The following is a 57671-nucleotide window of genomic DNA, read 5'->3' on the forward strand; positions in this document are numbered from 1 at the left end:
TTTTCAGACAATTATTGGTAGTGAAGCCAGAGCGCAATTTTTGGAAAAAACAGGCCAACTGCCCGATGCTCTGGTTGCTTGTGTAGGTGGTGGTTCCAATGCAATTGGTTTGTTTTATCCCTTTTTAAATGACCAGTCTGTGGCAATTTATGGTGTCGAAGCGGGAGGAAAGGGCTTGGAAACTGGAGAGCACTCTGCTTCACTTATTGCAGGAAAACCAGGTGTGTTGCATGGTAATCGTACCTACTTACTTTGCGATGAATATGGTCAGGTTAAAGACACTCACTCAGTGTCAGCAGGTTTGGATTATCCAGGTGTAGGTCCCGAGCACTCCTACTTAAAGGATACTGGTCGAGTGACGTATGAAGCAATTAATGATGATGAGGCTCTTAGTGCTTTTCGCATGCTAACGCGAATCGAAGGAATTATCCCTGCTCTTGAGTCAAGCCACGCTGTGGCCTATGCTATGAAGTTAGCTAAAAGCATGTCTAAAAGCCAGAGTATCATCGTTAACTTGTCAGGTCGTGGAGATAAAGACATACATACAGTTGCTACTATTGACGGGATCACAGTTTAATTATTTAGTTTGACACTTAATCAGGTACATTATGAATCGAATTGATCGGAAACTGACGCAGCTTAAAGCCAGTGGTAAAAAAATGCTAAGTCCTTACATCACGGCAGGAGATCCTCATCCTGATCTGACCGTAGCGTTAATGCATGAGTTGGTAAAAGCGGGGGCTGATATTTTGGAACTGGGCATACCTTTCTCCGATCCTATGGCCGAGGGGCCTGTGATCCAGCATGCTATGGAACGAGCACTTGCTTATTCTATTCATTGTCAGGATGTACTCAGGATGGTCCGGGAGTTTCGCCAGAAGGATAAAGATACACCAGTGGTCATTATGGGCTATTTAAATCCTATTGAGCAGTATGGCTATGACCTTTTTGCTGAACATGCCTCTGCAGCAGGGGTAGACGGGACTATATTGGTCGATTTACCCCCTGAGGAATGTGAGGGAGTTGCCAGCGTTTGGGAAAAACACGGCTTATATAGCATTTTTCTTTGCTCTCCAACGACATCAGATGAACGTATGGCTTTAATTAATCAATTCGCAAAAGGTTATCTGTATTATGTTTCCTTAAAAGGAGTTACGGGCTCGGATACGCTTAATATTTTCGCTTTGCAGTCTGAGTATCAAACTCGAAAAGCACAAACGAAATTACCTTTAATGGTAGGATTTGGTATCAAAACACCAGCGATGGCTGCAGAAGTTGCTCATTTTACCGATGGGGTTATTGTCGGTGCGGCATTGATCACGGATATTTTAAACGCTTACGAAACTAAAAAAAATGCACTGCAAGCAGGGGCCGCTTTGATAGGCTCCATGCGGTATGCAATCGACAACAATGGAAAATGCAATGAATGAAAATATTGAAAAACGAGCTCATTTTATAAGACAACTGATTACTGAGGATTTATCCAGTGGGAAACATCAGTCTGTAGTCACTCGATTTCCGCCTGAGCCAAATGGATATTTGCATGTGGGGCATGCAAAATCTATTTGTTTGAACTTTGGTTTGGCCGAAGAGTTTGGCGGTCTCTGCTTTTTAAGGTTTGATGATACAAACCCAATAAAGGAAGAGGATGAGTACGTAAAAGCTATTATTGATGATGTTCGATGGCTAGGCTTTGAATGGTGTGGAATCACACACTCATCTGATTATTATCAGCAGCTTTATGATTTTGCTGTTTTATTAATAAAAAAAGATATGGCTTATGTTGATAGTCTTAGTATGGAAGAGATCCGAGCCTACCGAGGAACATTGCAGGAACCTGGACGAGAAAGTCCTTTTAGAAATAGGCCTACACAAGAAAGTCTGGATCTGTTCGCTAGAATGAAAGAAGGTGATTTTGCAGATGGGACTCATGTTTTACGGGCAAAAATTGATATGAAGTCCGGAAATGTGAATATGCGTGATCCCGTTTTATACCGGATACGTCATGCTCATCATCAACGCACTGGTGATGCCTGGTGTATTTATCCCATGTATGATTATGCCCATCCTATATCTGATGCTTTAGAAAAAATCACTCATTCGTTGTGCACTTTGGAGTTTCAGGACCACAGGCCATTGTATGACTGGTTGGTCGATAATTTACCTTTACCAGCAAAGCCTGTCCAGACTGAGTTTGCCAGATTAAATTTATCGCATACAGTGACAAGTAAACGTAAGTTGCGCGAGCTGGTTGAAAACAATGTAGTCACAGGATGGGATGATCCCCGCTTACCTACCTTACGCGGTATGCGTAAACGAGGATATCCTCCTGCAGCCATTCGTCAATTTTGTGAAATGATTGGAATATCACGTAGCGATTCAGTTATTGATATGTCTTTATTTGAGGAATGCGTACGTGCCGAATTAAATACAACTGCCAAACGTGCGTTATGTGTTATGGACCCGATAAAAATTGTGATAGAAAATTATCCTGAGGGTAAGGTCGAGAAGATTAAAGCCAATTTTTTTCCTCAAAATCCAGATTCAGCAAGCAGGGAGATACCTTTTTCTCGCGAGTTATTCATAGAGCGATCAGATTTTATGGAGGATCCTCCTAAAAAGTATTTTCGATTATCACCGGGCGCAGAAGTACGCTTGCGTCACGCCTACGTGATTAAGTGCCATGATGTAATAACAGATGCTCAGGGAGCAATTACTGAGTTACGTTGTACTTATGATGAAAAGACTTTGGGTAAAAATCCTGAAGATCGTAAAGTCAAAGGAGTGATCCACTGGGTTTCCTGTGCTGAGGCATATCCCGTCAGTGTGTATCAATATGACCGGTTATTTAACGATCCGAATCCAGCTCGTGAAGAAGATTTTCTCCAATTTTTAAATCATGATTCATTACAAACCCTGCAAGCATTTTGTGAACCTTCCATGGCAGATCAACCCGAGGGTGAGATTTTTCAATTTGAGCGTTTGGGTTATTATTGTGTTAATAAAATAGTCAATGGCGAAGTGACAGCTTTTCATCGGGTAGTTGATTTAAAAGATACTTGGGGCAAGGTGAACTAAGGAGCAGAGATGTTACATTTGTATAATTCTTTAACCAGAACAAAAGAGCCATTTATTTCCCTGAAACCAGGGAAAATCGGAATGTATGTCTGTGGAATTACGGTTTATGATCTTTGTCATTTGGGACATGCACGTTCGATGGTGGCTTTTGATGTCATTGTACGTTTCCTGCGTTCACAAGGATTTGATGTAACCTATGTGAGAAATATTACCGATATCGATGATAAAATTATAGTTCGAGCTAATGAAAGAGGTATATCCATTGATGAGTTAACTGCCCAATATATTTCGGCAATGCATGATGACACCCGGGCTTTGAAAATTCTACCTCCTGATTATGAGCCTCGAGCAACAGGACATATTGAAACTATTATCAATTTAATTCAGCGTTTACTGGAGAAGGGTAACGCCTATGTCAGTGATAATGGGGATGTTTGCTACCAGGTTGATTCTTTTGCTGACTATGGCAAATTGTCTCATAAAGATCTGGAGGGTTTAGTTTCAGGTGCGCGTATTGAGATTGTAAAAGAAAAACGATCCCCTCTTGATTTTGTTTTATGGAAAAAGGCAAAGTTAAATGAACCCAGTTGGCCATCACCCTGGGGTGATGGACGTCCCGGTTGGCACGTTGAATGTTCGGCAATGGCGATGCATGAACTTGGTGAACAGTTTGACATACACGGTGGCGGACTGGACTTGCAATTCCCACATCATGAAAATGAAATTGCTCAGAGTGAAGCTGCTACAGGTAAGCAGTTCGCCAACTACTGGCTGCATGTTGGCATGCTGCAAGTCAATAATGAAAAAATGGCTAAATCAACCGGTAACTTCTTCACGATTGCTGATGTGCTAAAAGATCATCATCCTGAAATCATTCGTTATTTCCTGCTCAGCAGTCACTACCGTAGTCCATTGAATTACTCTGAAGAGAATTTATTGAATGCTAAAAAAGGCTTAACCAGACTTTATCAGGCGATTAGAGAAACTCCTGCTACAACTGATGGCGAAGTAGATAAACATTGGTTAGAACAATTTAACCATGCTATGAATGATGATTTTAATACTCCAGTAGCTTTATCTGTTTTATTTCAATTAAGTCATGAAGTGAATAAAAATAATTCGCTCAATTTGGCTATGACATTGAAGCACTTGGCTGGAATTATGGGTTTTTTACAAGAAGATCCGGCATCTTTTTTACAGTCTGGTTTTGCTGACGATGATAAAGCTTTCATAGAGCAGTTGATCGCTGAGCGAATTCAGGCACGAGCTGATCGTAACTGGGAAAGAGCTGATCAGATACGAACAGATTTATTGAGCCAGGGGATCGAGTTGGAGGACGGGGAAAAGGGTACTTCTTGGCGTAAAATTTCTCAGTAATTCGAAAATCAACGAGTTTACATAGTATTTTTAGAGACTGCTTGCATAATTGAAATGGATTTCTTATTTAAGAGATTTAGTTTTGAGAGGTAACACGAAGAATTTCAGCCAGAGCAGTATCGCCAACAAGCACGCGTTTAAAGCCATCATCACGGATACTCGGGGTGTTGGGTCTTAGGTAACCCTCTAAGGTTTGCATGTTTTCATTGCGATGAATCATTCCTCTTAGAGGCTCATCTATTGTAATTAATTCATAAATTCCCGTTCTTCCCCTGTATCCCAGATGATTGCATAATTCGCATCCATGAGGTTCAAATACTTGTGATACATCTGCGTCTGCTGCAAGACCCATCAATTCTTTTTCATCCGATCTTAATTGATGAGGTGTTTTACAATGAGGACATAGCTTTCTTACCAAGCGTTGGGCAATTAGTCCGACGATACTTGACGACATTAGAAATGATTCAACACCCATATCACGCATACGGGTTAGAGCCCCAAGAGCACTATTGGTATGAAGGGTAGAGAGAACTAAATGTCCTGTCAAACTGGCTTGAACCGCAATTTCAGCTGTTTCCAGGTCGCGGATTTCTCCAATCATAACTACATCAGGATCTTGTCTGAGAATGGCTCTTAATCCTTTGGCAAAAGTCATCTGTACTTTTGTATTTACCTGGGTTTGTCCTACGCCTTCTAAATCATATTCTATAGGGTCTTCAATCGTTAAAATGTTGCGCGTTACCTGATTTAATTCGGTAAGCATTGCATATAAAGACGTGGTTTTACCAGATCCAGTTGGGCCTGTTACAAGAATAATCCCGTGAGGTTCTGCTATCATTTTTCGCATAGCTATTAGCGTTGATTTGGGCATGCCTAGAAGATTTAAATCGAGTTGGGCGGCTTGTTTATCTAATATCCTCAATACCACTCGCTCACCATGATTTGAGGGCAGCGTAGAGACTCGGACATCAATGTTATGCCCACCAATACGAAGCGATATTCGACCGTCTTGTGGAATACGTTTTTCCGCTATATCTAATTTGGCCATCACTTTGACTCTGGAAATAACAAGAGGCGCAATGGCACGCTGAATTTCGAGTACTTCCTGGAGAACTCCATCAATTCGGTTGCGAACCAATACCCTGTCTTCATAGGTTTCTATATGTATATCAGAGGCTTTTTGTTTGATTGCCTGAGTAAAAAGGGCATTTAATAATCGGATAATGGGAGCATCATCCTGATTCTCTAATAAATCTTCACTTACGGGGAGTTGGCTGGCTAATAACGAAAGGTCCATATCATCTTCCATTCCCTCAGCAGCATCAAGGATTGATGATTTCGACTGATATATATGTGCCAGATGTTGCTGGAACACTGTTTCATCGACTTGTTTCAGATCAAGATCGGTTTGCAACAAACGTTTTACCTCTGCAAACGCCTGCAAAGATGTACTAGGTAAATGATAGATTAAAGCATTATTATTTTTAATTTCACCCACCACAACACCATTGGTTTTAGCAAAACTATAAGGCAGGCGATGTGATTTTTCTTCGGTATCCATAATCTATTTAGTCATTTCAGATAAGTGCGTCACTGGACGATTAAATGGTCTGGGCAAAGGCACCTGGGTCCATGGAGGCAGCACTGTTTGGGTATTGTTTTGTTCGTACTCCTCTTGGGATCGGATCCAGTCCAGTTGGTATTGACGAACATCGTGATATTTATCACCCGTTACAAGTAAACTATCTCTTTTATCACGCAGAATTATCGGTTTAATAAATACCATGAGTACTCGCTTATCTCTGTTGCGAATATTGTGCTGAAATAGTCTTCCTATTCCAGGTATATCGCCAAGTATTGGCAGGCGATTGTTATCATTACCAAGACTATCCTGAGTCAATCCTCCCAAGACAACGATATCCCCGCTTTCGACATGTACTGAGGTGACTATGCTGCTAATTCTAAAAGTGGGATTAGTATCACTGTCTGTAGTACTGGATGGGTCTAAAGTATCATTTCCCTGGTCTATTTGCAGTTGAATCCCTTGTCCGTGAGTAATCTGTGGTCTCACGTAGAGATGTAGGGCGACATTGACCCGGTTAAACGTAGTAAAAGGACTCGCTGTTGTTGTGGCGCCAGCATTGTTTGGGTAACTTGATGTGGCAACGGAGACTTGTTTACCAACCAATATTTTGGCTTGTCGGTTATCAAGAACAACGACAGATGGGGTAGATAAAATATTTGCCTTTTGCAATCGAGCCAAGGCATAAATCTGAGCTTGAAAATCTGCAATTTTAGTTTTGCTGTTCATGATAGCAAAACCGGGTCTGAAGTTTCTAGGATCACCTGTTTGTTGATCTGAACCCCATTCTATCCCCAGGTTATTGATATCGACTTGGTTTACTTCAGCCACCAAGGCCTCAATTAATAGTTGTGCTGGTTTAATATCCAACTGAGAAATAACTGTTTTTAAAATGCGAATAATGGATGCAGGGGCATTAATAATAATCGAATTAGTATTGGGTTCAGCGATAATTTGAACTGTTGGTTTCGTCGTGCCCTCATTTTGTGTATTAGCTGAGGTCGTGTTTGCTGTAGCCGCAGGATTTGCAGCGAGTAGTGGGGTGATGTTACCTGAAGGGGAGCTTTGTCCATCTGAGGAGGAGGTGCCCATAGCAAAACTTGATGCTGGATTAGTGCTATCCAATGCAGGCCGGGTAATTGTCCCTATGGTTGTTCCTACATTACCACTAAAATTTGCCTGGGCAATTCCGGCCAGGATAGGCACTAAGTCTTCCGCTCTAAGATAATGTAGATAAACAACTTGAGTATTGCTGTTTATTCCCGCGGAGCTCTCTCTGTCTAGTTTTAAAATTAGCATTCGCAATCTGATTCTATCGGTTTTACTGCCACTTACTAAAATAGCGTTAGAACGGTCATCCGCTGCAATGGTAATTTGCGATCTACTGCCCAGACTGGGTTGTGTCTTAACCAGATCTTTTAGCGTATTGGCAATATCCATGGCTAAAGCATGTTTTAAAGGCACCATATCAATGCCATTTGATGTGGAGCTGTCAACTTGCTTAATGATCTTGGCAAGACTTCGGATGTTATTGGCACGTCCAGACAGGATAAGCATATTAGATGGAGCATAGGCAGAAACGCTACTCCATTGTGGCATTAGAGGTCTAAGAACCGGTACAAGTTGTTCCGAGGGGACATAATGAACTGGCACCACAGCAACCATCATGTCATCACCCCGGGGAGGGTTTCTCAGCATGTTAACCATGTCAGGAGATTGGGTTTTAGCGTCAATATTAGGGATGATTTTGATGATGTCGCCGTTAGGAATAGCTGCATATCCCGAAACCTGAAGAACAGAGAGAAAAACCTGATAAAGTGCATGATTAGACATCGGTGTAGAAGAGACTATAGATACTTTTCCTTGAACACGTGGATCGATAATAAAATTTTTACCAGTAACGCGGGAAACCTCAGTTATTACTGCACGAATATCAGCATTACGCAAATTCCACAATTTACTTTCGGGTGGAAGGGCAGAAGGCTGTTCTGATTTTTTTGGAATCTGATTTACATGCAGAGATGACTTTTGATTATTATTTAAGCTCTCTTTTTGATGGTTTATTTTTTGGGAGAGTTTTTCTTTGAGCGCTATTGCAGTTTGGTAATCATTTATAGGACCAATTTGAACGAGGTAAAGGCTCTTATCTGCCAGATTTTTAATTTTAATATCCTGGTTTATAAGTCCTGTGAGTTCTTTTTGACGTAAATTCGCATCTTTTTCTAAATTAAATGCTCCAGCCTGCAGATAAAAAATAGTATTGCCATTTTTTGTTACGGTGGAAATATTAATATCATTAGCATAAGTGAAAGAAGACAAAAAAAGGGCTAAAAATAAAATTGCTATAGAGCGCATTTAAAAACCGTAAAGTCATGGGTAATAACATAATAACTAAAAATGTCAGCTTACCATAGCTTTTTTGACAACTTAAATGAGGAATTTTTTAAATTGGATATGGTGGCTATGGGTGGACTCGAACCACCGACCTCAGCATTATGAGTGCCGCGCTCTAACCAGCTGAGCTACATAGCCATGAGAGGCGTGATTTTGTCGTTTTCATGAGTTTATGTCAAGTCTGTTATAAGTTTTTTTTTCACTTTTTATGCCCATATTTTTTATATCTGTTTGAAATATGCTTATATTGTTCTGTTTACAGCAAATGCGAAGAAGTGACTGTTACTGAAATATGAAAAATAAAACCCTCTATTAAACACATAACATAACGTGAGTTATGGATAAGGAACTCAGATTTTACCATGCTCCGTTCGGCCTGAGGAGGGCTTTAGCCCGTCTCGAGGGCTAGGCACTGGGAAAACCCTTCGAGACGTCTCTAAAGCGACTCCTCAGGGCGAACGGATCGAGGTAGTGACTGGGTTTAATAAGCTTCTTGTCCATAACTGACGTTAATATAAGGCTTTGTTTTGAGGATATTTCTCACGAGCAACCAAGCCCGTGAGAAATATGAAGGAACATTAGATAATTAACAGGAATAAAGCGCCCGGTCCTCTTAACACCTGAACAAGCAATTCTTGTTTTTTCTCTTGGGCAATAGTGTGCAACCCTTTAACATCTTTCACTGGAACTTTATTGGCAGAGATTATAATGTCCCCAGGTCTTATTCCTGCTCGCCATCCTGCACTGCTCTCAGATGCACCTACGACCTGTACTCCAATAACATTACCATGAGGAGGTGATTCCTGTTCAAAAGATCTCAGGGCTAATCCATAGAGGAATGGATTACTTGACTGTAATTTTTGTTCATGTGATTTGATGTCTGTAACAACAGCACTTAAAGTTAAAGGCTTGCCATCACGCTGAACCATAATCTTGGCTGTAGTTCCTACTCTTAACAGACTAATTGTTGTTTTAACCTGAGTTGCCTGAGTTATTTTTGTGTTATCAATCTGGACAATAATATCCCCAGATTTTAAGCCGGAAAGTTCAGCAGGTGAGTTTTGATTTACCTGAGACACAAGCGCTCCCTGGAATTCCTCAGGATATCCCATGGATTGGGCGAGTTCAGGAGTTAAATGCTGAACAAAAATCCCCATTAAACCTCTATGGATTGAGCCGAATTTTATTATTTGTTGGGTAACGTCTTTAACCATATTAATGGGAATTGCAAAACCTATTCCCACGTTACCGCCATAGGGAGAAAGAATTGCTGTATTAATACCAATCAGTTCTCCTTTAGCATTGACTAAAGCACCACCAGAATTTCCCGGGTTAATTGCCGCGTCAGTTTGAATGAAGTTCTCCACCCCTTCAATATTTAAATCACTACGTTTTAAAGCACTTACGATGCCAAAAGTCGCTGACTGGCTGTTACCAAAACTGTTTAAACCAAAAGGATTGCCAATAGCGACTACAAAGTCACCGACTTCAAGTTTGTCTGAGTCACCTATAACCAGTGATTTTAAATTTTTAGCATCAATTTTTAGAATGGCAAGATCTGTTTCACTATCACTGCCAATCAGGTGGGCTTTTAAGCGTCTGCCATCCTGTAGTGTCACAGTAATTAAATTAGCATTACGGATTACATGATCATTCGTAACAATAACCCCGTTCTTAGGATCTATTACAACCCCTGAACCGATACTTTCAAATTTACGGCCTTTTTCTGGGGATGCACTTTTGGGGCGCTTATTTTGTCTTTCATCGTCATCATTAGCAGCTCCAGGTGATGAAATGTCGCTGGGGAGAATACCCTGTACTGCAACATTAACAATGGCTGGCATTATATTTTTTAGAACTGGAGCCAAGCTGGGCATTACAGGCTCTTCAGCGGAGTAAGCATAAGGTACCGTCAAGAGCAGCAGGGCGCTCATGAATAATTTTATACGAGTAATCATATTATTAATCCTGATGTTGATCATTAAACCATATTAAAGTTCCTATTCTACCTGTTTGTGACTCTCTTCGATAGGAATAGAACTCATTTTTTAACTCAAAAGTACATAAACCGGACTGAGACACCGCCTTAATGCCTTTTGAATTAAGTACAATCTCAGCAATTTGAGGTAAGTTAGCAAACCATTTTGCATTGTTAGGTACAAAAGCAGTTTCACTTAATGGGTATTTAGTGGTAAATGCCAAGTACACTTCCTCTCCCACTTCATAACATTTTTGGCAGATGGCAGGCCCTATCCATGCCAAAAGATCCGTTGCAGGGCTATTCATCTTTTCTATAGTATTTTCAACAATACCGTTAAATAATCCCTTCCATCCTGCATGAATCGCAGCAATTTCCGTTCCTTGAATATTGCATAACGTTATTGGAAGACAATCAGCTGTAAGGATGATTAGCGGGTGTGAATTAGAATGGCTAATTGCAGCATCGGCATTTCTGTTTGAATCACTTTCGGCAATAACACAAGTGGTGCTATGAGTTTGTTCCAGCCATACTGGTTCGCAAGGTAATTGTAAAGCCTCTGTTAACTGTTGTCTGTTTTGCATGACGTGGATTTCATTATCACCAACATGCAGTCCGAGATTATTTAAATCATAGGGAGGCTGACTAAACCCTGAGTAACGGCTAGTGCTCAGCGCGGTTACATTTTCAGGCGCAGGCCAATTTGCCAGTTTAGTCTTCATAATGATGATCCATCGTGTCAAGAAGTAACTTGAAATCATTGGGCATGGGAGCTGCAAAGGTTAGTTCTTCATCTGTTTGAGGATGATAAAATGCAATGGAGCACGCATGCAGCGCTTGTCGTTTAAATTGTTGCAATACTGTTCTTAGTTGATCACTGGCATTAGCTGGAAATCGCATACGGCCACTGTAGAGTTGATCTCCAACTACTGGATGATTGATGTATGCTAAATGTACTCTGATTTGATGGGTACGACCTGTCATCAGACTCACATCCAGCAATGTAAAGTCTTTATATTGTTTATTCACGGTATAATGGGTAATCGCTTGTCGTCCTTGTCCAGTCACGGTCATCTTCAACCTGTTTCTGGGATGTCTACCAAAACCAGTGTCTATTGTGCCACCAGCAATCACATGTCCTTGAACTAAAGTAATATAATGGCGTTGAATTTCTCGAGCCTGCATTTGCCTGATTAATGAGGTGTGGGCGGTCAGGGATTTAGCCACGATTAATAAACCGGTAGTATCTTTGTCTAACCGATGGATAATTCCTGCTCGGGGTAAATGTTTAAGATCTGGTGCATGATGGAGTAGGGCATTTACCAGCGTATGCTCTTTATTCCCTGCTCCAGGATGTACCACCAAACCTGCTGACTTATTCAGAACGAGTACTTCATCATCTTCAAAAATCACATCCAGGGGAATATCTTCTGGTTCACATGAGTTGAAATTAACGTCAATGGCAACAAAGTCGACATTGATCTCAATAAGATCCCCGCCCAAGGCTTTATCCTTTGGTTTACAGGGCTTATTATTCAATGTGATAGCACCGGTTTTAATCCAATTGCTGATCTGTGAACGCGAATACTCGGATAGCAGCTGAGCAAGTACGGTGTCAACCCGCTGACTATGATATTCCCGGGGTACTGTTATTTGTTTTTGCAGTTGGGCTATCATTAGGCTGTTTGCGTCTCCTCAGTTTCAATAAGACGACCTCTTAATGAATTTGGCAGTGCATCACTGATTTGAACTATCACAAATTGTCCAATTAAATGGGGTGAACCATCAAAGTTAACAACCCGATTACATTCAGTTCGTCCAGCAAGTTGTTGGCTATCCTTTTTGGAAAGTCCAGTAACTAAAATTCGTTGAGTGCTGCCTATCATCGATTGGCTATAGCGAGATGCCTGCAGTAGTAATCTGTTTTGTAAAATTTGCAGTCTTTGTTTTTTCACATCTAAGGGGGTCTCGTCGGCCAGACTGGCAGCTGGGGTGCCTGGTCTTGGACTATAGATAAAGCTAAATGAAGTATCAAAGCCAATTTCATGAACTAAATCCATAGTATCCTGGAAATCCTTATCAGTTTCACCTGGAAATCCTATAATGATATCAGTTGACAAGCGAATGTCTGGGCGAATTTTTCTTAATTTTCGGATTTTAGATTTAAATTCCAACGCAGTATAACCCCGTTTCATTAACCCTAAAATTCGATCTGAACCACTTTGTACTGGTAAATGTAAATGATTTGCTAACTCAGGGACCTCTGCGTAGGCATTGATCAAGTTATCCGAGAAAGCCAGTGGATGAGATGTGGTAAAGCGAATTCTTCCTATTCCATCTATTGCCGCAATATAATGAATTAGCAAGGCCAAATCAGCTGTGTCACCATGTTCCATTGGTCCACGGTAATCATTGACGTTTTGGCCGAGTAAATTAATTTCTCTTACCCCTTGTGTCGCAAGTTGATAACATTCGGCCAAAACATCATCAAAAGGCCTGCTTATTTCTTCTCCGCGGGTGTACGGGACAACGCAGAAGCTACAATATTTGCTGCAACCTTCCATGATAGATACAAAAGCAGTTGGTCCTTCTGCTCGAGGTGCGGGCAGATGATCGAATTTTTCGATTTCCGGGAAACTGATATCCACAACAGACTTGTTCTTCTCAAGCCGCTCATTAAGTAAAGCAGGTAGCCTATGCAGGGTTTGGGGGCCAAATACGATATCTACAAAAGGAGCCCTCTTGATAATATCCGCACCTTCCTGACTTGCTACACAACCCCCAACGCCAATCACTACATGGGGATTCTTCTTTTTGTACTCTCGCCATTGTCCCAGCTGTGAAAATACTTTTTCCTGGGCTTTTTCACGAATAGAACAGGTATTGAGTAATATTACATCGGCTTCTTCTACCTGATCTGTTTTAATCAAACCATGAGATTCAAGTAATACTTCTGCCATTTTGGATGAATCATATTCATTCATCTGGCAGCCATTTGTTTTAATATATAATTTTTTAGCCATAATCTTCTACTTTCTTAAACTCGGTATTATTTCATTAATAAACACTTTGGCAATAGGTTTCTTTGATTCTTGGTAAAATAAATAATGCAATGAGCATCCCAAGAGGGAGAATTGACAAAGCAGTATGATATGCTGCCAGTGGATAGAGTCGGACTGTTCCAGTCATTTCACCTTGCCACATTTTATCAAGAATAAAACCAATAAGCGGTTGGGCCAAAGCGATTCCTACCATATTCATCATATTCATAAAACTGAGACCAGTAGCAACATATTTTTTATTACATAACTCTTTGGCTACGGTAAATGCGGGCAAAAACCCGGCAGAGAAAATACCAAAGGCCAAAAGGAGAAACTGCATGGGGAAAGCAGATGTAATCGGGGCAAAAATAAACAGAGTAGAGCAAATCAAAGCACCGACACAGCCAATATACATTGGTGGTTTACGTAAACCGATACGGTTGGAAAATATTCCCCATAAAGGACTGGCAATTGCCCAGCCTACAAATACCAATGAGACATAGTTCGCTGCTGTAGATTTAGCAATGAGCATTTTATTCATCAGAAAGGGAACACCCCAAAGGCCACAAAATACAGGTGTTGCCATGTACATTAGACCACCATATAAAGCTACCAGCCATAATTGCCTGTTTTTTATCAGGGCAAGGAAACTAGGCACCAAGCGTTCTTCTTCGAGAGGATGTTGGTGAGTTAGCGGGGTATGGTTTTTGGGAGCATCTCGGACTATTAAAACAATTAATCCCGATAAAACAAGACCAACAGATCCCATGATGATCATGCTGTGGCGCCAACCAAAATTTTCGATTAATAGTGCTAAGGGAGCCTCGCCACCAATTGCGCCCATCATGCCGATTGTGACCATTAAACCGGTTAACAAGGCAAATTTTTGTGCGGGAAACCAATTCGCTGCTAATTTCATGGCGCCTACAGCTGCAAAAGCTGACCCAAAACCAATCATGAGGCGTGCGACACAGGCCATAAAAAAATTATCAGTCATACCAAATGCAATGGTACTGACTGCGCAAACAACTGTAGCCAGGGTTAACAGCCTATGAGGTCCGAAATAATCCATTAACACACCACCAGGCAATTGCATGGCGGCATAAGAATAAAAGTAAATACCTGATAAAATACCTAAAGTTTGGCTGGTAACGGAAAAATCGCGCATTAATTCATTACTCATCACGCTGGGTGATACCTGCAAGAGACATTCATAAAAATAAAATAAGCAGCCTAACCCCCATACCAGCCAAGGTATTAATGATTTGATGTTTGATTTTTGCCTTAATTCAGACTGCGTATTATAATGAGCCATTATTATATAATTCTCCTGATTTACCCGATTTGATTGATTTTGCGAGATTTTTTCGAACAAAAACCAGAGATACAAGAGGGGGTCTTCATATCTTGCTGCTTAGTCAATAATGTATTTATTTTAATCACAAAGTCGCTTTATACGTTAGCATACAAATATATAAATATCACTAATTAAAATGTTATCAGCTTGTCCAGTATTGGTCATTGAGGGGGATTTGCTTGATTACCGCTCATCAGGGGCGTCCAATATAACGCGAGTACCTCGCATACCTCCTCCTGGAACATCAATAAACTCCTCATTTAACCAACGTGCATCTTCAATAAACATCCTAACACATCCATGGCTTGCTCTGTACCCAGGTACTTCGTAACTTCCGTGTAGGGCATACCCTCTGAAAAAATGCATGCAGTAAGGCATTAGAGCACCGCCGCTTTCACCATTCCTCCTTCTAGGGTAAACGGTAGAAACACATTCAATATCCTGTTTTCTAATAACTCGGAACGATCCAGTAGGAGTGCTGCAGCCGCCAGCAACTCTACATTTGCTTACCCCGGAAGAGATAGGTCCCCACCAAAGTAACTCGCCATCTTGATCATAAGCTCCCCAGGCTAATTTCTTTTGACTGACATAAATCGTTTTTTCCCCATCTGATTCTATATATCGCGGGAATGGTGAGACGTCGTAAATAGTTAGCCGATCAATATTTTTGGGTACAGCAATAGTCATTCCAGGACGAAGGCTGATATTCATTCGATTAATGCGTCTGACAATATCTCTTTCTTCAACATTGGGAAAAAGACCTTCCCATGATTCACCACTTTTAATGTTCATACAAAAATAATCCGGTACATTGCATAAGGTTTCACCAAATCGGGAATGAGCCAAAGCTAATGGAGTATTTAATATGAGGAAGGTTAAGACTATGATTGATTGAATAACTTTTTTCATAATCACCTCGATTTTGGTTCTTTAACTTCTTTAACGGCATAATTAAAAATAACTTTACTGTTTAAAGTCATTCATCCATTCTGATTTAAGGTTTTTTTTTGAAAATTGGCGAAAAACTGTCGTCTTTGTGAGCTGATGTATCCGCACGAAACAGGCATACATATACTTATGTGAAACTAATGAATACTTATTGTCTACAGGCCAGAGTAATTCGCGAGGCAGGTAAAATAAAGACAAATGATTGTTGTCTGTTAAATTATAGTTCGTCAGCTATCCTTTTTCTTTGGCTTGTGAATTGGAATTAATGGATTGCCAGGCTTGATGTACCTCCGCAAGTAGTATATTGGATTGCACTAATAAATCTTCATCATTATTTAAATTTGCCTTTAGTAGTATATGTTGAATGTAGTCATAGAGCTGCAATAGATTTATAGCAATGTCACCACCTTGTTCGTGGTTTAAGCTTGTCTTTAATCCTTCAATGATATTAAGGGCTTTTCCAATATGCTCGCCTTTTTCTCTAATCTGATTACGTTGAATATTACCTTGGGCTGTGGCTATATGAGAACGCGCCCCTTGTAGTAATAGTTCTATAAGCTCATGAGGAGAGGCGGTATCTATACGCGTTTGTAATTCAATTGACTTATATTGATTTAAAACTTGGGTATATGGATTTTTCATGAGCATAGCCTTGTGTTATTTAGTATTAAATTTTGGTAAAGCTGCCAGTTGTTGGGTAAGAAAACTGCTGGTACTTTGCATTTGGGTTAACAAAACATCCAGAGCATTAAATTGTTTTAGATACCTGTTTTGCACGCTAACACTTCGGGCATTTATCTGAGTTTGGGTTTTACTTAATAGATTGACTTGTTTGTTTAATTGTTCCGCTCGTTGATTTAAATCACCAGCAGTGTCCATGTAAGAGTCGAGAAAATGATTCATCAGTACGGCTATGCCATCATTAACCACAATTTGACCGCGAGAGCCATCACTTCCTGAAAGTACTTTGATAGATAGTCCGCCCAGGTCATCGCTCCCGTTAAGGGTGATGCCATCACTTGACGTTGCGGGAAAAGAACCGATAGTGCCAGCCATGTTCACGCCAGGGGTAAACTCGCTTAAAAATACATCATATTTTCCTGCCGGAACTTGCGCATTAACTGAGTTGATACGTATATTACTGTCAGTAGGAGTGGCCGTTTTTGCAAATAAGGCACCAATATCAGCATAATGATTACTAAGGGCGGTGTTGTATTTATCCTGATTTAGTTCCAGCAAACCGTTTTCTGTGGTTGTAATACCCAGGTCAGCCAAAGATTGAATTGAATTGGTACTTTTAACCAGAGGAGAAGTTGCCCATTTGCCTAAATTAAGTTTCAAATTTCTAAATTGGGGGTCACCCTGGAATAAACCACTTTGTTTGGTGTCTTTATTATATCCCGTTAAATTGGTTAAAAAAGTCATACTGTCATTGTATTTGCTTACAAAATCTTTTATTAGATTGGTCAACTGATCTTTATTGTCATCCACTGTTAGCGTAGTTATCGTTCCAGGTTCTGCTTTCTTTAAATTAATGGTCACTCCAGAAATTGCATCCTGGAGTTGGTTGGTGCTTTGAGTAAGGGATAACCCGTTTATTTTAACCACGCTGTTTTGTGCAGCAATAGTTTCAGTTAAAGCGTTATTACCCATTGTAGGGTCATAATTTAGCTCTGGAATGCTACTGCTGACCTGCATTGCATAATTTTCACCTGTCTTTGATGAGGTGAGGGTTAACCGCGATCCAAGACTATCCTGGACTATGCTGGCAGTGACTCCTGAGTTGGTATCGTTAATGGCATCGCGAATTGCAACAAGACTGTCACTTCCTGGAGCAATAGTAACATTCACTGGTGCTGCATCGCCATTCGCGGTGAATACCGTTTTATCAGGATTATAGGTGCCAAAATTAATGGTTATATTGCCGCTACCTACACTTGTTGGATTTAAATAAGTGCTCGCAAGACTTTGTTGTTGTGCCAGTGCCTCAACTTCTACCTGATAAGTGCCTTTAGTCGCCTGCGAAGTTAGGGTGGCCGATAGAAAATCGACATTACTAACCGAGTATTTCATATTATAAAATTTAGTTACATCGGATAAATTATTCAGTGATGTTTGCAAGTTTGCCAATGAACTTTTGAGTTGACCTATAGCCGACAGTTCAGTGTTAACACTGGTTAATTTATTGTCATGCCGCGTTTGTAGCGGCGTGATTTCAGCTTTAACCAAGGCCTCAACGAGGGTCTTAACATCAAGGCCTGATCCGATCCCTGGTGATGATAGACTCATAATATCCCTTATCTGTGTTATTAATCAGTAGTCAGGTAATAAACAAAATAGATTCATTTATTAAATGTGCTTATCTATAGAACCATTAATTATTTCATCAAGCAAACTTAATAAATGCAAATATTCATCCGAAGGCATTTTACGTATCACTTTATCTGTAATCTTGTCAGTTACTATCGCCTGGAGCAATCCTGTTGCTTCATCGAGAGTGTATTTCATATCTGAATCCACCAATGGACTCGTAGTGCTGGTTTTATCACTGGTTTTAGTAACCGATTGACTTTGTATTTCAGGTGATTTTACGGTTTCATTTTTTATTGTTGGGACTGGCTTTACAGATTCAATATTCATTTCCTACTCCTTTTATACCCCGAATACAGCTAGAGTATAAACTAAAGAATTCCAGTGCAACTAATGCTGCACTGGAATTGCTGTGTCTTATCCTAACAGTTTTAGTACAGATTGAGGCATACTATTAGCCTGTGCCAACATCGCTGTTCCTGCTTGCTGCAGGATTTGATTTTTAGTCAGATTTGCCATTTCAGCAGCATAGTCAGCATCCTGGATACGGCTTCGGGCAGCTGCCAGGTTATCTGATACGTTTTGCAGGTTGGCAATTGTAGAATCAAAACGATTTTGCAATGCCCCCATATCTGCCCGGTTGGCGTTGACCGTACCCAGAGCCGCATCAATTCTCATGATTGCAGTCTGTGCACCAGCAGCAGTGCTTACATCTAATGAATCGATACCGATAGTATCTTTAGCTATGGCTGCAGCAAGTCCAATGTTAGCTACAGTACCGCCGAGGGCGATGCTGTCTGCTGCATTGATTGTTAATTGTCCGCGTAATGCGTCATCAAAATCACCACCTGTTACCGTGATACCATCAGTACCTGCGACAAAACCAACACCACTTTCAACAACCGTAATATTCCGGCCATCAGCAGCAGTCAGAGTCAAATCGCCACCATTGAGACTGGCAATAACCCCTGTTTGGTTGCTCACGCCGTTTATCGCATCACGTAAGGCATCAGGGGTTAACGCTACAGCTACGTCTGTACCACTGAATATTGATACCCCGTTAATATCCAAGTTGTAAGTATCAGCAGCCGTACCCCCAATACCTCCTAGTGTTTGAGTACCTGTGGTTGAGGCAGTTACTGAAAAGCCGGCATCAGCTAGTGCTGCCGCTTTGGCATAAGCAGAGGTGCCATCCTGTGAAGCCAGAGTCCCTGCAAAATTTGCAGAAGAGTTGATGCTTGTAGCTGGGCCACCACCGATTGAAACAGTAATGTCTGCAGCAACTGCAGCTGTAACTTCAGTACCTGTTGCAGTTGCGATACCACCAATTGATGATGCTTTGGCACTACCTATGGAAAAGCTAATGGTTTGGTTTGCGTTAGCACCAACCTGGAAGCTGGCATTAGAGAACGAGCCATCCAAAATTCGTTGACCGTTAAACTGCGTATTTAATGCGATACGGTCGACTTCACTTTTTAGTTGATTGACCTCAGATTGAATTGATGCACGGTCAGAGCTGTTATTGGTTGAGTTTGCTGCCTGAACTGCCAGTTCACGCATACGCTGCAGAAGGTTAGTTGATTCTTGCATCGCACCCTCAGCTACTTGAGCAAGAGAAATACCGTCATTCGCGTTTCTTACGGCCTGATTCATACCGCGTATTTGTGCTGTCATACGCTGAGAAATTGCAAGACCCGCGGCGTCATCTTTTGCACTGTTAATTCTTAAGCCAGATGACAATCGTTGAATTGCCAAAGACATCGCATTTCCTGACACCCCCAAGTTCCGTTGGGCAGTTAGCGACGTTACGTTTGTATTAATTACTTGAGCCATGATTATAGTCTCCTCAGACCTGAATCCCTGGTTTGGGACATTTACGATTCAGTAAACTCATTTTTTTATTGGAAATTTACTGTACCCACCAAAGTTATCGGAAAATTGTAAAAAAACTTTAGGAGTTTGTGCATATTTTTTTAAAAAAGGAGTTATTTTGGTTAATATAATCAATGTGTTGTATTTACACTCATCAAGAATATATATTGCTCGTTTGACGACTGCAATTTTAAATTCAACCCACGTGCAGTGACATCAGAGTTAAGAAGAGCCGTGATTGTGTTAATTCGTCATTTAAAATTCACGATGTGTTGTGATCTGTCAGAGGCGCTCATAAATTTCACGGTAACCAAAACATCCTGAGCTTTGTCAAATCACATCGATTGCAGGCTTAGGAGAAGCAATCGAGAATGGTGCCGCGTTAAAACGTCGCAACAGTTCTGTTGCACAGTTACAATACTGGACATAAGCACGACTTATTAAAAAGTTGTTAAAAGTCCAGATTTGCAATGTAACAAAAGTGTAAAAAAAATAAACACCCCCCCGTTGTTCATGTTTACTTAATAAATGAGGCATAAAATAGTAATTAAATAATGTTGTTTTAATTATTACAACACAATCCAGTAATGGGGGATGTATGCCTAGTGATATATTTGCAGCGTTAAACAAGCTCAAAAAAGAAATAGTGGAAATCAATAATCGACAAGAGTTAGTTGAGAATCGTGAAGGACTCGATGATACTAAAATGTCTGCACAGATGTTCGTTAACAGGGAACTTCTTCCTGAAGCAAATTTTGTAAATTACCCAGACAATAAGGCCGTAGCGGAATATTCCAATCTTGCTCTTCAAGCAGTATGGAATATTGCTCATTATGCTTCCAGGGGCTATGCATCTGCAATTTGGAATCAGAAAGCAATTGTAGAAGCCTTCCAATTTTTAGATGAAAATTGGGTTCCTAAAATTATCGATGAGCAAACGAATCAGGTAGGGTTGGCATTACAGACCTTTTTAAATACTGCTTTAGACGAGGAAGTGCTTGATAACATAACCATACCAAAGGGTGTTAAGGATGGGATAAGACAGACTCTAACAGGGTTGCAGAAAAAACTGGAGCATCGCCTCAAGGTCTATGAAACTCACACTCCTGAACATGTGAGTACAGCTGTAAAAGGTATCCAGGTTAAAAGGGATAGCCAAGCTGCATGGAAACAGAATATGGATGAAACATTTGATAAGGTTAATCCTCAAATGTATTATAAATATTTTCAAGGGCCATTAAACTCAGACTATGCTGAACTGGAGAAAAAATTAGAAGTTTTAGACGGCTATTCGAAGCTTTTTGATGAGGCAGCAGAATCATTTAGATCCTATAACGAAAAATGGAATAAAGCTAATTTAGAAAAAAAACTACCACCAAAAGTCTCTGCATCAGCTTATATTTTTTCACTTGCAGATGAAAACCAAACATCTCAGGAAAACTTAGCAAAGTTGTCCGAGGTTTATAATAAGCCTAATTATAAGATATTGGATGAAAACATTGGTATTTCTTTGCAGAGAACGTACAACACAACTGAGGACATGATAAATTATTTAAAACAAAATAACCTACAGATAATTGAAGTACAAAAACAACTCCTACAGGAATACATTACAGATTCTAAATCGCTATTCGATTTTGAAAAATCGCTTGAACAAGCCGTATCTTCTCTGAAACCAGTTGTTATACCTGAAGAGATTCAATCGTTAATTGACAATCCAGAACATTCATTTGTTGATGATCAAATAGACAGCTATGATAAACTAATCAAGCAAATTGAGAGTTCTCAGGCGAAACTTTTAGAACATCAAAAATTGTTAGATACAAAAGTTAGTAATTTTGAAACAGCCAATCCTATACCTTCCTTAGAAACAAAAGATCATCTATCGGCTTTTGAAAAAGCGCGTAGTGATGCCGGGGAAAAATTAGACCTTAAAGTTAAAGCTAACAAGGATCAAATTACCACCATAAAGGCTCTTTTAGATAAGGCAAATGCAAAAGTAGTTGATTTACACTATGAACAGGCAAAACAATCTAAAATGGGAAGGAAAAGGATATTAGAAGAAGCTGGAACGCGTACTAAAGAGGCATTTAAAGAAATGCATGAGAACTCGCGTCCCAGAGAAGTATCGGCAAAATACCAATCTCAACTCATTCACCAGCGGTATCCTGCTGCTGTGCAAACAATAAAGAAGCAGTACTCGCCACAAATCAGAGCTTTGGAAGAACAAATAGGCACAATAAAAGCCCAAATACCATCCAAAGAAGATGGTCTTGAGGCTATCAAATCAAAAAGTGAGCAACGTAAGGAACTACTGCAAACATCTCTTGAGGAGTTAAAACAATATCAAACGGTCTTGGAAAAAGAACAAGGTTTGTACATGCCTTCTGGACAAGTTCCAAAAGACCGCTTGATAAAAAATCTGGAATGTAATGATGAAATAGCTGCTTTCATTGACGGGATGTATGTAAATGAGCAGACTGCCGCCAGTTGGTATGGCTTTAACCGTACAAATTTGTATAACAATTACAGCCACTATTCCAGCCTCTTGGGCCCCAGCGATTTAGAAGCTGATTTAGGCGATGTAATTGACTACATCTCTAGGAAAATTGATTTAATAGACCAGGAAATGAAAATAGATGTAACAGTTGAGGCAATTTCCCCCATATCTTCACCACAGCTGCTGGGAGAAGGTAATTTATGGAAGTTGCAAGAAGAATACCAAGGTATTAAGCAGGAAAAAAACAAACTGGAAGCCGAAGTAAAGAAAACAGAGGAAACGCTACAAAGCCTGACTGCAACAATGAATGAAGAACTAAATAGCTTGGAAAGCAGAAAAATTGCAATTGACGAAAGGCTCACATTCGCTACCCTGGAAGAAAAAATTAATACGATTGATCATGGTCTGGCGATGGTTTCTTCCGATAGCCATTTACTTGCCTTCAGGATTGAGGAGGTTATACAGGCACAGCAAAAACTAGAGGCCATTAGTGAAGAAATAGACAAAATGGAGCATGGTGAGGCTCTGAAATATTATGAAAGCGTGAAGGATGAAATTACGAAAATAAATGTTGATGACATGATGAATCATCGTGAGAATTTTCGAGATAAATCCGGTGCTGAACTTCAAAAGAATATTGGGAATTCACTCAAGGCTTTAGTAAGCAATTTAGATAAGCTCAAATCAGAAGAAAATAATATCGATAAATCTGAGACGCTCAGTAGTAAATTAAAAAGAGTAAGAGATAATTTTGAAGCATTGAAGGAAAGAAATGTGAAGTTGAAGAATGAGCCCGTAGGTTTGGATTTTGCTGTAAAAAAACTTCAAGAAACTAATGCTGGTTTAATGACAGCCATCAACGATAGCATAGCCAAGCATAAGTTAGCTGCTCTTGAAGAAATGCTGCAGAGTAAATATCCTGAGTTGAATGGTTCTAGTGTCAGACCAGACACTAAAGAAGATCGAGACTCACAAATCAGGGAAATTGAACAATTTTTTGGACCTTTAGCTGAGTTTAAGAAACATACCAATGAATCAATCAGGGAAAAATACCAACACATATCTAAAATCGCTCAACCACTGAAAGAGTATTTTATTCCACTCAAGTTAGACGTAATACTTGAAGAGACGAGTGGGTTTATTGAGAGATTTCATTCAAGAGAACGACACGGATTATTAGCTGAGATTAAGCAATTTGAAGCACGTGAGGGGACTTTCTTAAATGAGCTTAAGAGTTCTGACTCCTTAGAAATTCAGGAAAAATTAAAATTGATTAAGAATAACGAAAATCAATTAGCTGTGCAAAAAGATATTCTTAGTCCAGATAGTCCAGACCAATCACTGGAATTTTTTAGCCCTGCTCCGGATGCTATACCAGAAGAGCAACCTCAACGGGAGACGGGTCCTAAACTGGAGACTAGTCCTATTGAAAGCTTAATGGATAAATATTTTACAGATAGATCGGGTGTTTTTCCACAGTATCTTGCAGAACGTGCACACAAGTTTTGGTTGAAAGATTTCTTCAGATCTTTTGCAGCCTTAACTTTCGGATGTTTTGGTTATAAAACGGATGCACAGGTGAGGGAAACATACGTGAATGAGTTAACGGATGTATTTGAGAATTATAAAAAAGACAGTAGTGAGGAGAATAGGTTACAATTGCTAGATAAGATTGATATAGGTCAGGACCAATTTTCTCCTCGGGCTAAAGTCGGAGAAGAGCGGTACAACGAGTCCTTACATTCTAAACTTCAAGATCTGAAAAAAAGTATATCCGAAGTCCCGGAACAGGAGGTTGTGATAGAACTTCAATCCCCACAAATGCATTAACAGCTCAGGAGTTGAACCTGCTCCTGAAATTTTAATGACCCGTTGTTGCTCAGAGCAGAACGGGTTTCTTTTTTTCATGGATCTAACGAATAATAAAATTGAAATTTTAGACACATCAGAATAAAGATAGATATTAAGAATATGTTTTTTTCAGTGTATACTATAAACCGATTCTTAATATAGGTTCTAATTTATGAGCTGGTTTAAAAAGCTATTACCATCAAGAATAAGAACAGAGACCTCACAAAAAAAAGGAGTTCCAGAGGGTTTGTGGGTTAAATGTTTGGGGTGTAATGAGGTACTTTACAGTACTGAATTGACAAAAAATTTAATGGTTTGTCCTTCTTGCAACTTTCATCATCGAGTATCTGCACGAGTTAGAATTGCACAATTTCTTGACGAAGGCGGTCAAGAGGAAATTGCTGCACATTTAGAGCCTCAGGATAGACTAAAATTCCGTGATTCAAAAAAATACAAAGATAGAATATCACAGGCTCAGAAAGCAACGGGTGAAAAAGAAGCCTTGGTTGTTGTTACAGGTAGCTTATCTCAGCAACCTGTAGTGGTCAGTGCTTTTGAGTTCAGTTTCATGGGCGGTTCGATGGGGGCCACAGTAGGCGAGAAGTTTGTCCGTGCAATCACCGCAGCAACGGCAGAAAATAGAGCCTATATTTGCTTTACCGCAAGTGGTGGTGCCCGAATGCAAGAGGGGCTATTTTCTCTGATGCAAATGGCCAAAACATCAGCAGCACTTGCCAAATTTGCAGAAACAGGATTACCCTTTATCGTTGTTCTGACCGATCCTACTATGGGTGGTGTTTCAGCAAGTTTTGCCAGCCTTGGTGATGTGATTGTTGCCGAACCTAATGCATTAATCGGTTTTGCAGGTCCAAGAGTGATAGAGCAAACTGTAAGGCAGACCTTGCCAGAAGGATTTCAACGCAGTGAATTCCTGTTGGAACATGGCCATATTGATATGATAGTTGAGCGTAAAAATCTTCGTTCTACTGTCTCTGAATTGGTATCAAAATTAACTCATAAAGCCACGGAGAATTTTTTTGCACAAACCATGGAGTGAGTGGAATTTAAATCAATGGCTAAATGATCTAGAAAACAGGAATAATCAGGAAATACAGCTTGGCCTAACCCGAGTATTGGAGGTGGCCAAAAAAATAAGCGTACAAACTTTAGGTTGTAAAGTCATTACTGTTGCGGGTACTAATGGAAAAGGATCGACAGTTAGTGCCCTGGAAATGATCTACCATACTGCAGGTTATAAGGTAGGTGCCTATACTTCCCCTCATCTAATCCATTTCAATGAACGCATCCGAGTGAATCTTAAACCGATACCGGATGACGACCTTTGTCGAGCATTCAATCTTATTGAAGAAGCTCGTGACCCTGTACACCTTACGTATTTTGAATTCACTACTTTGGCCGCATTGCTTTATTTTAAGCAACACCACCTTGACGTTATTATTCTTGAGGTGGGCTTGGGCGGAAGACTGGATGCAACTAACATCATTGATGCCGATGTATCGATAATCACAACCATAGATTATGATCATCAGGAGTATTTGGGAGCCTCTTTAGAGAGTATTGGATACGAGAAAGCAGGGATACTGCGGCAGGGAAAACCGTTTATTTATGCAGATATTAACCCTCCATTAAGTATTATCAAAGCTGCTGGAGATCGTGCCGCGCCCAGTTATTTTTATGATACGGATTTTTCTATTAATGAACAGGGTGATTTTTTAGAGTTTAATTGTCAGGGCAAACAATTTAAAGAACTACCTAAACCAAAAATTCATATAAAATCCACATCAGCAGCCATAATGTCTTGTTTGTTATTAGACCAGGATTTACCGGTATCTCTAAGTCATATTTATTTGGCGATGAATAAAGTAAGTGTTCCTGGGAGATTGCAGTTTTTTCAAGGCAGTATTAGCATATTATACGACGTTGCTCACAATGGACAATCAGCCAGATTATTGGCTGAGACGATTCAAAAAAAAGCAATAAAAGGCAAGGTACATGCTGTTTTTTCAGCTTTAAAAGATAAAGATATTTTAGGTTTAATTTCTCCCTTAAGGGATTGTGTTGATCGATGGTATCCTGCACAATTAGATAATAAACGCGCTTCGAGCGCGTCTTTGTTATCCTCTATTTTTGATGATGCAGAAATTTTTGTGGAAGTTTGTTATACTAGTCCCCTTGTTGCTTTTCAAACTGCATTAAGTCAAGCTAGGGAAGGAGATTTAATTGTGGTTTACGGGTCATTTTTTACGGTTGGTCATGTAATGGCTGCCCAACATAACATATTGGAGCAGAAGGAGATTCTATGAAACTGGTAATGGATGAGAAGCTGAAGCATCGTTTAGTCGGGTTAGCCGTAATTCTTTCATTAGGAGCAATTTTCGCTCCTGCAGTGATGAAAAAATCAAGCCAACATCTTGATGGTAATTTTAGTAACGTACAATTACCTCCTAAGCCATTGTCCCCCAATGTTGTTTTAACTGATGAAAAAGAACTATTTAAAACCATAAAAGTGGCAAGAGTTGAAATTCCTCATGTATCAGAAAACAGGCAGCTAACTGAACTTGTAAGAGCTGAGCCTGTTAAATCAAACTTGATCAATTCCAACCGAATCACAGGTGTTCCAAAAGTGGCTTCTAACGGTAAAGCAGAGCCTATTCATCTTGCTGTAAATGATGCTGCCAATACTACAAAAGAAGCCGCTAAACAATCGGCTAAACGACCTGTAACTGTCGCTTTAAAACAAAAAGCGGTTACCAAGGTTGCTCCTGTTAAAAAAATTGCCAAATCCAATGGTAAACCACCAGTCAGAAAAGACGTCTATGCGGTACAATTAGCTTCTTTTTCGCGATTTAACAATGCTCAGGCTTTAGTTAATAAGCTGCGTAATAAAGGTTATAAAGCGAACTATACCAAAATTAAAGGGAAACAGGGCCCAGTTTACAAGGTTTACGTGGGTCAGTCGCCACATAAAACAGATGCAGTAAAACTAAAAACTCAACTAGCCACTGCGATGCAATTAAAAGGCTTTGTAGTGAATACCGGAGTTAGCTAGTCATGCTGCAATGGATTGATATAGCCATTATTGCCGCTATCGGTTTATCAGTACTAACCGGTTTATTTAGAGGCTTCGTAAAAGAACTTGTGGCATTATGTGTCTGGATATTAGCTTTTTGGCTCGCATATACCTACTGCCAAAGTCTGGATCCCTGGTTACAGTCCTATATAAAAGAGCAATCGGCACGCACTGCAATTGGATTCATTATTATTCTTTTTGCTACCTTGCTGGTCGGTGGTGTCGTTAATGCTGTATTGAGTTTCATATTAAAGCGTGCTGGCTTGAGTGGAACTGATAAAACTCTAGGTATGCTCTTTGGTTTTATGCGAGGAGTTTTCATTGTTGCACTGATTATGGTTGCAGTTAAAATGACTTCTTTGCCTTATCAAGAATACTCTAAGGAATCCATGCTCTATGCTCGTTTTGACCCGGCAGTCGACTTGCTTTATGCCCATTTGCCTGAGTTTATTAAAAAATTGAAGACGGTGGATACAACCGAAAATATTGCTGAAACCGTTATTGATACAGTTCCTGTGTCTTAATGTATTCATATACTTCACCAGGCAGCCTAGTTTCTACTGACTTGTTTTTTTTAAGATCATCTCTTATATGTGTTGAAGAAATTTCATAGTTTCCTGCATTAAATAAAAATACAGCTCCTGCTGGCTGTGTTAACAGTTGTGTCTTACGCTTGGTTTCATGTTGTATAAGAAGTTTTTTTATGGCTTCTGGTATCGGGTGTTTAGAAAATAGACTGCGATTAATAACCAGTAGATTTGCTAATTCAATTATTCGATGCCATTGATGCCATTGAGGTAATGATAAAAAGGCATCGTATCCCATAATCAAAGTAATTGCCGTATTTTTCATCTCCTCTCTAAAGCTCGCTAATGTCTCGACCATATAAGAGGGGGAGTCACGCCGAATTTCTCTTAAATCCAGCTTGAAATCAGGATAATGTTTTATTGCAATTTGAAGCATTTCAATTCTTTGTACTGGGCGGGCACAAGTTGGAAGCTTTAAAGTGGGGGCTTTACAAGGAAGAAAATAGAAATCGTCAAATTTAAAATTAGATTGGATAGAAAGACTTGTTTGTATATGTCCATTATGTACGGGATCAAAGGTTCCACCTAAAATAGCTATACTGTGCATAGAGTTCCCATACACAGAGAAAGGGCTAGCTTTTCTAAAGAGTTCCATACTTGAGTATTTTGATTTGATTTAATCTGTTCATCGATTGTTTTACAGTAATGTAATAGCTGGTTCAGGCCTGAGCTATTCAACCTTTGGATACTTAATTTATAAAGATTAATTCGTTGAGGCCATATTTTGAGTTGATTGCAAGCGGTTTTAAAGTCCAGATTTTGTCGCGTGCTAAATAGTAATTGTAAGAGCACTCTTATTTCCTGGGAAAGCATCCATAAAATCAATGTTGCTTCTGTTTTATTATTTGCTGCCTGCCTTAGTATATGAATGGCTTTATCTGCTTGACCCATGAGACATGCTTCAATTAATTCAAAAGGAGATTGAGCACATTGATCAGATAAATGTTCCAAAGCCTGCTGAGCGTTAATTTGGCTGTTAGATGGGCTGGATAAGGCAATTTTTTCAATAACCTGGGCACAAGCCAGCATATTGCCTTGAGTGTATTGATAAATTAAATCAGGTATCTGATGTTCAAAATTGAGGGTGTTCTTTTTAAGCTGGTTGGCAATCCAATGTTTCATTGACTCAGCATTTAGTGGATATGCTACTACAAGCACAACATGTTCATTACTGTAGAGCCATTGCAGTTGATTTGCTGGAATGTTAGGAGCCCTGATTATTATAAAGCAGCGGGAATTAATTACTTTAAGATATTCTGTCAGGATTTTTTTCCCGGCTGCATCGATTGATTTTTTATCATAAAAAATATTTAACACGACAGTATCGGAAAATAATGAGTAACTATTCGCCTCTTCTAAAACGGTTGACCAATCTTCTGTTGATTGTATCGCGATAATTTTTTCATCGAAATCGTAGGATTTTTTAATAAAGGATTTTAAAGTATGCAAACTTTCATCAAGAAGATAATGCTCCTGGCCCGTGAGGACATAGAGTGGGGCGATTTTTTTTTGTAACTGCTGGGCGAGCATTTGTTGTTTAATTTGCATGTTGTTTCTTATGAGTCCAAAGATCGTATCTAATATGAATATAATTGATAAATTATAGCAAGTGTAGCCGTACTATGCGCCGCAAATAAGGCTACGATTACTGCCATAATAAAGAAAAAATCATCGGTTGGGCAATTATTTTCGATTTAATCTATTAATTATTTGGATTGCTGCTTCTCTTCTCATTTCACTGATTAAAACGGTTTCTTCTTCATTAGAGCCTAATATGCGATCGTTATTAACGGTAAGTTGTCGACTTACTGCTACGAATCTGGGTGCCTTTAAAATTTGTCCTTTCGAGGTTTGCAACATAAACTCTACAGTGAGAATAAGTTGGTACTGTCTTGGATTAGTACTCACACCAACACTTACTATCTGTTGTTGAAAAGTGGTTTTGTTAATGATGAGCCAATACTTGGCAAGAGCTGGCTCAGGGTTAACCAAGATCTTATAGCCTTCTAAATGGGATTTTAATATGGAAACCAATTCTTTGTTTCCATCCCTGGAAATTATAGAAACATTATCCAGCCATTCAGGTACATCGGTTAAACCACGCAAATGAAAACCACAAGCAGATAAAAGAAGAACTGAAATGAAGACAAACGTTTTTTTTTTCATTTTAACCAACAACCAGATTGATTAATTGCCTGTGAGCGACAACAATAGATTTTTTTATTGTTTTATCAATAATAAAATCCTGGACATGCTGCTTGGCGGTTTCAATCAGTACTTCTTCTGCGGTATCTACACTGGCAGTAAATTGCGCTCTCAGTTTGCCATTCACCTGCACGACAAAATCTGCTTCATCTGTTTTTAGCGCACCTTTATCTACTCTTGGCCAAGGGGCATCAATAATTGCTTTTTCAAAGCCTAACTGCTGCCATAAATAATGGCAGATATGAGGAGTAATAGGTGCAAGTAATCTCAAGATTATACTCATACCGGAGTGAACAAAAAACTTATCCTCTTCTGTTTCAATAGAGTAACCGGATATTTCATTGAAGAGTTTCATGCAACCTGAGACAACAGTATTGAATTGATTGCGCTCATAATCGTTGGTGGCCTGGGCAAGAATCTGATGAACGATGTGACGCGATTTTTTTAATCGACTTTCAGCGTTTTGCCAATCAACATGACCATTACCACTCAAAATTATGTCATTAATGTCAATGAGCATATTTAGGTGTTGATGAGCAAATGTCCACAAACGTTTGAGGAAACGATGCGCACCTTCTACTGCAGTGTCAGACCATTCTAAAGACTGCTCAGGAGGGGCGGCAAACATAACGAATAGACGAGCTGTATCTGCCCCATAAGTAGTTATCAAATGATTTGGGTCGACTACATTCCCGACAGACTTGGACATTTTATGTCCGTCTTTTAGAACCATGCCCTGTGTTAAGAGTGCCTTAAAAGGTTCATCGGAGTTTACCAAACCCTCATCGCGCATCAGCTTGTGAAAAAAGCGTGCGTAAAGCAAATGCATGACGGCATGTTCGATTCCACCGATATACTGATCGACAGGTGTCCAATATTTTGCTCTGTCATCAAGCATTGCATTTTCCTGACCTTTACATGCAAAGCGTGCATAGTACCAGGATGATTCAACAAACGTATCGAAAGTATCCGTTTCACGGCTTGCATCCTGACCGCATTTCGGACATGAGACGTTCACAAACTCATTACATTGTGCAAGAGGGGAGCCAGCACCTGTAATCTGAACATTTTCAGGTAGTACTACTGGGAGTTCTTCATCGGGAACAGGCACCAAACCACATTGTTCACATAAAATCATGGGTATAGGTGTGCCCCAGTAACGTTGTCGTGATACACCCCAATCACGAAGACGATAATTAATAGTGGCTTTACCTGCTTCATGCTCTTCAAGATAGTTGGTAATGTCTTCAATGGCTTGCGATGAATGTAATTTATCAAATTGATGTGAGTTTATCAGAGAGCCTTCACCGGTATAGGCTGACTGGCCTAAATCGTGTTTAAATTCATTTTCAGGTTTAATTACTTCAACAATGGGCAAATTATATTTTTTAGCGAACTCCCAGTCTCTTTGATCGTGAGCGGGAACTGCCATAACTGCTCCGGAACCATATTGCATCAATACAAAATTTGCAGCCCATATGGGTAGCTCTTTACCGGTTATGGGGTGAATTGCGCTCATGCCTGTTGCAATGCCACGTTTTTCCATCGTAGCCAGTTCTGCTTCAGCCATTTTGGTGCCCTGACAACTGTCAAGGAATGCTTTTACTTCTGGATTATTAGCTGCAGCTTCTTTTGCTATAGGGTGATCAGTAGCAACAGCAAGATACGTTGCCCCCATAAGTGTGTCAGGTCGAGTAGTATAAACTTTTACCCGTTTAGGGTAATTGTTCACACTAAAATAGATTTCAGTACCGATAGATCGACCAATCCAATTGCGCTGCATTTGTTTTACTTGGGCTGGCCACTCATCGAGGGTATCCAGGGAGTTGAGAAGCTCATCTGCATAAGAGGTTATTTTAATGAACCATTGTGAAATTTCTTTTCTCTCTACCAGAGCACCAGACCGCCATCCGCGGCCATCAACCACCTGTTCATTGGCTAAAACAGTTTGATCGATTGGATCCCAATTAACTACAGCATTTTTCTTGTAAACCAGACCTTTTTCAAATAATCGGATAAAAAACCATTGTTCCCAACGGTAGTACTCAGGGTCGCAAGTCGCGATTTCACGCTTCCAGTCATAAGCATTGCCCAGGCGTAAAAACTGTTCTTTCATTGCGGCTATATTTTTTCTGGTCCACTCAGCTGGTGGTATTCCATTTTTGATAGCGGCATTCTCAGCGGGTAAGCCGAAAGCATCCCAACCTATGGGCTGAAGAACATTTTTTCCTAAAGCGCGTTGATAGCGGGAGATAACATCTCCAAGAGTGTAGTTACGAACATGTCCCATATGTAAGGTTCCACTGGGGTAGGGGAACATAGATAAACAATAAAATTTTTCTTTGTTTAAATCTTCAGTAACATTAAATGACTGTTTTTTATGCCAATATTGCTGGGCTTGTTCTTCAACCTCTTGGGGTTTATAGGTATTATCCATAGTCCAATTAATCAAGTGACGGTGAAGCGCTAGGATAACTCCTCTTGTCCTCGCCAGCAATAGCTTATTTCTTTCTGCGTTGGCGAAGCTGCAAAATAAGTATATAAAATACAATAAATGAGCAGAAAATTAGCACTGGATAGTCATACCAAAATACCCATGGTGTAATTCCTTCAGCAGGGAAAATTTCCCCTTCTAAAATTCCAGAGCTAAATGGAGGTAATCCTGCAATTATGTCACCATTATTATTTATGATAGAGGACAAACCATCATTATTTACAACAATCTGGAATCGTCCAGTGAGCAACGAAAGAATCTGTGCCATTTGAAGTTGTTGATAACTGGCTAAAGAGCGTCCAAACCAGCCATTATCACTGATTGAAACAATCCATCGAGCCAGAGGCAGCTGAAGTCTTAGCAGATTAGGATAAGCTATTTCATAACAGATAAGACTGGCAATAGGGTTATTTGCTATTGTTATTAATTGCTGACCTTTCTTTCCAGGTAAAATATTGGGCTCGGGTAACTTAAGCCATCGGTTTATTGCAACAAATGGTGCCGGAATGTATTCACCAAATGGAACTAATTGTTGCTTTAAGTGCTCACCCTTAGCTAACCCTAAGCTGATTACGGTATTATAATAATTGGTTTCCCTGTCATTAACCGGCTGTAAAATTCCTACCATTAATGCACTTCTGGCTTTTAACGCTTTTTTACTCAATTTAAGTAGATATTCTTCCAGATAGCTTGCGGGTAAGGGGATTGCTGACTCTGGTAAAATTATTAACTGTTTCCCTAAAAGCTTATCAATAGCCTGTCTATAAATTTTTAATAAATTCCAGAAAAGAGCATCATCCCATTTATCACGCATTGATAAATTTGCTTGAACAACACCAACAGTCACCGGAGCTTTTTTTATGTCGGTCCAATGAAGATTTTTTCCAAGCGAGGGAATAATCAGAATTAAAACAAATAGACTCAGATAAAAATAACGTTTGATCGAATTTTCATGGACAGCGATCGTTAATAAAGCAGCAGAAAAAGAGCACAATAAGCTTAAACCATAGATACCAAAAAGGGGGCCAAGGTAGCGTAAAGGGGTATCAATCTGAGTTGTACCGATTAATAACCAGGGGAAACCGCTAAACAGATTTGATCGAATAAATTCACTAAGACACCACAAGGAACTAAATAAAAGGATGCTTGAAAATTTATTATGACAGGTTTCAAATAATTTAAAAATATAGGCCACTAAAGCAGGAAATAAAGACAGATAGAATACAAAAAGAAGAGTAGCTAACGCTGATAATAGGTAGTTTAATTGACCATAGTCATGAATGCTGACGATAACCCAGGAAACACCAAAACCAAAATAACCCACTCCATAAACAAAGCCTAAAATAAAGCTTTGCTTAACAGAACAATTCAATAACGCAGAAAAAAGGAATGCCATGCTTAAAATGGTAATCCCAGGCATGTGAAAAGGAGCAAATCCCAAAGGCGCTAATAATCCAGCAAAAAATATAAAAATATAGATTACATAGTGTGATCTGGTTACAGTATCGAAGAATTCAGAACTGGTGATAGCAGCTTGCTTCATGTGATAATCGAATTGATTAAAGTAGTCAAGATAAATGAGTACGGCACTGAGGTCAAGAACTATAGAAGGTTACAGGAGAATAGATCAGGTATCGTTGGGAAATATCATTTTAAATGGCCAATTATCTCTATCCAATACTTAATATTTTGTGTACGATTATCTCGTTTACAAAGGAGATGGATTGTATGTATAACGTAATGATTACTGGTGCTGGGAAGATAGGTAGCTTAATTGCTTGTTTGTTGGCAGATAGTGGCTCTTATCAAGTGCACTTGGCCGATGTTGAATTTAGTGGATCGGATGTAAAAAGATTATTAGCCGCATTACCTGAAATTAAAACCGTTGCTTTGGATGTTAAGGACGAACAGTCTACAGAAACCTATCTGAAGAAACATAATATTATCGCCGTTATTTCAAGTTTACCCTATTTTTTAAATACTCATGTTGCACAGGCTGCGAAGGCTGCAAAAGCACATTATTTTGATTTAACTGAGGATACGTCTGTTACGGAGGCTGTTAAAGCTATTGCTGAAAACGCAGAAACAGCATTTGTTCCTCAATGTGGATTAGCTCCAGGATTTATCAGCATTGCTGCAAATAGTTTGATGCAGGAATTTGAACAGTGCTTCCATGCTAGACTACGAGTAGGTGCCTTGCCGCAAAGAGCAAATAATGCACTCCAATACTCTTTAACCTGGTCAACTGATGGAGTTATTAATGAGTATGGAAACCCTTGCTATGGTATAGAGTCTGGAAAAGCAATAATCATGGCTCCTCTTGAAGGTCTAGAGACTATCCAGATAGATGGTTGCGAATATGAAGCATTTAACACTTCTGGCGGTCTGGGTAGTTTGGCTGAATTATATTTTGGCAAAGTTCAAACTATGAATTATAAGACCATGCGCTATCCTGGCCATTGTGAAAAAATGCGTTTGCTTATGAATGACTTACGTTTAAATGAAGATCGAGTTACCTTAAAGAAAATTCTTGAAAATGCAATTCCTAAAACCTATCAGGATATTGTTATTGTCTATGTTACGGTGGAAGGAATTAAGCACGGTGAGCTGACTGAAAAAAGCTATGTGAAAAAAGTGTATCCTGAAGTGATACGCGGCTTGGAATGGTCTGCAATTCAGGTCAGTACAGCATCGGGAGTCTGCGCGGTAGTTGATTTGGTATTGGGCCAATCAAATGAGTATAAGGGACTGATTTTACAAGAAGAGTTCAAATTAGCAAACGTGCTGGAGAATCGGTTCGGTAAATACTACGCTTAGGAGCGCTTTATGGAATTATTAAATCAACTTAAAATTCACTCTGTTAATCCAGGGGCTTTTAGTGGCCAAGGTTGGCATAGTGAACATCATCAAAAGAACCTGGTTTCTTACAGTCCTGCAAATGGCGAGAAACTTGCGGAAATTTCCCCATGTTCTCTTAACGATTATGAGCAGGTGATGAGTCGGGCTGAACAAGCAGCTCAAGCCTGGAAAAAGGTTCCTTCTCCAAAACGTGGAGAAATTATAAGGCAAATTGGTCAAGCATTGAGAGAGCAAAAAGATAAATTGGGCAGTTTGGTTTCTTTGGAGATGGGTAAGTCCAAACAAGAGGGTGATGGTGAAGTACAGGAAATGATAGATATTGCTGACTTTGCTGTGGGCCAATCGCGTATGTTGTATGGAAATTCCATGCATTCAGAGCGTTCGAATCATCGAATGTATGAGCAATGGCACCCTTATGGAATCATAGTTGTTATTTCAGCTTTTAATTTTCCTGTTGCTGTTTGGGCCTGGAATGCATTTCTAGCCGCCATATGCGGAAACATAACCTTATGGAAACCCTCTGCAAAAACACCCCTTTGTGCAATTGCCGTTCAACATATTTGTAATCAGGTTTTAAAGGAAAATGATTGCCCCGAGATATTCAGTTTAATTATTCCTGGTTCACATGATGTTGTTGATGTTATGGTTAATGATCCGCGTATACCGGTTATTTCCTTTACGGGGTCTACCGCAGTAGGAAAACAGGTTTCTGCGAAGGTTGCAGCTCGACTTGGTAAAACCATTCTTGAGTTGGGTGGGAATAATGCAATTATTCTTGATGAATCGGCTGATCTTCATTTAGCTATTCCTGGGGTAGTCTTTGGCGCTGTAGGAACTGCAGGGCAGCGCTGTACCTCAACACGTCGATTATTTGTTCATGAATCCAAATATCATGATTTGATTAAAAGACTGCAGCATGCCTATGAACAAATTACTATTGGCGATCCTTTGGATGGACGTAATTTAATGGGGCCTCTCATTGATCAGGCTGCTGTTGAGCAATTTGAAAAAGCCGTAGTCAGAATAAAAGAGGCTGGTGGTCAAATAGTGTTTGGTGGCGAGGTACTAAAACAACCCGGATTTTTTGTTCAACCTACCCTCGTTGTCGATGTGAAAAACCATTGGGATATCGTTCAGGAAGAAACTTTTGCTCCAATTTTATATGTTATGTCCTATAGTTCACTAGATGAAGCGATTGAGTTGCAAAACGGTGTTCCCCAAGGATTATCTTCCGCTTTATTTACTCAAAACTTGAAAAATGCGGAACGTTTTTTGAGTGCCTGGGGAAGTGATTGTGGTATAGCAAATATTAATATAGGTACTTCAGGTGCCGAAATAGGCGGAGCATTTGGTGGTGAAAAAGATACCGGAGGCGGTCGTGAATCAGGTTCTGATTCATGGAAAGCCTATATGCGACGTCAAACGAATACAATTAATTGGGGTGATGAATTACCATTGGCTCAAGGTATTCGATTTACATTATCTTAAAATTGATCTTGTTTTATAGCCTGTATTAGCGAAGCCTAATTCAGAGCGTGCCACAAATAGCCCGCAATGCGAGCTATTTGTGGTTAGGTTTTAACATCAGGATGAATTTATTTTCATGACAAAAAAGAGGATACGATAATGCAGGAACCTTTTTTCATAAAGAAAGTCGCGGTTCTGGGTGCAGGGGTTATGGGTGCACAAATAGCTGCGCATTGCGTTAATGCAGGCATAGAGACGTTATTATTTGATTTAGCAGCCAAAGAAGGGCCAGCTAATGGATTAATTGATAAGGCAATAGCTAATTTAGGTAAACTAAAACCTGCTCCCCTGGCAACCGCTCAGACTGCATCTTTGCTCAAGGCGCGAAACTACGAGCAAAATCTTACAGATTTATCTTCATGCGATTTAATTATAGAAGCCATAGCAGAGCGTCTTGACTGGAAAGAAGATTTATACAAGCGTATCTCACCCTACTTGAATGAAAAATCAATTTTAGTAAGTAATACTTCGGGTCTTGGTATTAATGCTTTATGTGATGTTTTACCAAAACAGCATCGTGAACATTTTTGTGGTGTTCATTTTTTTAATCCCCCACGCTACATGCATCTTGCTGAATTAATTCCTGCTGAAACTACCTCTAAAAAAATGATGGATAATCTTGAAGCCTGGTTAACCAGCCATTTAGGCAAGGGAGTAGTAAGAGCCAAAGATACACCTAATTTTATTGCCAATCGTATCGGTGTTTTTTCATTGTTAACAACCTTGCATCATGCTCTGGCAATGGACATAGGACTAGACGAAGTTGATGCACTAACTGGTTCTTTATTAGGTAGACCGAAGTCCGCAACATTTCGTACTATGGATGTTGTTGGTTTAGATACAATGGAGCATGTGGTTCATACCATGCAACAGCAGTTGAAAGAAGATCCATGGCATCGTCATTTCAGATTGCCTGAATGGTTAAGCCAATTAATCAAAGAAGGACATTTGGGACAAAAATCTGGCCAGGGGATTTACAAAAAAAATGGTAAGACTATTGAGGTTTATGATATAAAATCAGGTTCTTATCGAGCTGCAAAATCAGTGATAAGCGATGAGCTGAGAGCGATCATGAAAAATAAAGATCCAGTAGCTCGTATGAAAAGCTTAACTACTTCAAGTGATAAGCAAGCGCAATTTTTAGCAGCATGTTTTATAGACTTATTCCATTATTGCGCGTTTCATTTAGAAGGTATTGCTGATAATGTCAGAGATGTAGATTTAGCAATTCGATGGGGGTTTGGTTGGATGAAAGGGCCCTTTGAAACCTGGCAACTAGCTGATTTGCAACAGATGGCTCAGCTCATTAATCAGTCCATTGAATCTAAATCCACTCTAAGCACGGCTAAATTGCCAGATTGGCTCGCAGAAATTCAAGCCTTTTATACTGAAGATGGTGCTTATTCTCCTCAACAAAACGAGTATCACCCCAGAAGTAAATTGCCAGTCTATAAACATCAATTCTTCCCTGATAGAGTTTTGAAGGAACCCGTTCACTCCACCCCTTATCTTTATGAGAATGAAGGTGTTTGTTTGTGGCATCTAAAAGATGACGTGGCTGTTGTTAACTTTAATTCAAAAGCTAATACAATGGGACAGTCAGTCCTCGATGGCTTGAATGAAGCGTTAGACGTGGCAGAAAAACAGTGTAGAGGATTAATAGTTTACCAACATGATGCCTCTAACTTTAGTTCAGGTGCAGACTTACGTGGTGTTTCCATGCTGATTCAGGAAAATAACATGCAGGCACTGGAATCAATGATCACCCAATTTCAACGGGTGAACATGCGTCTAAAATACAGTGCCATACCAACAGTTGCAGCATTGAGAGGCAGGGCATTAGGTGGTGGTTGTGAATTAATGATGCATTGCGATACAGTTGTTTCAGCTTTCGAATCGTATCCAGGTTTGGTTGAAGTTGGGGTCGGTGTCATTCCTGCAGGAGGTGGTTGTAAGGAAATGGCGATGCGGGCCTCCTATCAGGCACAACAGGCTGATTTAATGACTTTTCTTCAAGCATTTTTCCAACAAATTGCCACCGCTCAGGTTGCTGGAAGTGCTGCTGATGCCTTGCAAATGGGCTATTTACGCAGTACTGACACAGTTGTAATGCATGCAGATGAAGTTTTATATGCCGCATTAGCAAAAATTAATGCCCTGCAAGCAGCAAATTATCTTCCGCCATTGCAAAAGAAGTTTAGAGTTGCTGGAATCGAAGGGCATGCACGCTTACAAGCCGGCCTGGTGAATTGGCTGGAGGGAGGTTTTATTTCCCAACATGATTATTGCATGGCTAATGAATTGGCAGCAGTGCTATGCGGTGGAAACCTCAATCAAGGCACCTTGGTCGATGAGGCATGGGTATTGAAGTTGGAAAGAGATGCATTCATTAAGCTTGCAGCAATGCCATTAACCCAGGAACGGATCAGTCATTTGTTAGAGACTGGTAAACCACTGCGCAATTAAGCAAGGAGATTTAGTTATGACAAATGTATATATAGCTGATGTATTGCGCACTCCGGTTGGTAAAGCACCGAGAGGCGTGTTTAAACATACGTTGCCAGACGACTTATTGGCACATACGATAAAATGTTTAACTCATAGAAACCAATCTGTAGATTGGCAGGAAATCGGAGATGTAGTTATTGGTTGTGCTATGCCTGAGGCAGAGCAGGGGATGAACGTCGCTCGTGTTGCATCGTTACTAGCTGATCTACCCGAGTCTGTTCCTGCAATGACTATTAACCGTTTTTGCTCTTCCGGAGTACAAAGTATTGCGACTGCTGCGGGTTCAATTCTTAACGGTGATTTCCACCTGGCTCTTGGTGGTGGAGTTGAAAGTATGTCTATGGTGCCTTTGGGAGGCAATAAATATACGGCCAATCCCTCAATATTTAATAAAGAAGATATTGCTATTGCCTATGGAATGGGAATTACTGCTGAAAATGTTGCCAAACGCTGGAACATCAGTCGGGAGCAACAGGATGAGTTTGCCTCTGAAAGTCACAAGAAAGCTGTAGCAGCACAGAATAATGGTTTCTTTAAAGAAGAAATAAGTCCTATAGAGATTACTATCAGGCATGCGGACTTGGAAACCTCATCAGTAGTGATTAAGAAAAAATTAATTAGTGAAGATGAGGGTCCCAGAGCAGATACCTCCTATGATGTGATTTCACGATTAAAACCTGTTTTTGCTGCCAAAGGAACGGTCACCGCAGGAAATAGTTCTCAGACCAGCGATGGGGCTGGAATTGCGTTGTTAGCCAGTGAGCAGGCTTTAAAGCAATATAATTTAAAACCGATGGGTCGATTGCTCAGCTTTGCTGTAGCAGGAGTGCCACCAGAAATTATGGGGATAGGACCGATTAAAGCAATCCCGCTTGCTTTAAAACGTGCCGGAATTCGTTTAGATCAATTGGATTGGATAGAGCTTAATGAAGCATTCGCAGCCCAAGCTTTGGCAGTGATTAAAGAACTTGATCTGCCCCGAGACAAGGTAAATCCTTTGGGTGGCGCCATCGCCTTAGGCCATCCATTAGGTGCCACAGGAACAATAAGAACCGCAACTTTGCTCCATGGATTGAAACGTACCAATGGTCGATATGGAATGGTAACGATGTGTATCGGCACTGGCATGGGTGCTGCTGCTATATTTGAAGCATTGTAATAAGAATGTATTTCTTGACGGGAGGCGTCATCTTGAACGAATGTATCCTCAAAAAAGAATAACTGTAATAATTTTGAAACTTGATACTATGCCTACGTGCCGCGGTTTCTGCGCGGTATTTCCATATCTGGCTTGTCAAACAAATTTGCTTTATTCTGTGTTATTTATGAGAATATACTGGTTTTTTTAAATCCAGCTTTCGTTAGCAGTAAAAACAATTGTGAGCCAGCGCTGCGGGCTTTCTCCTCCCATAGCATCTGCAATTTCATGGCGAATTACATCCAATGCTTCAACGCTGGCGATTGGATATCCTGGGGGGACAACTATATGGATTTCAATAAATTGGGCGCGACCAATTTTAGCGACATAACTTGAGTAAGTCTTAAATTGGTGTCGTATGACTAATTCATCTAAAAATTCCCTTACTTTTTCATCAAGACTAAAGGGGGCGATGAGGAAAATATCGCGCATTGCATTACGCACCGTCGGCATAGGAAAAAAAATTAAAAAAGTTGAAAGGATAGCTAAAACAAAAGGATCAACGAAGGGGGTTAGATATTGGTAATTGCTTCCTTGCATTAATTGAGCAATAGCAAAAGCAAGTAAAAGAGATAATGAAATAGAGCCGGACATAAACCAACTGTGAGCGTCAAGTCTCAAGAACTCTGAATTCACCTTGATATTTTTATGTCGTACATAGCCGTACATGCCCATGGACATAACAGACATCAACAGAGCAATAACCAATGCCAGGCCGAAGTTCATTTCTCGACCTCCAGATAGTAAGCTACCAATGGCGTTGATTAATGCATACGCAGAGAGCAGGATAAGAATGCTTCCGTTGAATACAAGTACCATGGGTTCAACGTGCCAATAACCATATTGAAATCGGCGGTTTCCCTCACTTGTTAAAAGTCGGGTGACAAAAAAAGCAAGAATTGACATAACAGCATCAATCATATCAAACATACCATCAAATACGATGGCTAATGATCCAGATAATAATCCGAATACGATTCCGACCGCTGATAAAAAACAAGTGACCACGATGGATATCTTTAAAACATGCTGTTCATTTGGCCCCTCCGTGATATGCGTCAAAATTTCCTCCTTTCAATAGTTAAAAATATTAATTTTTAGTTGAATGTCTTCAACTGTTGCTACGCGTTTTACACATTCTACCTTCTTTGATGTTATTTGGGTTAGTTAAAACTCCTGGTTGTTATTTTTTTCTAAACACAGATCCACTACCGACAAGAGGAGAGCTTATGAGCTCTTATATTTTTAAAAAAATAGAATGATTATAGTTGTTGTAAAGCAAAGGATGGCCAGGCTAAAACACTTTTAAATTTATCGGAAATGGTCAATAACTTGCTTTGTTGGCCTAATATTCTACTCTATAGATAGGGGAATTGAATTGGAGTAGGTATGCGCGGGTTCATTTTGGCACTATTGTTGCTAACAGCTAACTCGTCGTTTGCAGATGAGTTAATTGGTTTTGCGGCTTATGAAAATGGCGACTACAGCACAGCATACCCTCATTTAATGGAGGCTGCAAAAGAAGGTAACGATGAGGCGATGTATCTATTAGGCCGCATGCATCAATATGGCTATGGTATACCGGAGAGTTATGAGGCAGCAAAAAACTGGTATCAAAAATCCGCTGACAAAAATAATGCATTATCTCAATTAAGCCTTGGATTTATATATGATTCAGGTAAAGGTGTAGCACAAAACTATCCAGAAGCTTTTAAATGGTATATGAAAGCAGCAGAGCAAGGAAATGCTATTGCCCAAAGAAATGTAGGCTTGATGTATGCAACAGGCGATGGGGTTCAACAAAGTGATACTAATGCATTTACCTGGTTTAAAAAAGCAGCAGAACAAGGTTACAGTAAAGCTCAGGTCAATTTGGCATATCAGTATATGACCGGAAAAGGAGCGCCTAAGGACGTGAATAAAGCCCTGGAATGGTACCAAAAAGCAGCAGAACAAGGTGATGAAAAGGGCGCATATAGCTTAGGCCTTTTGTACACCGGCCAACAAGGAGGAGTCGCTGCTGATGATAAAATTGCTTTTTATTGGTTTTCTCAGGCTGCGAGTCAAGGTCATGCAAATGCAGGGACATACTTAGGATATTATTACCTGAAAGGATATGGAGTAGAGGCTAACCCACAAAAAGCGGCTTACTGGTATCAAGCTGCGGCAGAAAAAGGTCAACCCGAGGCACAGGCACAAATTGGTCAGTTACTGTTGACGGGTACTGGGGTTGATAAAGACTACCAACAGGCTGCATTTTGGTTTGGTAAGTCAGCCGCTCAAGGTAACTCTGTAGGTCAAGCTAAGTTAGGTTATATGTATATGGCTGGCTTAGGTGTTCCTAAAAGTTTAATAAAAGCTTATGCATGGCTTAAAATTGCAGCTGAAAATAAAAATGAGGAAGCAGGAAAAGAGCTTAAAGCTTTAGATAGTAAACTAACGGAACAGGATAAAAAAGATGCCGAAAAAATAATTAAAGAAATGGGGCCTTTAGAAAGTAAAGCTCAAAACGATGATTGATTATAAAGACTCTTAGTAGAAATACGTCATGTGGGTTGATGTTTGTATCCTGGCTTATCGTTAATTCAAGGTATCAATTCATAACAAACATGTTGGGTCAAAATAATCCGTTACGTTACATTCTCTTTAATTTTCTCTTTCTGTAGTAGGGCCACGTATCTATCAAGAGGAGTAAAAGATACAAATAAAGACAGGAGTGCTGCTCCAATAGCTGTAGCAAATGTTTCTTTCCAAGAACTACCACTACTATGGCTTACATAGTCGGCAATAAATGTTCCTACAAAAGCAATAAATGCTACTCCGTAACGAGATGTTTGAAATTTGACCCAATTGCCATAGGAAACCAATAAAGCGATTAAGCCAGCGCCTAATCCTGTAGAAAATGCAATTTTCCAATGCTGTGAAGTCAGAACTGATAAATTTCCTTTTGTCATAGCTAGGAGGCAAGCAGTTGTTGACTGGATTATATGTCGAATAACTATTGTAAATCGTACCTTTAGTTGAGGGACAATATTTGCCATCCATGAGCTCCTGTAATTATCGAATCAAACTGACCTAACTTATTTTCCTAAACTCTATAAGAAAAATACCTGGCATTCTAAACTTTATCAAATTCATTTTAACATGTTGTAACAGGTGAATATATCATAGTCATTTTCACTGTTACAGTACTATAGATCGTGGATGAGTAGAGTATGTAAAAGTTTTAACTATATGATGCGCTCATGGAAATTTAAACATCTAAAGACATAAGTCCATATCTCTATATAGTGGACCCCAAAAATGAGACAGTGGTGTAAAATAGAAACCATTGTTAAACGGGGTACCAAGTGGCTAAAAAAAAATTTACATCTGACTTCAAAGCAAAGGTAGCAATTGAGGCATTAAAAAGTCACAAGACGACCAATGAATTGGCATCTGAATTTGAGGTGCATGCAACACAAATCAATCTGTGGAAAAAACAATTACTGGATGGAAGCAAGCAATTGTTTAGCGGCAAGCATGACAAAGACATGGACTCCATCATACAAGAACGAGATCGATTATACACGCAAATAGGCCAGCTAGCGGTTGAGTTAGACTGGCTTAAAAAAAAGACCGGTCATCTAAGTTGAGCGTGCGGGAGAAGCGAGCCATGATTGATGTCAATCACCCTACACTCAGCATCGTACGCCAATGTGCATTGGTTAATTTGTCACGCGCTAGCTACTATCGCACTGCTGGCGAAGGAATATGTACCGAGAGCCCAGAGAATCTGGCTTTGATGGTCTTGATTGATGAGGAATACATGCGCCATCCTTTCTATGGAAGCAGAAAGATGCGTTCTTATTTACGTCGCCTTGGCCATGACGTTAACCGTAAGAGAGTGCAGCGTTTGATGCGGATCATGGGTCTGGTTTCAGTGGCACCAAAGCCGAATACGAGTAAAAAGAACAAGGAACAAAAGGTTTATCCCTACTTGCTACGTGGTTTAGTGATTGATCGACCCAATCAGGTTTGGTGCACCGATATTACCTACGTTAGGATGCAAGGAGGCTTTGTATATTTGGTGGCAATAATGGACTGGTATAGCCGCAAGGTGCTCTCTTGGAAGGTATCAAACAGCATGGATGATGACTTTTGTGTAAGCGCGTTGGAGAGCGCCATCAGGCTCCACGGCAGGCCTGATATTTTTAATACGGATCAAGGCTCCCAGTTTACCAGTAAGGCGTTTACCGATGTTTTAAAAGACCATGACATCAAAATTAGCATGGACGGGAAAGGTCGATGGATGGATAATGTGTTCATTGAACGGCTATGGCGTTCAGTCAAATATGAAGATATTTACATAAAAGAATACGGAACAGTTTTAGCACTACGAAATGGTTTAAGGGTGTATTTCAAGTTTTATAACGACGAAAGACCTCATCAATCATTTGGAATATACACGCCGTCAGAGGTTTATGCTGGCCTATATGAGGCTGCAGCGTAATGGAATGCCTGTGGATATGTGGACGCGTCCTGCGGATCAGCCATCGCCCTTCGGGACATGTGGACAAGCCATGGATAACAAAAAGACGTTATCCACCGCTTGACCACACTCGATGGCTTCGCGCCCACATACCCACAGGCTCAATAACAGGTGTTTCATTAACTGCTATTGTGGTTGACTCGTGTGCTACGCACCCTCGTCAACGAAAGAAAGTAGAATTAAAGTTATATCTTAAATTAAACGGATCGCTGTCTTGACAATGGGGTCCACTGTACTATGCTATCTTTAAAGGACTAAGGGGTGGAGTGTTTACAAGGAGCGTATGGTGAAAAAATTTGATGCTATTATCGTTGGAACAGGACAAGCAGGACCTTCGTTGGCAGTTCGCTTGGCTCAATCAGGCATGAGTGTGGCAATTATTGAAAGAAACAAATTTGGTGGTAGTTGTGTTAATACAGGGTGTATTCCTACAAAGACGTTGGTTGCAAGCGCTGAAATTGCCCATCATGCTCAACGTGCCGATGATTTCGGCATCGAGATAAATGGCAGTATTAAAACTAATATGGAGAAAGTGAAGGAACGGAAGGACAACATAGTCAGTAAAGCCAGTCAGGGTGTAGAACAATGGTTAAAAAATACGCCAAACGTTACAGTAGTCCAAGGTCATGCCAGCTTTATTGAGAATTACAAACTGTCCGTCAATGATGAAGTGTTAACCGCTGAAAAAATATTCATCAATGTGGGTGCGCGTGCATCAGTCCCGCCGATTGAAGGACTTGATCAAGTCGAATATTTGACCAATTCTTCCATTTTGGAACTGGATATAGTGCCCGGTCATTTAATAGTTGTCGGGGGCAGCTATATCGGGCTTGAATTTGCTCAAATATTTCGACGTTTTGGTGCTAAAGTTACCATCATTGAAAAAGCAACGAGTCTCATTCCTCGAGAAGATCCGGATGTATGTGATACAGTTCTTGAACTTATGCAACAGTCAGGCATTGATGTACATTTGAATGCCAGTTCTCTATCTTTTTCAGCCTCAGACGATCATATTACTGCAAATATAACCTCTAATGGCGATAAAAAAATTAGAGGCTCTCATGTGCTTATAGCAATTGGGCGCAGGCCTAATACGGATAACTTAGGCCTTGAACATACCGATATTAAAGTTGATGAACGCGGTATCATACTTGTCAACGACAAGTTAGCAACTACTGTTCCGAACATCTGGGCACTGGGGGAGTGTAATGGCCGGGGTGCTTTTACTCATACAGCGTATAATGACTTTCAAATTATTGCGGATAATCTACTCCATGGAGCAGCACGTAAAGTAACTGATCGAATTCAGGCTTATGCTCTTTATACTGATCCTTCTCTGGGAAGATGCGGCATGACTGAAGCTGAAATCCGCGCGAAGGGTTATGAGGCTTTAGTAGCCAAACGCCCCATGACTCAAGTGAAGCGGGCTATGATAAAAGGTGAACCAATTGGATTCATCAAAGTTTTAATCGATAAAAGCACAAAAAAAATACTGGGTGCTGCGATTATTGGCGTTAATGCTGATGAAATTATTCACTCAATTTTGGATGTTATGTATGCCGATAAACCCTATACATTACTGCGTGATGCTGTTCATATTCATCCAACTGTTTCCGAATTAATTCCTACGACGCTGGAAAATCTTAATCCATTAGAATCATGAAGAGATAAGGCTTTCATCTGGGGATTAAACAAGAATAAATTGCTTAAGGCTGAGGCATTTACAGGTTTTGAAACCTTAAAGTTAAATAAGTCTGCGTTCTACTAAAAAATCATGTGCTACCTTTTGGGGACTGATTTTTTTCACATCAACAAGATAGTTTAAATGTTGCATGGTTTCATTATCAATAGTGCCTAACAACGGTTTCAATACAACAGCAATTTGAGGATATTTTTTTAATACCGAATTACGTATTACAGGAGCAGCATAGTAGGGTGGATAAAAATGTTTATTATCGGTTAGTAAACGTAAATTAAACTCAGTGATTCTTCCGTCTGTGGTAAACGCACCTATGGCTTGTACTTTGTCATTTTGAATCGCATGGTAAACCAAATCAGGCTGCATTTGCACGATTTTCTTAAACTTAAACCCGTACACATGAGTCAAGCCAGGCAATCCATCGGGACGGCTTAAGAATTCTGCAGGAGCCGCAAGAGTTATTTGACTTCCCATCTGTACTAAATCGCTCAGGTTAATCAAGTTATTTTGCTCTGCAAATTGCTCTTTCACCGCTAATGACTCCGCATTATAAAAACCAAAGGGGCTGAGCCAAACTAGCTGGAACTGGTTCAAATAGGCATCTTGAACGAACTGATAAGTCTTTTGTGGATTTTTAATTTTTTTTTGCTTTAAAACTACAAGATACGCTGTTCCTGTATATTCCGGATAAAGATCGACTTGTCCCGAAAGCAACGCATTTTGCAAAATAGCTGTTGTTCCAAGATTAAATTTCTTGTCAACATGCAAATGAGTTTTTGCCTCAATCAAATCGGCCATCAAATAGCCTAAAACATACTGTTCCGTAAAATTTTTACTACCTATTACAAGATGAGTGTCTCGTTTGTCTTTGCTAAAAAAAACAACAAAATCATAGCTGACTATGGTGAGTAGCATGACAACGACTAGACTTACGATCAGAACTTTTGTTTTTTTAAATCGTAATATCAAACGATGACGTTGCGACAACAGTGAAGTCAAAATGACAATACTGTAATCCATGGTTAAAGCCAGCAGGGCCGTAGGGATCGCACCTAATAAAATAAGATTTTGATCATTGAGTGATAAACCTTGGGTAATAAAGTCACCTAACCCACCAGCTCCTATAAAAGCTGCAATGGTTGTTATACTGATAGTCATAGCCATCGAAATTCTGACACCGCCCATGATTACAGGAAGTGCTAAGGGTAATTCAATGAGGTGTAAGCGCTGCCAACGAGTAAAGCCTAAGCTATTAGCGACTTGATTATAGGTAGGTGCTATTCCTTTCAAACCAATATAAGTATTACTGGTTATGGGAAGCAGGGCATAAACAATAAGAGCAATCAGAGTGGGTGTTAATCCTATTCCGACCAAAGGAATAAGAAATCCAAGTAAAGCAATACTGGGTATCGTTTGAAATATATTGGTTAACCCAAGGACGGGATTTTTTAATTTCGGCAAGCGAGTAATCAGGATCCCTAAACTAATACCAAGAATAATTGCAAAAAACATGGCCGTAAGAGATATGTTGATATGCTCGACCAGTTTTGTTTGTAATTGGGGTAAATGTTCTATTATAAAGTCCATGTTCAATAGTTCATTTTAGATATCAGTAATTGTTTAACAAATTCAGTAGCGGGTTTGGCAAAAACCTCATCCCTCGTTCCAACTTGTTCAAAACAACCTTCATTCATAATAGCAATTCGATCGGCCAAGCGAAATGCTTCATTAATATCATGCGTTACGAAAATAATTGTTTTTTTCAGTTTTTGTTTTAATCCGATTATTTCATTTTGGAGCGTTTCACGCGTAATAGCATCCAGGGCAGCAAAAGGTTCATCCATCAATATATACTTTGGATTGTTAGCAAGAGCACGAGCCACTCCTACTCGCTGTTGCTCTCCTCCTGATAATTCATCAGGATAGCGATCAAAATATTTCTCCGGTTCTAAATTAACCAGGCGCAGAAGCTCATTAACTCGTTCCGTCCGTTGTTTTTTTGGAGTTTTCATCAGATGCATGATAATGGCGATATTCTTAGCCACAGTCAGATGAGGAAATAAACCGGTATGTTGAAAGACAAAGCCCATGGATCGACGTAATTGAACCTTAGGATACTCCTGAATTGGCATCCCATCTATTTCAATCGTACCAGTGGTAGGTTTAATTGTATGATTTAATAATTTAAGCAAGGTTGATTTTCCACCTCCAGATGAACCCACCAATACTAATGTCTCACCATCTAAAATCGATAAGTTGATGTTTTTAACGGAAAAAGTTTGTTTATTATCGAAGGATTTAGAAACATGGCGAAGAATAATCATATTTTATATTTATATTCCTTATAAGTATCCCGTATAGGATAACATCCGCCCAAATCTATTACTACTTTTGCTTCCCATCTTGAAAGTATTGTAATAGCAATAAAGTACAAATAAGGTTTTTATCCTCAGTTCAGGTAAAAAGCTTAAGGGCGCAAAAGGTGACGCAGATTTTTAAAAAGTGTTAATGCTCTCTCGGATAACACCGACGGATATTTTTCCTTGTTTATCCTTACTTCGTTTTAGTAAAGTATAAACGGTCAATTGAAACTCATCGCTGGTTACAAATGCTACACTAAGGAAATATTTGCTTTCTATAGTAATTTGCTCGTTGGGTAAATTAATTTTTTTAGCCAGTTCAGTTATGTCTTTAAGATCTGTAATTCCATTTTCACCTCTTGCCATAATTAACTCATTGACTTGTGCTTCAGTTATTCCATTACCAAGGGACATGAGTACTTTTTTTGAAGCTGTATTGATATTTATTGGGATTGTTTCTGGTAAAGCAGTAATAAAAGGACCTATAGCCTGGTATAATTCTGAAGAAACATCTTTGATTAATCTAAATTCAGTAGCACTGCTCATTAATTGATGACTTGGATAATAGGGGGGCTTTTGTGAGAGGTAATAGGTGCTGTAATTATCCTTACCACGAGCAAGATCATAAGCAGTTAACCAGTTTTGGACTCCAAGGGCTAAATTGAGTTGTTCTTTACTATTTAACTGGTGAGTAGTATGACCGATAAGATCAATAAATACAGGCAATAATTTTTTTTCAATCAAATTATTGAGATTAAAACGCGCCTGTAAATCATAAAGACCCCCGTTTAATTGTATCTGATCAACCAGGCGTTCCATTTTTCCAGGATATTGAGCAACCATACCTTGTTTATCTAATTTGGTAAATTTCCTGGTATTACCATTTAGTTCATTCATTGCCCAGAACAGTACAGCTTGTGATGCAAGATATAGTTTATCGTGAGTTATCGTTAATCGCGTTCGGTAAATATCTAATTGCAACCTGGTGCTCATAGCTGTAGCTACGATTGCAACTAAAGTCATAATAAATAAAGCCGTTAGCAGGGCACCACCGAAAGATTTTTTAAGTTGATGCATAAAGTGCCCCCGGAATGATAAACAGCAGGTTGATTTCACCCCATTCTTGCAATGTTATGTTGATTTGGATTGCTTTAGGTAACGGTTCTTTGCCTTGGTTTTGATTGACTGCTTGTTCTCGCCATTCAGGTAATAACTGTAAGCTTTGATTTAAGTAATTAAAACGACATCCAGTTACACTATCGAGTAATAGTTTATCCTCATAAGTATTTCTATTGGCAGGATCAAGGCTGGGCCATGTACGATGTAGAAGTGCCCCATCCATGCAGACAAGAGCGATACGTTTCAGGCTGCTGCGTTTTTCCAGGCTTTGAGGATTAACGTTGCCATCTCGAGTCAGTTCCAGATATTGAGGTTGTCCAACAAAAATCGGAAATAAATGCATTTCATTCCCTCTAATCGCTCTCTCTAAAGCTTGTGATGTGTCTTGTTGAATGATACTAACCGCAAGCTGTAAGGCATTTAAACGCTCAGCTTGAGCATTAACGCGGGTACGAGTAGTGAATGCATAATATAATGAAGAAGAAGTAATCGTTGCTAATATTGCAAAAACAGTAAGAGCAATTAAAATTTCAATTAGAGTAAATCCCTTGCTAGTGTTCATCCCAAGTACCTGAAGGCAACAAGTTCCTCACGAAAAGGCCCCGATTGTTTTTGACTAACCGAAATAGTGATTTGCTGCATTTTTTTTATGGGGGTAGCGCTAAATTGTGCCCTCCAATACCAACGCTGTCCAAGCATCTTGGTAATCTGTGTTGCTTCCTGACTCTGGTTTAGTTGGATGAGATTTAACTGAATCATGGAGACCCCTTGCATTGCAACCCAATGACTAATTGTTTTCTCTTTGATGCGATGAGTGCTCTCTATATTTTGAGCGGTGGCCTTTAATAGGGCCGTTAACGCTATAGCAATAACAGTAAGTGCCAGCAACACTTCAACCAGAGTAAATCCTGATATTTTTAGATTAAATTGTGAATGAGGGCTCATTTGGGATTAGCCGTAGAAAAACTCAGATTACCATTATGAGTACCCCGAAGGGTGATAATTATGTCTTTATTGGTTCCAAAACCTAAGGTAAAAGGGGTCATGTCCCCAGAGGAATTGATAATTATGGGTGGTGCTCCCGGATGGGGTTTGTTATTGGTTTTAAGAGTTATGAACGTATTTTTAGGGAAATAATTAACCTTAAAGACACCTTTATTAGAGATCGGTTCCCAACCAGAGATGTTTCGAAATCGTAAAATCTGATAACTGGTATTATCGATGCGAAGACCCAGGGTGCTGGTTTCTAAAATAGCTTTTTGTTGGGCTAATTTAAGAGTATTTACTAATTGATCGGCTGAAAACAAAACTCGCCTGCTTTCGCCAAAATCCCCGAAAGAAATTAAGGCAAAACCCGCGGTGATGCCTATAATAACAATGACGATTAATATTTCGATTAAGGTAAAACCTCGATTAGTGATCATCCCAGTTACCAATCTCCGCATTAATTCCTGTTCCCCCAGGTTGTCCCTCTGCCCCAAGTGTAAACACATCTACATCACCGTGTTGCCCTGGATTTAAGTAAAGATAATCTCTTCCCCATGGATCTTTAGGAACAGACTTAAGATATTGTTTCCAATTGTTTGGTGTGGGATTATTTGATGGTTTTTCTACCAGGGCCATCAAACCCTGGTCAGTACTGGGGTATGTGCCATTATCAAGCTTATATAGATCAAGTGCATTTTGGATGGCCAGCACATCTTGTTTTGCCTTTACTTTACGAGCTTCATCAGGACGGCCCATTATTTTAGGTACGACTATAGAGGCTAGAATGCCTAATATAACGACAACGACCATAATTTCAATTAATGAAAAACCCTTTTGTCGATTCATATTTGTTCCTCTGAAAGCTAAATGGTAAACATAACACATTTTTAATGTGTCAACCTCTCTGGATTCTCGCCATTTAGAAATTGATACAAAGTAGTGTCTTTGACCAAGTTAAATGCTGTTTAAAATGGCAAAATTCCGACCACATCATTAAAAAAGCCAATTCTATTTTATAGGGAATCATCCTTTAAGCAACTAATTGCTCCATAGAAAATATGGGCAATAGTGTAGCTAAAACAATAAAAAGAACCACAGCACCCATCATTAAAATCACCATAGGTTCTAACAGAGTTAATGAGGTATCAATCAATCGCTTTACTTCATTATCCAGATGATTGGCTGAACGTTCCATCATATTGGAAAGTTGCCCACTTTTTTCACCGCTAGCAATTAAATGAATTGCCATGGGACTGATGAAGCGAGTTTCTTTAAGTGCCTCATGAATACCACTTCCTTCCCTGACGCGCAGTGTAGCCGTATCAAATGCTTGCCTCATCACAATATTGGTCACAAGACTTGCTGAAACACGCATGGTTTCCAATACGCTCACCCCTGCGGCAAACAGTATTCCAAAGGTATGAATGTAGCGGGCAACGTTTATTGTTTTTGCCAGATAGGACACAATGGGTAATCGAAGAATCAGACGATGCCATGCAGTTTTAATTTTTATATTGTTCAAACTTTTTTTGAAACCAACAACAGCAAGAAGAATAAGAATCAGGGTATAAAGACCATATGCTTTAACAAAATGACTAAATGCAATGAGCAGTTGCGTCATTCCGGGTAGGGTTTGCCCACTACTGGTAAACACTTCAATAATTTTAGGAACTACAAAGGTAAGTAAAAAGCTAATAATCGCCGCAGAAACAATGATCATGATAAGTGGATAAATCAAGGCCTGCTGAACTTTTTGACGGGTACTTTGTTGATTTTCAGTATAGTCGGCCAATTTTTCCAAAACTAAATCCAGGCGTCCAGTTTGTTCTCCTGAACCTACAGTGGCCCGATATAATTCAGGAAAAGCATTTGGGTATTGAGCCATTGCTTGTGCTAAACCATACCCTTCGAGCACCTTGGCACGAATTCCTATAATAAGCTCTCTTACTTTATCTTTTTCAGTTTGTTCACTCACACCACGTAATGACTCCTCTACAGGGATGCCTGCAGCAAGAAGGGTAGCTAATTGTCTGGTGAGTAACGATAGGTCAGCTGCTGATATTTTGCTCTTGGTATTGGCAACACGTTGTTGGGTCAAGGCTTGAATCTGGGTCGGTATTAATCCCTGTTCACGCAATAGCTGACGGGCATGACGTTCCGAATCAGCTTCAATCACGCCTTTATTAGGACTGCCATTTTTTTTTAGCGCTTGATATTGGTACGCGCCCATATTATTTTACTGTAGTTAAAACTATAGAGTGTAATCTATTGGGTTTCATAAGTCACTTAAGGTAAACTTGAAGTCGGACTATCCTGGAGACTAAATGATGAGTAAAAATGTAGTACTTGAGGCAATTAGGGAAAACGACGCAAAGTTTATTGATTTAAGATTTACTGATATTCGAGGTAAAGAGCAACATTATACTATTCCAGTATCGGCTGCTGATGATGATTTTGTTGAAAATGGTAAAATGATAGACGGTTCATCATTCAAGGGATGGCAGAAAATTCATCAATCTGATTTGGCACTTATGCCGGATTTTGATTCTATCCAACTGGATCCATTTTTTCAGGATAATACGTTATTTATTCGTTGCAACGTTGTCGATCCGCAAACTCGAATTGGCTATGATCGCTGTCCACGCTCTTTAGCGCAGCGTGCGGAAGCTTATTTACAGTCTACAGGTATAGCGGATGAAGTTAATTTTGGTCCCGAACCAGAGTTTTTCTTATTTGACAATGTCCAATGGGAAACCAGTATCAGCGGTTCTTTTTACAAAATCGATTCAGATGAAGCGCATTGGAATTCGGGTAAAGAAATAGAAGGGGGCAATATTGGCCACAGACCTACTGTAAAAGGCGGTTATTTTCCAGTTCCTCCTGTAGACTCCTCTCATGATATTCGTTCAGCTATATGTTTAACTCTTGAGTCATTGGGGGCTGTGGTTGAAGCTCATCATCATGAGGTTGCGACAGCAAACCAGTGTGAGGTAGCTACGCGTTTTAATACCTTAACCAAGAAAGCGGATGAGTTGCAAATTTTAAAATACGTTATTCACAATGTTGCCCATAACTATGGAAAAACTGCGACTTTTATGCCTAAACCTTTAGTTGGTGATAACGGAAGTGGAATGCACTGCCACCAGTCATTAGTGAAAGATGGGGTTAATTTATTTTCTGGCGATCAATATGCAGGTCTTTCTGAAACTGCTCTATACTATATCGGGGGGATTGTAAGACATGCCCGCGCCTTAAATGCGTTTACTAACCCTTCTACTAACAGCTATAAGCGTCTGGTTCCTGGATTTGAGGCTCCTGTATTGTTAGCTTACTCCGCGAGAAATCGTTCAGCTGCAATTCGCATACCTCATGTGCATAATCCTAAAGCACGTCGTGTCGAAGTTCGCTTTCCTGATCCAACAGCAAATCCTTATCTGGCTTTTTCAGCTATGATGATGGCTGGACTTGATGGTATTCAGAAGAAAATTCATCCAGGGCAACCTATGGACAAGGATCTGTATGATTTACCTCCTGAGGAACTTGTTGATGTGCCAACTGTTTGTTCTTCTTTGGAACACGCAATGGAAAATTTACGGGCGGATCATGAATTTTTATTACAAGGTGATGTGTTCAGCAGAGACTTTATAAATAATTACATCAGGATGAAAGAAGAAGAAATAACTAAAATCAGAAGCCTGACCCATCCTTTTGAATTTGAGTTATATTACAGTCTATAAGGTTGTGGGATACAGTGATGACTAAATTCTTCCAGGTTGCTGCATTAATGATGATACTTTCCCCATCATATGCGGAAATTTATACCTGGATAGATAGTCAAGGAGTTGTTCATTTTAGTGATAATCCGCACCAAGGTGCGGAGAAACTCAAACTTCCTGCAGGTCAGAGTTATTCAGCACTATCACTGCCTTCTTCTGTTCCTGAAGAGGACGGTTCAGCTACCCATGAAGCTAATAAGAGTAGTGAAACCAGTGATAGTGATAAACCGTATACCAAAATAGCGATTAGAGAGCCGCTTCATGGGGCAACAATTCGCAACAATCAAGGATACATTCTTGTTTCCGTTGAATTAGAGCCTAAATTATCGGAGGGTGATAATTTATAAATGATATTTGATCGGGCTGTTCTGGGAGAACCACAACCAAATACGACTTTTGAATTAAACGGCATTTACAGAGGATCTCATGAACTTGCTGTTCAAGTTGTTAGTGCGGCTGGTGAAGTACTTTTGATTAGTGATCCAATTACTGTATACATTCATAGACCTCGGGTAGGTATGGGAAAATAAGGCAAAGTCTACTAACAAAATACCTCTGCGAAAACAGCAGGGATTTTTTAAATAAAATGAATGAGATTACAAGGTTATTAGAACGAACCTTGATGACGCTATAATGTTTTATTTACGTAGGGTAGAATATTTATAGAGTTTAGTTTAATACAGGTACCTGCATATGTTGACTTTATTATCACCAGCAAAAAAATTATCAACCTTTACAAAACCTTATCCTGGTAAAACCTCAAATCCTCAATTGTTAAATAAAACTATAAAACTAGCCAGGATTATGAAGTCTCAAACCGCTGAGCAAATTGCCACTTTGATGGATTTATCGAAAAATTTGGCTGTATTAAATTATAATCGTTACCAAGAGTTCTCTCTTAAAGAGAGCTCTATGACTCACTCCTATCCTGCTTTGTTTTTGTTTCAGGGTGATGTCTATCAAGGACTTCAGGCTTCAAGCTGGACAGCAGATGAAATTGACTACGCTCAATCTCATTTGGCGATTCTATCCGGTCTTTACGGATTATTGAAGCCTTTGGATGAGATTCAGCCTTATCGACTTGAAATGGGTGTTCGACTCGCCAATCCTGGTGGCGCAAATTTATATGAGTTTTGGCGTGATCCAGTTACTAAACTATTGAATCAACAATTAGCTCTTCAAGATAACCCTATACTGATTAACCTTGCCTCTATAGAGTATTTTAAAGTCGTAGATGATAAAAAAATCAAGTATCCAATCATTACTATTAATTTTTATGAGCGAAAGAATAATGAAATTAAAATGATTGGTATTTATGCTAAGAAGGCAAGGGGAGTAATGGCAAAATTTATTATGCAACACAGAATTGATAACTTACAGCATTTGAAAGAGTTTAGTGAGTTAGATTATGGGTTTAGTAAAGAGCATTCTTCTGAAGCCCATTTGAGTTTTATTAGAAATAAATAAGGACTACTGAGGGCTGTCAGTTTTTTAAAATAACGTGAGTTATGAATAAGGAACTCAGATTTTACCATGCTCCGTTCGGCCTGAGGAGGGCTTTAGCCCGTCTCGAAGGCTAGGCACTGTGTCCGCAAACCCTTCGAGACGTCGCTAAAGCGACTCCTCAGGGTGAACGGATCGAGATAGTGACTGGGTTTAATAAGCTTCTTATCAATAACTGACGTTAAAATAAATAAAAACTTTTGTGAAAGGTACATCATGTGGAACTTATCCAGTCGTGTTCATAAACTCAATTGTTTCCCCGGTGACGGAGTTAATTGCTATGTCAAAAGAGATGATGAACTGGGATGTGGTATCAATGGTTCAAAAGTACGAAAATATTCCAGTCTTACTCCTTTTTTAATTCAAAAAAAGATACGCCATTTAATTATCATTGCGGGTCCACAGTCGAATAATTTACTTGCTGCGTTACAAGTAGCAAGAGAACTCCAGCTGCAGATTACTGCGTTTTTAATTAAGCCAAAAAACCTGTTAATACAGGGGAATTTTAAATTGAGTCTTCTCTTTTTGAATGAACAAGAAATTGTTTGGGTGAATCGTGATGAATGGTCTAAAGTTGAGAGTTTGGCTCATGATTATCTTGATGCTCTTAAAGAAAAAGGCTTTGTGCTTAATGAAGGTGCAAGTGTGCCTGAAGCTTTGGTCGGAGCCATGAGTCTTGCAGAAGACATTATGGATAATGAGAAAAAGATGGGTTTTAATTTCCAGCACATATTTGTAGATGCGGGGACAGGGTTTTCTGCAGCGGGTTTGCTTAAAGGATTGGCTCAGTTGAATCACCAGTCCATTATTCATGTCTTATTATTAGCCGATGATGAGCAAACATTTAATGATAAACTCACTCAATGGATTGGTATGAATCCACCTAACTATCAATGTTTTTACCCAAGTACAGCTCGATCTTTTGGATCCATAAATAAG

46 protein-coding genes, 1 tRNA gene and 1 pseudogene (2 of these 48 running past the window's edge) are annotated in these 57671 nt (G+C 39.7%); 20 read left to right on the forward strand and 28 right to left on the reverse strand.

Annotation, left to right across the window (positions count from 1 at the left end):
- The 4 genes in view from trpB to cysS are tightly spaced (at most 31 nt apart) and all read left to right on the forward strand, a layout consistent with a single transcriptional unit that may run on beyond the window.
- A protein-coding gene (gene trpB / locus HRS36_RS08105) for a tryptophan synthase subunit beta (RefSeq protein ID WP_173236902.1) crosses the window boundary here: on the forward strand, positions 1 to 577 show its final stretch. 623 nt of this gene lie to the left of the window's left edge; the window shows 577 of its 1200 coding nt (coding positions 624-1200); its start codon lies beyond the left edge, outside the window; the stop codon is at positions 575 to 577.
- A gap of 31 nt (positions 578 to 608) precedes the next feature.
- Positions 609 to 1430, forward strand: a complete 822-nt coding sequence (gene trpA, locus HRS36_RS08110; protein WP_173236903.1) for a tryptophan synthase subunit alpha — start codon at positions 609 to 611, stop codon at positions 1428 to 1430.
- Complete coding sequence (locus tag HRS36_RS08115) at positions 1423 to 3078, forward strand: glutamine--tRNA ligase/YqeY domain fusion protein (protein ID WP_173236904.1); 1656 nt, start codon at positions 1423 to 1425, stop codon at positions 3076 to 3078. The genes trpA and HRS36_RS08115 overlap by 8 nt, the downstream gene beginning before the upstream one ends.
- A gap of 9 nt (positions 3079 to 3087) precedes the next feature.
- Positions 3088 to 4455, forward strand: coding sequence for a cysteine--tRNA ligase (gene cysS, locus HRS36_RS08120; protein WP_173236905.1), 1368 nt, complete (start codon positions 3088 to 3090; stop codon positions 4453 to 4455).
- A 76-nt stretch (positions 4456 to 4531) separates the two neighbouring features.
- On the opposite strand, the gene lspE is transcribed toward cysS, so the two are convergent.
- The 13 genes from lspE to HRS36_RS08185 form a co-directional block, all read right to left on the reverse strand.
- Complete coding sequence (gene lspE, locus HRS36_RS08125) at positions 4532 to 6016, reverse strand: GspE family T2SS ATPase variant LspE (RefSeq protein ID WP_173236906.1); 1485 nt, start codon at positions 6014 to 6016, stop codon at positions 4532 to 4534.
- Positions 6017 to 6019: 3 nt separating this feature from the next.
- Complete coding sequence (gene lspD, locus HRS36_RS08130) at positions 6020 to 8392, reverse strand: GspD family T2SS secretin variant LspD (RefSeq protein WP_173236907.1); 2373 nt, start codon at positions 8390 to 8392, stop codon at positions 6020 to 6022.
- 100 nt (positions 8393 to 8492) lie between these two features.
- Positions 8493 to 8569: transfer RNA gene (locus HRS36_RS08135), tRNA-Met, on the reverse strand.
- A gap of 440 nt (positions 8570 to 9009) precedes the next feature.
- A complete protein-coding gene (locus tag HRS36_RS08140; RefSeq protein WP_173236908.1) occupies positions 9010 to 10389 on the reverse strand; it encodes a Do family serine endopeptidase in 1380 nt (459 codons plus the stop codon).
- A gap of 4 nt (positions 10390 to 10393) precedes the next feature.
- Positions 10394 to 11131 carry a peptidoglycan editing factor PgeF gene (pgeF, locus tag HRS36_RS08145; protein WP_173236909.1) on the reverse strand — a complete coding sequence of 246 codons (738 nt, stop codon included), beginning with the start codon at positions 11129 to 11131 and terminating at the stop codon, positions 10394 to 10396.
- Positions 11121 to 12086, reverse strand: a complete 966-nt coding sequence (rluD, locus tag HRS36_RS08150) for a 23S rRNA pseudouridine(1911/1915/1917) synthase RluD (RefSeq protein WP_173236910.1) — start codon at positions 12084 to 12086, stop codon at positions 11121 to 11123. The genes pgeF and rluD overlap by 11 nt, the downstream gene beginning before the upstream one ends.
- Positions 12086 to 13432, reverse strand: coding sequence for a tRNA (N6-isopentenyl adenosine(37)-C2)-methylthiotransferase MiaB (gene miaB / locus HRS36_RS08155; protein ID WP_173236911.1), 1347 nt, complete (start codon positions 13430 to 13432; stop codon positions 12086 to 12088). The genes rluD and miaB overlap by 1 nt, the downstream gene beginning before the upstream one ends.
- A 34-nt stretch (positions 13433 to 13466) precedes the next feature.
- Positions 13467 to 14765 carry an MFS transporter gene (locus tag HRS36_RS08160; protein ID WP_173236912.1) on the reverse strand — a complete coding sequence of 433 codons (1299 nt, stop codon included), beginning with the start codon at positions 14763 to 14765 and terminating at the stop codon, positions 13467 to 13469.
- Positions 14766 to 14990: 225 nt separating this feature from the next.
- Complete coding sequence (locus HRS36_RS08165; protein ID WP_173236913.1) at positions 14991 to 15716, reverse strand: L,D-transpeptidase; 726 nt, start codon at positions 15714 to 15716, stop codon at positions 14991 to 14993.
- A 270-nt stretch (positions 15717 to 15986) separates the two neighbouring features.
- On the reverse strand, positions 15987 to 16403 hold the full coding sequence (gene fliS / locus HRS36_RS08170) for a flagellar export chaperone FliS (protein ID WP_173236914.1): 417 nt from the start codon (positions 16401 to 16403) through the stop codon (positions 15987 to 15989).
- 9 nt (positions 16404 to 16412) lie between these two features.
- The gene (fliD, locus tag HRS36_RS08175) at positions 16413 to 18044 is read right to left on the reverse strand and encodes a flagellar filament capping protein FliD (RefSeq protein WP_173236915.1); all 1632 of its coding nucleotides are present in this window, start codon (positions 18042 to 18044) and stop codon (positions 16413 to 16415) included.
- A gap of 60 nt (positions 18045 to 18104) precedes the next feature.
- Complete coding sequence (locus HRS36_RS08180) at positions 18105 to 18395, reverse strand: flagellar protein FlaG (RefSeq protein ID WP_173236916.1); 291 nt, start codon at positions 18393 to 18395, stop codon at positions 18105 to 18107.
- An 87-nt stretch (positions 18396 to 18482) separates the two neighbouring features.
- The gene (locus HRS36_RS08185; protein WP_173236917.1) at positions 18483 to 19898 is read right to left on the reverse strand and encodes a flagellin N-terminal helical domain-containing protein; all 1416 of its coding nucleotides are present in this window, start codon (positions 19896 to 19898) and stop codon (positions 18483 to 18485) included.
- A gap of 637 nt (positions 19899 to 20535) precedes the next feature.
- Between HRS36_RS08185 and HRS36_RS08190 the strand changes: the two genes are divergently transcribed.
- The 5 genes from HRS36_RS08190 (at position 20536) to HRS36_RS08210 (ending at position 27903) form a co-directional block, all read left to right on the forward strand.
- On the forward strand, positions 20536 to 24267 hold the full coding sequence (locus HRS36_RS08190) for a hypothetical protein (RefSeq protein WP_173236918.1): 3732 nt from the start codon (positions 20536 to 20538) through the stop codon (positions 24265 to 24267).
- Positions 24268 to 24460: 193 nt separating this feature from the next.
- The gene (gene accD / locus HRS36_RS08195) at positions 24461 to 25345 is read left to right on the forward strand and encodes an acetyl-CoA carboxylase, carboxyltransferase subunit beta (RefSeq protein ID WP_173236919.1); all 885 of its coding nucleotides are present in this window, start codon (positions 24461 to 24463) and stop codon (positions 25343 to 25345) included.
- The gene (gene folC / locus HRS36_RS08200) at positions 25326 to 26612 is read left to right on the forward strand and encodes a bifunctional tetrahydrofolate synthase/dihydrofolate synthase (RefSeq protein ID WP_173236920.1); all 1287 of its coding nucleotides are present in this window, start codon (positions 25326 to 25328) and stop codon (positions 26610 to 26612) included. The genes accD and folC overlap by 20 nt, the downstream gene beginning before the upstream one ends.
- Positions 26609 to 27358, forward strand: coding sequence for an SPOR domain-containing protein (locus tag HRS36_RS08205; protein ID WP_173236921.1), 750 nt, complete (start codon positions 26609 to 26611; stop codon positions 27356 to 27358). The genes folC and HRS36_RS08205 overlap by 4 nt, the downstream gene beginning before the upstream one ends.
- 2 nt (positions 27359 to 27360) lie before the next feature.
- Complete coding sequence (locus HRS36_RS08210; RefSeq protein WP_173236922.1) at positions 27361 to 27903, forward strand: CvpA family protein; 543 nt, start codon at positions 27361 to 27363, stop codon at positions 27901 to 27903.
- Here HRS36_RS08210 and nadD read toward each other — a convergent pair.
- The 5 genes from nadD to lnt form a co-directional block, all read right to left on the reverse strand.
- A complete protein-coding gene (gene nadD / locus HRS36_RS08215; protein WP_173236923.1) occupies positions 27878 to 28513 on the reverse strand; it encodes a nicotinate-nucleotide adenylyltransferase in 636 nt (211 codons plus the stop codon). The genes HRS36_RS08210 and nadD overlap by 26 nt on opposite strands.
- Entirely contained in the window at positions 28501 to 29514 is a 1014-nt protein-coding gene (gene holA / locus HRS36_RS08220; RefSeq protein WP_173236924.1) for a DNA polymerase III subunit delta, read from the reverse strand. The genes nadD and holA overlap by 13 nt, the downstream gene beginning before the upstream one ends.
- A gap of 135 nt (positions 29515 to 29649) precedes the next feature.
- Entirely contained in the window at positions 29650 to 30132 is a 483-nt protein-coding gene (locus HRS36_RS08225) for an LPS-assembly lipoprotein LptE (RefSeq protein ID WP_173236925.1), read from the reverse strand.
- Position 30133: 1 nt separating this feature from the next.
- On the reverse strand, positions 30134 to 32608 hold the full coding sequence (gene leuS, locus HRS36_RS08230; RefSeq protein ID WP_173236926.1) for a leucine--tRNA ligase: 2475 nt from the start codon (positions 32606 to 32608) through the stop codon (positions 30134 to 30136).
- A 64-nt stretch (positions 32609 to 32672) separates the two neighbouring features.
- Positions 32673 to 34208: an apolipoprotein N-acyltransferase gene (gene lnt, locus HRS36_RS08235; RefSeq protein ID WP_173236927.1), complete on the reverse strand. Its 1536-nt coding sequence runs from the start codon at positions 34206 to 34208 to the stop codon at positions 32673 to 32675.
- A gap of 185 nt (positions 34209 to 34393) precedes the next feature.
- Between lnt and HRS36_RS08240 the strand changes: the two genes are divergently transcribed.
- From HRS36_RS08240 to HRS36_RS08255, 4 genes are all read left to right on the forward strand, one after another.
- Positions 34394 to 35482: a saccharopine dehydrogenase family protein gene (locus tag HRS36_RS08240; RefSeq protein WP_173236928.1), complete on the forward strand. Its 1089-nt coding sequence runs from the start codon at positions 34394 to 34396 to the stop codon at positions 35480 to 35482.
- A gap of 9 nt (positions 35483 to 35491) precedes the next feature.
- Positions 35492 to 37012: an L-piperidine-6-carboxylate dehydrogenase gene (amaB, locus tag HRS36_RS08245; RefSeq protein WP_173236929.1), complete on the forward strand. Its 1521-nt coding sequence runs from the start codon at positions 35492 to 35494 to the stop codon at positions 37010 to 37012.
- Between the two features lie 138 nt (positions 37013 to 37150).
- Positions 37151 to 39517, forward strand: a complete 2367-nt coding sequence (locus HRS36_RS08250) for a 3-hydroxyacyl-CoA dehydrogenase/enoyl-CoA hydratase family protein (RefSeq protein ID WP_173236930.1) — start codon at positions 37151 to 37153, stop codon at positions 39515 to 39517.
- A 16-nt stretch (positions 39518 to 39533) separates the two neighbouring features.
- Positions 39534 to 40718, forward strand: coding sequence for an acetyl-CoA C-acyltransferase (locus tag HRS36_RS08255; protein WP_173236931.1), 1185 nt, complete (start codon positions 39534 to 39536; stop codon positions 40716 to 40718).
- A gap of 186 nt (positions 40719 to 40904) precedes the next feature.
- Here HRS36_RS08255 and HRS36_RS08260 read toward each other — a convergent pair whose 3' ends face one another.
- Positions 40905 to 41810: a cation diffusion facilitator family transporter gene (locus HRS36_RS08260; RefSeq protein ID WP_420814326.1), complete on the reverse strand. Its 906-nt coding sequence runs from the start codon at positions 41808 to 41810 to the stop codon at positions 40905 to 40907.
- Positions 41811 to 42146: 336 nt separating this feature from the next.
- Between HRS36_RS08260 and HRS36_RS08265 the strand changes: the two genes are divergently transcribed.
- Positions 42147 to 43277, forward strand: a complete 1131-nt coding sequence (locus HRS36_RS08265; protein WP_173236933.1) for an SEL1-like repeat protein — start codon at positions 42147 to 42149, stop codon at positions 43275 to 43277.
- A gap of 110 nt (positions 43278 to 43387) precedes the next feature.
- Here HRS36_RS08265 and HRS36_RS08270 read toward each other — a convergent pair whose 3' ends face one another.
- Positions 43388 to 43798, reverse strand: coding sequence for a hypothetical protein (locus HRS36_RS08270; RefSeq protein ID WP_173236934.1), 411 nt, complete (start codon positions 43796 to 43798; stop codon positions 43388 to 43390).
- Positions 43799 to 44107: 309 nt separating this feature from the next.
- Here HRS36_RS08270 and HRS36_RS08275 point away from each other — a divergent pair.
- Positions 44108 to 45249 (forward strand): annotated as a pseudogene (locus HRS36_RS08275) (IS3 family transposase).
- Between the two features lie 322 nt (positions 45250 to 45571).
- A complete protein-coding gene (locus HRS36_RS08280) occupies positions 45572 to 46951 on the forward strand; it encodes an FAD-containing oxidoreductase (protein WP_173236935.1) in 1380 nt (459 codons plus the stop codon).
- A gap of 81 nt (positions 46952 to 47032) precedes the next feature.
- On the opposite strand, the gene HRS36_RS08285 is transcribed toward HRS36_RS08280, so the two are convergent.
- The 8 genes from HRS36_RS08285 to lspF all read right to left on the reverse strand — a co-directional run bounded on the left by HRS36_RS08285 (position 47033) and on the right by lspF (position 53683).
- Positions 47033 to 48574 carry a glycine betaine ABC transporter substrate-binding protein gene (locus HRS36_RS08285; RefSeq protein WP_173236936.1) on the reverse strand — a complete coding sequence of 514 codons (1542 nt, stop codon included), beginning with the start codon at positions 48572 to 48574 and terminating at the stop codon, positions 47033 to 47035.
- Positions 48575 to 48576: 2 nt separating this feature from the next.
- Positions 48577 to 49311, reverse strand: a complete 735-nt coding sequence (locus HRS36_RS08290; protein ID WP_173236937.1) for an ATP-binding cassette domain-containing protein — start codon at positions 49309 to 49311, stop codon at positions 48577 to 48579.
- Between the two features lie 171 nt (positions 49312 to 49482).
- Positions 49483 to 50424 (reverse strand): type II secretion system minor pseudopilin GspK, encoded by a 942-nt coding sequence (gene gspK, locus HRS36_RS08295; RefSeq protein ID WP_173236938.1) that lies wholly within the window; start codon positions 50422 to 50424, stop codon positions 49483 to 49485.
- Positions 50411 to 51028: a GspJ family T2SS minor pseudopilin variant LspJ gene (gene lspJ, locus HRS36_RS08300; protein WP_173236939.1), complete on the reverse strand. Its 618-nt coding sequence runs from the start codon at positions 51026 to 51028 to the stop codon at positions 50411 to 50413. The genes gspK and lspJ overlap by 14 nt, the downstream gene beginning before the upstream one ends.
- Positions 51025 to 51411 carry a GspI family T2SS minor pseudopilin variant LspI gene (gene lspI / locus HRS36_RS08305; RefSeq protein ID WP_173236940.1) on the reverse strand — a complete coding sequence of 129 codons (387 nt, stop codon included), beginning with the start codon at positions 51409 to 51411 and terminating at the stop codon, positions 51025 to 51027. Before lspI ends, lspJ begins: the two co-directional genes overlap by 4 nt.
- On the reverse strand, positions 51408 to 51890 hold the full coding sequence (gene gspH / locus HRS36_RS08310) for a type II secretion system minor pseudopilin GspH (RefSeq protein WP_173236941.1): 483 nt from the start codon (positions 51888 to 51890) through the stop codon (positions 51408 to 51410). The genes lspI and gspH overlap by 4 nt, the downstream gene beginning before the upstream one ends.
- Positions 51880 to 52299, reverse strand: a complete 420-nt coding sequence (gene lspG / locus HRS36_RS08315) for a GspG family T2SS major pseudopilin variant LspG (protein ID WP_173236942.1) — start codon at positions 52297 to 52299, stop codon at positions 51880 to 51882. Before lspG ends, gspH begins: the two co-directional genes overlap by 11 nt.
- Before the next feature lie 184 nt (positions 52300 to 52483).
- On the reverse strand, positions 52484 to 53683 hold the full coding sequence (gene lspF, locus HRS36_RS08320) for a GspF family T2SS innner membrane protein variant LspF (protein WP_173236943.1): 1200 nt from the start codon (positions 53681 to 53683) through the stop codon (positions 52484 to 52486).
- A gap of 97 nt (positions 53684 to 53780) precedes the next feature.
- Here lspF and glnA point away from each other — a divergent pair, with 97 nt between their 5' ends.
- From glnA to HRS36_RS08340, 4 genes are all read left to right on the forward strand, one after another.
- Entirely contained in the window at positions 53781 to 55190 is a 1410-nt protein-coding gene (glnA, locus tag HRS36_RS08325) for a type I glutamate--ammonia ligase (protein WP_173238493.1), read from the forward strand.
- Between the two features lie 17 nt (positions 55191 to 55207).
- On the forward strand, positions 55208 to 55576 hold the full coding sequence (locus HRS36_RS08330) for a DUF4124 domain-containing protein (protein WP_226905608.1): 369 nt from the start codon (positions 55208 to 55210) through the stop codon (positions 55574 to 55576).
- A gap of 346 nt (positions 55577 to 55922) precedes the next feature.
- Positions 55923 to 56696, forward strand: coding sequence for a peroxide stress protein YaaA (gene yaaA, locus HRS36_RS08335; protein ID WP_173236944.1), 774 nt, complete (start codon positions 55923 to 55925; stop codon positions 56694 to 56696).
- A 252-nt stretch (positions 56697 to 56948) separates the two neighbouring features.
- On the forward strand, positions 56949 to 57671 hold the 5' portion of the coding sequence (locus HRS36_RS08340; RefSeq protein WP_173236945.1) for a pyridoxal-phosphate dependent enzyme. It continues 177 nt past the right edge of the window; the window shows 723 of its 900 coding nt (coding positions 1-723); its start codon is at positions 56949 to 56951; its stop codon lies beyond the right edge, outside the window.

The sequence above is a fragment of the Legionella antarctica genome (assembly GCF_011764505.1).
In the GTDB taxonomy this organism is placed as follows: Bacteria; Pseudomonadota; Gammaproteobacteria; order Legionellales; family Legionellaceae; genus Legionella; species Legionella antarctica.

Coding starts and splice junctions, on each gene's coding strand:
- HRS36_RS08160 (WP_173236912.1), bottom strand. CDS start 14,765: ATGGCTCATTATAATACGCAGTCTGAATTAAGGCAAAAATCAAACATC.
- fliS (WP_173236914.1), bottom strand. CDS start 16,403: ATGCTCATGAAAAATCCATATACCCAAGTTTTAAATCAATATAAGTCA.
- HRS36_RS08140 (WP_173236908.1), bottom strand. CDS start 10,389: ATGATTACTCGTATAAAATTATTCATGAGCGCCCTGCTGCTCTTGACG.
- pgeF (WP_173236909.1), bottom strand. CDS start 11,131: ATGAAGACTAAACTGGCAAATTGGCCTGCGCCTGAAAATGTAACCGCG.
- HRS36_RS08240 (WP_173236928.1), top strand. CDS start 34,394: ATGTATAACGTAATGATTACTGGTGCTGGGAAGATAGGTAGCTTAATT.
- holA (WP_173236924.1), bottom strand. CDS start 29,514: ATGCAAATTAAACAACAAATGCTCGCCCAGCAGTTACAAAAAAAAATC.
- gspK (WP_173236938.1), bottom strand. CDS start 50,424: ATGCATCAACTTAAAAAATCTTTCGGTGGTGCCCTGCTAACGGCTTTA.
- HRS36_RS08330 (WP_226905608.1), top strand. CDS start 55,208: ATGACTAAATTCTTCCAGGTTGCTGCATTAATGATGATACTTTCCCCA.
- lspJ (WP_173236939.1), bottom strand. CDS start 51,028: ATGAACACTAGCAAGGGATTTACTCTAATTGAAATTTTAATTGCTCTT.
- yaaA (WP_173236944.1), top strand. CDS start 55,923: ATGTTGACTTTATTATCACCAGCAAAAAAATTATCAACCTTTACAAAA.
- HRS36_RS08270 (WP_173236934.1), bottom strand. CDS start 43,798: ATGGCAAATATTGTCCCTCAACTAAAGGTACGATTTACAATAGTTATT.
- glnA (WP_173238493.1), top strand. CDS start 53,781: ATGAGTAAAAATGTAGTACTTGAGGCAATTAGGGAAAACGACGCAAAG.
- HRS36_RS08250 (WP_173236930.1), top strand. CDS start 37,151: ATGCAGGAACCTTTTTTCATAAAGAAAGTCGCGGTTCTGGGTGCAGGG.
- trpA (WP_173236903.1), top strand. CDS start 609: ATGAATCGAATTGATCGGAAACTGACGCAGCTTAAAGCCAGTGGTAAA.
- gspH (WP_173236941.1), bottom strand. CDS start 51,890: ATGATCACTAATCGAGGTTTTACCTTAATCGAAATATTAATCGTCATT.
- accD (WP_173236919.1), top strand. CDS start 24,461: ATGAGCTGGTTTAAAAAGCTATTACCATCAAGAATAAGAACAGAGACC.
- lspD (WP_173236907.1), bottom strand. CDS start 8,392: ATGCGCTCTATAGCAATTTTATTTTTAGCCCTTTTTTTGTCTTCTTTC.
- lspF (WP_173236943.1), bottom strand. CDS start 53,683: ATGGGCGCGTACCAATATCAAGCGCTAAAAAAAAATGGCAGTCCTAAT.
- lspG (WP_173236942.1), bottom strand. CDS start 52,299: ATGAATCGACAAAAGGGTTTTTCATTAATTGAAATTATGGTCGTTGTC.
- leuS (WP_173236926.1), bottom strand. CDS start 32,608: ATGGATAATACCTATAAACCCCAAGAGGTTGAAGAACAAGCCCAGCAA.
- HRS36_RS08115 (WP_173236904.1), top strand. CDS start 1,423: ATGAATGAAAATATTGAAAAACGAGCTCATTTTATAAGACAACTGATT.
- nadD (WP_173236923.1), bottom strand. CDS start 28,513: ATGCACAGTATAGCTATTTTAGGTGGAACCTTTGATCCCGTACATAAT.
- lspE (WP_173236906.1), bottom strand. CDS start 6,016: ATGGATACCGAAGAAAAATCACATCGCCTGCCTTATAGTTTTGCTAAA.
- HRS36_RS08210 (WP_173236922.1), top strand. CDS start 27,361: ATGCTGCAATGGATTGATATAGCCATTATTGCCGCTATCGGTTTATCA.
- HRS36_RS08165 (WP_173236913.1), bottom strand. CDS start 15,716: ATGAAAAAAGTTATTCAATCAATCATAGTCTTAACCTTCCTCATATTA.
- HRS36_RS08290 (WP_173236937.1), bottom strand. CDS start 49,311: ATGATTATTCTTCGCCATGTTTCTAAATCCTTCGATAATAAACAAACT.
- lnt (WP_173236927.1), bottom strand. CDS start 34,208: ATGAAGCAAGCTGCTATCACCAGTTCTGAATTCTTCGATACTGTAACC.
- HRS36_RS08180 (WP_173236916.1), bottom strand. CDS start 18,395: ATGAATATTGAATCTGTAAAGCCAGTCCCAACAATAAAAAATGAAACC.
- HRS36_RS08255 (WP_173236931.1), top strand. CDS start 39,534: ATGACAAATGTATATATAGCTGATGTATTGCGCACTCCGGTTGGTAAA.
- fliD (WP_173236915.1), bottom strand. CDS start 18,044: ATGAGTCTATCATCACCAGGGATCGGATCAGGCCTTGATGTTAAGACC.
- rluD (WP_173236910.1), bottom strand. CDS start 12,086: ATGATAGCCCAACTGCAAAAACAAATAACAGTACCCCGGGAATATCAT.
- HRS36_RS08205 (WP_173236921.1), top strand. CDS start 26,609: ATGAAACTGGTAATGGATGAGAAGCTGAAGCATCGTTTAGTCGGGTTA.
- cysS (WP_173236905.1), top strand. CDS start 3,088: ATGTTACATTTGTATAATTCTTTAACCAGAACAAAAGAGCCATTTATT.
- HRS36_RS08265 (WP_173236933.1), top strand. CDS start 42,147: ATGCGCGGGTTCATTTTGGCACTATTGTTGCTAACAGCTAACTCGTCG.
- lspI (WP_173236940.1), bottom strand. CDS start 51,411: ATGAGCCCTCATTCACAATTTAATCTAAAAATATCAGGATTTACTCTG.
- HRS36_RS08185 (WP_173236917.1), bottom strand. CDS start 19,898: ATGGCTCAAGTAATTAATACAAACGTAACGTCGCTAACTGCCCAACGG.
- HRS36_RS08280 (WP_173236935.1), top strand. CDS start 45,572: ATGGTGAAAAAATTTGATGCTATTATCGTTGGAACAGGACAAGCAGGA.
- HRS36_RS08285 (WP_173236936.1), bottom strand. CDS start 48,574: ATGGACTTTATAATAGAACATTTACCCCAATTACAAACAAAACTGGTC.
- HRS36_RS08190 (WP_173236918.1), top strand. CDS start 20,536: ATGCCTAGTGATATATTTGCAGCGTTAAACAAGCTCAAAAAAGAAATA.
- amaB (WP_173236929.1), top strand. CDS start 35,492: ATGGAATTATTAAATCAACTTAAAATTCACTCTGTTAATCCAGGGGCT.
- miaB (WP_173236911.1), bottom strand. CDS start 13,432: ATGGCTAAAAAATTATATATTAAAACAAATGGCTGCCAGATGAATGAA.
- HRS36_RS08225 (WP_173236925.1), bottom strand. CDS start 30,132: ATGAAAAAAAAAACGTTTGTCTTCATTTCAGTTCTTCTTTTATCTGCT.